The sequence below is a fragment of the Candidatus Taylorbacteria bacterium genome, assembly GCA_039934295.1.
In the GTDB taxonomy this organism is placed as follows: domain Bacteria; phylum Patescibacteriota; class Minisyncoccia; order Phycocordibacterales; family HO2-43-120; genus HO2-43-120.
On the sequence record JBDTMN010000007.1, the window covers coordinates 1 to 57,671 of the forward strand.

Genomic DNA, 57,671 nt, shown 5'->3' on the forward strand with positions numbered 1-57,671 from the left:
GATTTGAAAATCCTGCATTCTCGAGATCAACGAGTTTAGGTTTGATGTTTTCCTCAAATGAATAATTGAGGATTGTCGGAAACTTCTCAACCAACTTTACGGGATTTTCAAATCCCGCTTTCTTGAGGTTTTCAAGCTTTGCTTTGATGTTTTCTTCGAATGAAAGGTTGAGGATTTGCGGATTCTTCTCAACCAATGCTACAGGATTTTCAAATCCCGCAATCTTGAGGTTAGAGAGTTTAGCATCAATATTATGCTCAAGGTGACTTTTGTCACCCATAAAATCTGCGACAAATTCCGGAGAGAACCCGAGGTCTGTCAAATGCACGCTTCTTCTTAGCATCTCCTCCGAAGTACCGGCTTTGTTATCAGTTCGTCTTAAATCTTTAAATGATTCATCATTCATAATTGGTATGATTAGGGGCAACTCGGTTTGTTCGATGAGCATAGTATATAAAAATTGGAATCAAAGAGAAAGCAGGAGGTTATGATAGAATGATTATATGCCCATAACACTAGAGGATATTTCAAAGAATAATTTACATCATGCATATTGCATAGAAGGAGGAAAGGATGAAGTATATGCAGAACTTTTAGAATTTATAGAAAATACACTTGGAATTTCAACGAGGGGCAATCCGGATTTTTCGCACCTTGATGTGGAGACTTTGAATATCGAAGAAGGGAGAGCGCTCAAAGAGCGTCAGCAAAATAAATCTCTAGATGGAGGAAAGAAGATTTTTGTCGTTTCCGCAAACAGCATCACTCGCGAGGCGCAGAACTCGCTTTTGAAAATCTTTGAAGAGCCAACCGAGAATACCCATTTTTTTCTTATCTTACCTTCCGCAGAGATTTTGATTCCCACATTAAAATCACGTTTGCATATTGTAAAACAGACTGGCATGAAAGAGGAGTCTGTCGAGGCAAATGAAGAAGCAAAGAAATTTGTCTTATCATCTAAATCTGCACGGCTTCTCCATTTGAAGAGCATTATCGAAGAAAAGGATAAACAAAAAGCTATTTCATTTCTGAATCTACTGGAGGGGTATCTTGCGAGTGATAGGGATATGAAAAAATTGAAAAAGGAAGAAGTGTTTGTCTTAGAAGAAATTATACGAATGAAGCAATATTTAGGAGACCGAGGGGCAAGTGTGAAAATGATTTTGGAATACATAGCGCTGATCGTGTGACATGTAACATATAACATGTAGCATGTAACATGTAACATGTAGCATGTAACGTAAGAAATCAAACGACACTCTTCATTCAGGTGTTACCCTAGTCCGTCCGAACGGGTTTAGGACAAGTTACATGTTTTGTGTTACATGATTATTGCGTTATACTCTTTGCATGTATAATTTTTCCGATTTCAAAAAGAAAACTGATGGCGTGCACGACTGGCTTAAGAAGGAGTTGGGCAATATTCGCACAGGACAAGCATCTCCACAGCTTTTGGACTCAATAGAAGTTGAGTCGTATGGCTCAAAAGTGTCTTTAAACCAAATTGCTCAAGTCACCGTGGAGGATGGCAAGACACTTCGTATTTCTCCTTGGGATAGCTCGCAAATTAAGGACATTGAAAAAGCTATTTTAGTTTCAAATTTAGGGCTTTCACCGCGAGTGGACGAAACGGGACTTCGGGTCGCATTTCCTCCTCTTACCGGAGAGAGAAGGCAGGAACTTTCAAAAGTCGCGGGAGCGAAACTCGAGGAATCAAAAATTTCAGTTCGAAACGAGAGAGAGAAGGTGCTCAAAGATATCCAATCGAAGGAAAAAAAGGGCGAAATGACAGAGGACGACGTGCGCAAGTCAAAGTCAGAACTTCAAAAGCAAATTGATGAAGCGAACAAGAAATTATTGGAAATAAAAGAAAAGAAAGATAAGGAAATTTTGAATTAAATATACCAATATACCAATGAAGAAATATACGAATGCATACTAATACATTCCTCCTGCGACGAAGCAATGCCCGCCCGTACCGAAATAGTACGTTCGGGCGGGCTCCCTTTAGCGAGGAAGAATTGGAATTCCTCCTTTGGAAAGGAGGTGTCGAGTTTGCGAGACGGAGGATGTATACATTATTCGTTTTCATTAGTATATTAGGGATTTATTCGTATATTGGTATTTGAAGCTATGTCAGTAATAATATTCATAATCATCCTCGCGATTCTTGTCCTCGTCCACGAGTTCGGGCATTTTATCGTTGCTAAGAAGTCGGGGATTCGAGTGGACGAATTCGGTCTCGGTTTTCCGCCAAGAATCTGGGGCAAAAAATACGACGGGACCATTTATTCTATAAACTGGATTCCATTCGGAGGATTTGTGAAGATATTTGGAGAAAATCCCGATGACGAATCTCTAAGCGGGCCTCAAAGCTCGAGAAGTTTTGTGAACAAGAAGCGTCCGATACAAGCGTTAGTTTTAGTTGCCGGAGTCACCATGAATATTCTTTTTGCGTGGGTATTGATTTCCATCGGGTTCATGTCCGGACTTCCCACGAGTGTTGACGAGACGAACCAGTCTCAAATCAAAGATGCAAAGCTTGTGGTCACGCAAGTTTTGTCGGACAGTCCCGCGCAAAAAGTCGGGTTGAAAGCTGGAGACGAAATCGTATCGTTGCATTCTGGTGCCGACACTTTAAGTGATGGGGCAGTGGATGTCTCTCGCGTTCAGAATTTCATTTCTCTTCATGGCGGAAAATCTGTATCCCTCGAACTCCAAAGGGGAGGGAATGCAGTTGAGATTGAGGCTATTCCTACCGAGGGAATTGTTCCCGGTAAAAGCGCACTCGGATTTTCAATGGATTTTATTGGTTCGCTTCGGCTACCCATTCATGAAGCTCTTTGGGAGGGAGCGAAGCTTACTGCGAACCTGACTTACGCGATTGCAGAAAGTCTCACACTTTTTATTTACCATGCATTTACCGGAACTGCCGATTTTTCGGAAGTGACCGGCCCGGTGGGGATTGCTGGCATGGTGGGGGATGCAACGCAACTTGGCTTTATCTACCTTCTTTCATTCACTGCTTTTATATCTTTGAATCTCGCAGTTTTGAATCTACTGCCATTTCCGGCGCTCGATGGAGGAAGGCTCTTGTTTGTACTCATCGAATCCGTTATAAGGAAGCCCATTAACCATAAAGTGGCAAATGCATTGAATTCCGCGGGCTTCGCACTCCTTATTTTGCTCATGCTTGTGGTAACATATAAAGACATTATTAAGTTGATTCATTAAAATTCTGTAGTCGATAATCCATACTCTATTCAAATGCGCCAATCACAGCTATTTACAAAAACCCGCAAAGAGGCCCCGAAAGACGAGGTTTCAAAAAACGCGATTCTTTTAATCCGCGCAGGATTCATCAACAAAGAAATGGCGGGCGTGTATTCTTTCTTGCCGTTGGGTCTGCGGGTATTGAATAAAATAAACGCGATTGTGAGAGATGAGATGAACGCAATCGGAGGCGTAGAATTCTTTTTGACCTCGCTTCAAGACAAAGCAGTTTGGGAAAAATCGGGAAGGTGGGATGACAAAGTTGTGGACAATTGGTTTAAGACAAAGCTCAAAAATGGGACGGATTTGGGGTTGGCTTTCACTCATGAAGAGCCGTTGACACAACTTATGAAAGAACATATCCGTTCGTGGAGAGACCTTCCGCGATATCCGTATCAGATTCAAACAAAATTTCGCAACGAGGCGAGAGCAAAGAGCGGAATCATGAGGACTAGAGAATTTCTCATGAAAGACCTCTACTCATTTTCCGAGAATGAGAAGGAGCACGAAGTTTTCTATGGTAAAGCAAAAGATGCGTATAAGAAAATTTTTGAGAGAGCGGGTGTGGGAGAGAGTACTCATCTTACCTATGCTTCGGGCGGAACATTTTCGAAATTCTCGCATGAATTTCAGACCGTTACCCTCGCCGGTGAAGATGACATCTATGTTTGCGGGAAATGCGGTGTAGCTGTGAATGAAGAGGTTGTCGCGGACTTTAACTCAAGCTGTCCGGAGTGCAAAAACAAAGACTTAAAAAAGGAAAAGGCCGTGGAGGTGGGAAATATTTTTCCACTCGGTTACAAATACTCCGAGACTCTCGGTCTCTCATTTATTGATGCTGAGGGAGAGAAAAAATCGGTTTTCATGGGCTCATACGGCATCGGTCCCGCCCGACTCATGGGAGCGGTTGTAGAGGTTCTCTCCGACGACAAAGGTCTGGTCTGGCCTTCCGCAATTTCGCCTTTTGCTCACCATCTCATTCCCATATTCGATAAGGAAGAAAAGGCTCTAAACTATGCGGATAAATTGTATGAAAATCTACTCGACAAAGGCGTGGAAGTCTTATACGATGACAGAGACATGAGGGCGGGAGAGAAATTTGGCGACGCAGATTTAATGGGTATTGCAAGCCAAATTGTGGTGAGTGAAAAAACAATAGCCGAGGACAGCGTAGAGGTAAAAGACAGAAAAACGGGAAAGGTAGAAAAAATTAAATTAAAGGAATTTCTCTCTCAAGTTTGATAGTAAATACCCATAACTCATAATGTATAACTGAATAACTCATAACGAAATTCAGGATTGTTTTTGTAATTCAGTTAAGCAGTTATACAGTTATGAGTCATAAGTTGTCGTTTATAAATGAACAAACACAAAGAAAAAATATATCGCTGGCTGTCAAACGATATCGGAATTGATCTCGGAACCACGAGCACCTTAGTGTATGTGCGTGGACAAGGGATTATATTGAACGAACCTTCTGTCGTGGCATTGAATCAAAAAACCGGGCAGGTTGTGGCAGTCGGACTTCCCGCAAAAGCAATGTTGGGGAGAACACCTGCGCACATTCAGGCGGTGAAGCCACTTGTCGATGGTGTCATTTCGGATTTTGAAATTACCGAAGAGATGATTCTCTATCTTTTAAACAAAGCGGGAAAAAATTCCAAAAAATTTCTTGGTCCCCGCGTCGTTGTGGGAGTACCCTACGGCATCACAAACGTTGAAACGAGAGCCGTGCGTGATGCGACCAAAAACAGCGGTGCAAGAGAGGTGCATATTGTCGAGGAGCCCATGGCGGCCGCAATCGGCATCCGCCTTCCCGTGAATGAGCCGGTCGGGAACATGATTATTGACATCGGAGGGGGGACGGCGGACATCGCCGTGATTTCGCTCGGAGGCATTGTTCGTGCCAAGACTCTGAAGTCAGCGGGGGAAAAATTAAACAGCGACATCATTTCTTATATCCGTGGGGAATTCAAGATTTTAATCGGGGAAAAAACGGCTGAACTCATAAAAATTACTATCGGCTCCGTTATTCCCACCGACCATTCCCAAGAGATTTCCGTCAAGGGCAGAGATTTGGTGACAGGTCTGCCCCGTGAAGTCATTATCACGGACTCCGACGTGCGGGAGGCAATATCGCAAACTATCGAGAACATAGTGGAATCTGTGAAGGAAGTGCTGGAGACGACTCCTCCAGAGATTGTTTCCGATATTATGCAAAGAGGAATACATGTAGTGGGAGGAGGAGCTCTATTTCAGGGGTTGGGAGAACTTTTGCATGAGAGTGTTAAAATCCCTATCCATATTGCGGAGGATCCTCTTACTGCGGTTGCGCGCGGAACCGGAATAATCCTGGAGAATATGGAAATGTACGAAGATCTTCTGATTCAAAACGAAGATGAATTACCCCCTCAAAAATAAAGTCGGAAACCGAAGAAAGAAAGCGAGCCTGCTCGGAATTCCGATACTTTTCCTTATCCTCATTTTTTTATTGAGCGCGTATTTGCCTAATGGTGGGGGCACGATTCTGCTTGCAATCGGACGACCCTTCTTTGTAGCAAAAAATAGCATAGTGGAAGGCGGAGGAAATTTCCTCGAATATTTCCGATCCAAAGGAGCGCTCATCGAAGAAAATAAAAATTTAAAGGCAGAGGCCGATGATCTTGCTTACGGCTTAATACGATTGAATATACTTGAAAAAGAAAATCAGGAGCTCAAGGCGGAGTTTGGAAGAGCAAAACCAGAGAAGTCTGTTCTTGCCTACGTACTAACTTCTCCAGGCTTCTCGCCCTATGACACATTTCTTTTAGATGCGGGGTCGAAGGATGGGGTAGCTTTTGGTGACACGGTCTCGATTGCGGGCGGACTCGGGGTGGGACATATTAAAGAAGTGTTTTCTCGAACCTCGCTTGCCCTCCTGTATTCATCGCCGGGAGAAGAAGTCACTGTCCGCATTCCTCCTCAACAAATTATGGCAAAGGCCTACGGTCGAGGCGGAGGGAATTTTGAAATAAAATTACCAAAAGATATTGACGTTCAAAAGGGCGCACTTATTTCAATGCCGGGGGTCGACAACGCAATTTTGGGGGTTGTGGAGGCAATCGAAACGGATGCCACTCAATCACTCCAACTCGTTCTTGTGAGAAATTTGTTTAATATCAATCAGATTGATAAAGTCTATATCAAAAAACAAAAGCAAATTTGAGAGACGCATAATGACAGATATGATTCTCATGCTCTCGGTTTTCTTTATTCCCTGGTGGGTGGTCTTGGGGCTCGGAATCTGTTTTCTTTTTTATTTTGACTCATTTGTCGAGATTTTGATTTTAGGATTTATGATTGATTCAGTTTATAATGTGTCCTCATCACACTATCTGCATTTTCAATTTATTATTTCTCTCCTTTCAGTCGTTCTCTTTGTTTTTTCGACGCAAATAAAAAAACGACTTACGATTTATAAGAATTAAATACTAATATACCAATGAAGAAATATACGAATGAAAACCAATAATTCAAGATTTTCTAAGTTTCTTATTCGTATTCATTTGTATATTAGGAGTTATTAGTATATTGGTATGCTTATCTTTCAATGAAAAAAAAGTTTGACTCAAGCCGAAATCTCGAAATTCATCCAGATGAAATATTTCTTGATTCAAAAAATCTTCCCGATTTTGATACCGACCAATTTGAGGGAAGAATTGAGAAACCAATATCCAAGAAACCTTATATTTTTCTTTGTTTGATATTTTTATCGATCGGGCTTGCTTATATCGCAAGGATCGGTATTCTGCAAATCCGCGATGGAGAAGCCTACTCGCTTCAAAGCGAAAATAACCGCCTCCGTCACAGCCTGATTTTTGCGGAGAGGGGAGTCATTTATGACAGAAACGGCGAGTTGCTTGCTTCCAACGTGGAAGATCCTCTAGGACGGCCTTTTTCGGCGAGGAAGTATAGTTCTCTCTCCGGGCTATCGCACATTTTGGGCTATATGAAATATCCGGCGAAAGATGCGAATGGTTTTTATTACGACGAAACTTACGACGGCAAGGACGGGGTGGAGAAATTTTATAATGAATATCTTACGGGAGTAAACGGCCTTAAAATAATTGAAACGAATGCGACCGGAGGCGCGGAATCCGAAAATACTATCGAACCACCTCAATCGGGAAAGAGCCTCAACTTATCCGTCGACGCAAAATTGCAGAACGCTTTTTATGAGATTATAAAAAAGATTGTTGATGACATAGGCTTTACGGGAGGGGCCGCCGCCCTCATGGACATCAAGACTGGGGAAATTATCGCACTTACGAGTTTTCCCGAATACTCGTCTCAAATTCTCACTGACGGATCTGATTCATCCGCGATTCAAGACGTTTTAAGCGACCCTCGAAACCCTTTTCTTGATCGGATTGTCGACGGGCTGTATACGCCCGGCTCTATCGTAAAGCCATTTATCGCTCTCGGTGCATTGCAGGAAGACGTGATTAATCCGGAGACAAAAATATTGAGCACGGGATCAATTTCTCTTCCAAATATCTATGACCCCACGAAGAGCACAGTCTTTAAGGATTGGAAAGCGCACGGCTATGTCAATATGAGAGAAGCAATTTCCGTGTCCTCCGATGTCTATTTTTATGAAGTTGGCGGAGGATTTCAAAACCAGAAAGGCTTGGGCATTTCACGGATAGTAAAATACATGAAACAGTTTGGCTTCGGCGCAAAGATTCCTTCGAAATTTTTCTCCGGCTCTGAAGGTGTGGTGCCCGATCCCGCGTGGAAAAAGTTACATTTTGACGGGGAAGAATGGAGCGTGGGCGACACGTACCACACCGCAATAGGCCAGTATGGTTTTCAGATTACTCCACTTCAAGAAATGCTTGCCGTCGCGGCAATCGCCAATGACGGCGTTATGGTTTATCCCACGATTGTGAAAGGCGAGAGCGAGACTCCACCAAGGGAACTTCCCATTGCAAAACAGTATTTCACGGTTGTCCAGGAAGGAATGCGCCTTAGCGCCGTTTCCGGGACGGCGAGCGCTTTAAATATAAGCTCCGTCCAAATTGCCGCTAAAACAGGAACAGCCGAATTAGGGACTTTAAAGCACTATGTGAACTCATGGGTAACCGGCTTTTTTCCATATGAGAAGCCAAAATACGCGTTCGTAGTGATAATGGAGAAGGGTCCCACCGGCAATCCTGTAGGAGCTTCGGCGGTTGCGAGACAATTTTTTGATTGGGTAGCGGTTCATGCGCCGGAGTATTTGAGGTAGACAGTAAGTAGATTATAGAAATTAATAGAATATGGAATGAAGGGAAAAGAAAAAGGCGGAGTCTCTAAGAGAGTCCACCTTGGTTACAAATGAGCGGGGCCGTTATAAATCGAAATCGGCCTCTTCCAACGAAGTGGTAACAGGTCTGTGCTTCTTTTCCTCGTCCCGTTTTTTTGCCATAGCGATAAGCTCCGCGTAGCCCCCCGCTCGGCCAATTTTTTCAGGTTGCTCCCCGCTTTCTGTTTGCGGAGTGTCAGATGATGTTGGTTTGCGTGCCATTTTTATTCTGTTTGTTTTTTTGTGGAAATGTGTACCGAGTTCAACTGTCTATTCTATATTAGAAACGTAAATTAGTCAAGAGCATGTACAGTTAACATCCGCTTGCTATTGACATCTGGACGTATATCCATATGATTAATAATATTAATTTTTGAATGGATTGTAGGTTATAGAATTTAGATTCTCAAGGATCGGATAATTTCGATTCTCCTCTTTGTATTCCAGATTCTAGAATCCGTAATCCAAATTCCACTTATTATGTCTGATCAAAAAGAATATCTATCCAAAGCAAAATTTGAGACGCTGAACCACGAGCTTGAGCATCTAAAAAAAATTAAAAGGAAAGAAGTGGCTGAGGATTTGGAGTATGCCAAATCACTGGGCGATCTCGCCGAGAACGCGGAATACCATGAGGCAAGGGAACTTCAGGCAAGCATTGAAGACAGGATTTTAAAACTCGAAAGCATTTTGAATTCTGCGGTTATTATGACTCTCCACCACTCTGAAGCTGTGGGAGTGGGCTCCACCCTTATCGTGGAGAGAGAAGGTGAGCTCAAAAAATATAAATTTGAAATGGTCGGTTCGGAAGAGTCCGACGTTAACTCGGGGAAATTATCTATCCATTCTCCGCTCGGCTCTGCCATGATGGGAAAGAAAAAAGGTGAAAGCTTTTCTTTCCAGTCTCCGAAAGGTTCGATGAACTATAAGATACTTAGCATCGAATAATTGCTTTGTCGCAAAGCAATTATTCGATGCAATTTCTAATTCCTAATGAAAGAACGTGGACGATTTTAGACATTTTAATGACCAATGTCGTTTTGCTTGATATACTATAAAAACATTCCTTCATTAGAAATTAGAAATTAGTCATTTCTTCAATTTATGCCTTCACTCGAGGAAATACGTCAAGGGAGATTAGCCAAACAAAACCTTCTCAAAGAGAAGGGAATAAATCCGTATCCGATTTCCACATCCCGCAACCACGAGAATGCGGAGGTGATAGCGAAGTTTGATTCGCTTCTTGAAAAGGAGCTTGTTTTAGCGGGTAGAGTGATGACGCTTCGGCCACAGGGCGGACTTATTTTTTTCAACTTTTTTGACGGCACGGCAACTTTTCAGGCATTGCTAAAAAAAGATGAGTCCGATGAAGGTGCTTTTGAATTATTTGAATCCGTCGTTGACATCGGAGATTTTGTCGAACTTTCCGGATCGCTTTTCGAGACCAAGCGCAAAGAGAAAACGCTTAAAGTAAAAAGCTGGCGAATGCTTTCGAAGAGTCTTCTTCCCCTTCCGGAGAAATGGCACGGCCTCCAGGATATCGAAGAACGCTTCAGGAAAAGGTATCTTGACTTGCTTTCAAACAGTGAGGTGAGAGAGAGGTTCATCATTCGGGGCAAATTAGTGAGCGAAATTCGGGCATTTTACGATGCTTCAGGGTATCTCGAGGTGGAAACACCTGTTCTTCAGACGCTTGCCGGAGGCGCAACAGCAGAGCCCTTCGTGACCCATCACAACGCTCTCGATGTTGACTTCAACCTTACCATTGCCCAGGAGCTATATTTAAAAAAACTTCTGATCGGGGGCTTCAACAAGGTGTACGAAATCGGCAGGAAGTTTAGAAATGAGGGGATTGACTCGACGCACAATCCCGAGTTTACCATGCTCGAGTCAAACGAAGCTTATGCGGATGCAAAGAGCCAGCGAGAATTCATTGAGCTCTTATTCAAGACTGTGATTTCGAATGTTCTTGGAAAAAGCAAGGTGACTTTTGACGGGAATGAAATCGACCTCTCCAAGCCTTTTGAGGTTTTTAGTTTTTATGAACTTCTCCGAAAGTTTGCGGGTATTGCGCATCCTCAATCAATTGAGCGAAATGAGCTCAAAAAGCACGCGGAAAAAATGGGTCTCAAGATTGCTCCGAAAGACTCTCCCGAAAAAATAATGGACGCGCTCTACAAGAAAATGGTTCGGTCAAAACTTATTTCGCCGACCTTTATTGTCGACTACCCGCTCGCATTCAATCCTTTCTCAAAAAGAAAAGAAGACGACCCGTCTCTTATTGACCGCTTTCAGCTCATTATCGGAGGATTGGAAATGGTCAATGCTTTTTCCGAACTAAATAATCCGATTGACCAGAAGGAGAGATATGAGGAAGAGGACAGAAAGAAGAAGGAGGGAGAAGGGGATATTTCTCCGTCTGATTTGGACTATCTTGAAGCCATGGAATACGGCATGCCTCCGAATGGCGGAATTGGCATAGGCATTGATCGTGTGGCGATGTTCATAACTGATTGCAAAAACATTAAGGAAGTTATACTGTTTCCCACTCTACGGGCGAAAAACGATAAGTAATTTAATTCTATTAAACGCCCTCAACCTAGAGAGGTTGAGGGCGTTTTTTTGTGCGGTTTACAAATGTCAATTGTTGTTTCGCAGTGTTGAAAAGTGGATAACTATGTATGCAAGTGGGATGAAGTGTTATACAATGGTAGACAAGTGGGAAAAAGTGGTACGCGAATATGCGACCACGAATACGCACACACGAATAAAGAAAAGGAGTAGCAAGTTTTTATTTGTGGCATTAGCAAATATTTGTAGATTCGTATTATAAGACATGAAAATTCAGACGAAAAAATACAAAGTAATATCGGGAAATATTTCGTATGAGTTTGTTGCATCTTCACTCAAGGTCAAAGTGCGCGAAAAGGTATTAGTCAGAAAAAATACTGCTTCTTCAAAAAAGCTAACAGCCAATTAGTTCACGCCGATATTCGGAAATATCTGCGTCCTCAATTTTATAATCACAAATAGTAATTTGCGAATAAAATTGGGACCTAACACCTACCCCATGCTCATCGGCGAATACACACACAGTATTGATGATAAGAACCGTTTGTCCTTGCCCTCAAAATTCAGGAAGGAAATGGGCAAAAGTGTTGTGCTCACCCCGGGCCTCGACGGCTGTCTCTTCGTCTTTACGGGAAAGCAGTGGGAGAAGATTTCGGAAAAGCTGTCGCAGGGAAGTTTTTTGAAGTCGGATTCGAGGTCATTTAATCGTTTTATGTACGGGGGAGCTGTGGAGGCGGAGGTGGACGCTATCGGTCGAATTTTGGTTCCAGATTTTTTAAAGGACAGGGCGAAACTCAAGGAAAAAGTGGTCATCATTGGTGTTCAAGACCGGGTAGAAATTTGGAACGAGGATTCGTGGATGGATTACAAGAAAATGGTTGAAAAGCAGGCAGATTCTTTGGCGGAGAAGCTTGATGGAATTGGAATCCTTTAGAAACAATTGACAGTTAACAGGTAACAATTGACACAAAATCAGTTTCTTATGTCAAATGTCATTGGTCACATGTTAAATGTTCATAAATCGGTTCTTTTACAGGAGGCAATAGATGGTTTGGATTTCCACAAGGGTGATATTTTTGTTGATGCCACCATAAATGGAGGAGGACACAGTCTGGAGGTGGCAAGGAGATTTGGGAAGGAGGTGAAAATAGTGGGCATTGACCTTGACCGAAACGCTCTTGCGAATGCGGAAAAAGCACTTCAAGATTCGGGTGCCGATTATGCACTTCACGAATCGAGCTTCAAAAATATCGTGGAGGCGCTCAACAAGGAAACTATTGCCGAGGTCGGGAAGATTCTCTTCGATTTAGGGTTGAGTTCAAATCAGTTTGAGAATTCGGGTAGGGGATTTTCATTTCAAAAAGACGAACCGCTTTTGATGACATTTAAGGAGAAGCCGGACGAGCGCGACCTCACTGCTTACACCATCGTGAACGAGTGGGGAGAGCAAAGTATCGCTGACATCATTTATGGATTCGGTGAAGAGCGATATTCAAGAAGAATTGCAAAAAAAATTGTCGAGGCAAGGGCAGTCCGTCCTGTGAAGAGCACGTTCGAGCTCGTCGAGATTATCAAACAGGCGACGCCATATACGTACCACAAGGGAAAAATCCATTTCGCTACAAGAACATTTCAGGCTCTACGGATAGCGGTAAATGCCGAGACGGATGCCCTCGTTGCGGGCCTAAGCGGTGGGTTTTCGAAGCTTGGGGCAGGCGGGAGAATGGCGGTAATTTCTTTTCATAGCATCGAAGACAGGATTGTGAAGCGGTATTTTAAAGAGTTAGCGAGGGAAGGAAAAGCAATTTTAATAAATAAAAAGCCGATTGTTCCTACCCGCGAAGAAATCGCTGAAAACAGGAGAGCGCGAAGCGCGAAGTTGAGAATCATACAGAAACTGTAAAGCACGAAATCCGAAATTAAAAAGAAAATGAAAACAAAATATAAAAAATTTCAGTCTCGGCAGAACACTTTTTGGTGTTTGGTTTGCGCCGTGCTCGTCGGAGCTTTTGCTTACGGATATCTCGTGAACGATATGGTCCACAACGTGGCGAATAGGCAGAAAATGGAGAAAGAAATATCTACCATGCAGTCCAAATTGAGCGAACTCGAATTTAAATACATCGCGATGAAGAATGACATCTCTCCGGAATACGCCTACTCGCTAGGATTTAAGGACGTGAAAAAACAGGTGTTCATCACCTCAAACGGTATCTCCGCGGGGTTGTCCATGAAAACCCAGGAATAGTTTTCATATGAAGAATAACTACATATTAAAAATTCGACTGCTCGGAACAGCGATTATCCTTTTCGCTTTTGTACTCGTCGGAAGACTCTACGTGGTGCAAATTGTTCGGGGCGAAATGTACAGCGAGCGCGAGGAACACCAATATTATAAGCCGAATCAGTCGGATATTGACCGAGGTGTGATTTATTTTTCCGATAAAGATGGAAGTTCGATTTCCGCCGCTACTCAAAGAAGCGGGTTTATCGTTGCCCTCAATCCGAAAATCCTCGTCGATATGGAGGAGGCGTATAAAAAAATAAACGCCATTGTACTCCTCGACCACGACACTTTTATCGCGAAAGCCTCGAAATCAGACGACCCGTACGAAGAGATACTGAAAAGAGTGGATGAAGAAAAAGGCAGGCAGATTGATGACCTCAAGTTGAAAGGAGTTCAACTGTATCGGGAAAAATGGAGATTTTATCCCGGCGAAGAGCTCGGAGCTCATGTCCTCGGGCTTGTCGGCTATAAAGGAGACTCATTGGGCGGAAGGTACGGGCTTGAGAGCTTTTTTGAGGATACGTTGAGGAGAAACTCCGACAGTCTCTACACCAATTTCTTCACCGAGATTTTTTCAAATGTCAATCACGCGCTTTTAGGTGGGGAAGTGCCAGAAGGAGACATTGTGACCTCGATTGAGCCCAATGTTGAAATCACTCTTGAAAGGGAAATAAAAAAAATTACTGACGACTGGCATTCTGAAATGACGGGTGGTGTAATCATTGACCCCGCGACCGGGGAAATTTATGCCATGGGGGCATATCCTTCCTTTAATCCCAACTCGTTTCAAACAGAGAAGAACGCGAACGTCTTTACGAATCCGCTTGTCGAAAATGTGTATGAGATGGGTTCAATCATAAAAACGCTAACCATGTCTGCGGGGCTGGACTCCGGAGCAGTCAATGCAGACACCATGTATGATGACAAGGGTTTTGGAATTCTCAATAATAAAAAGTTTTCGAACTATGACGGCAAAGCCCGAGGCTGGGTATCCATGCAGGAAGTTTTGAACCAGTCATTGAATACTGGAGCGGCATTTGTCGCAAGCAAAATAGGCAAACAGAAATTCGCGGACTACATGTTCAATTTTGGGTTGGGTGAAAAAACCGGCATCGACTTGCCCAACGAGGCTACTGGACTGGTGTCGAATCTTAAAAGCCCTAGAGACATTGAATACGCCAATGCTTCTTTCGGGCAGGGGCTAGCGATGAGCCCGATTGCAACGGTGAGGGCGCTCTCGGTGCTCGCGAACGGGGGACTTCTCACGCGTCCTCATGTAGTAAAAGAAATCAAATACATAAGCGGTTTGACAAAAGATATTCCAACTGAAACTGGCAAGCAGGTGATAAAAAAAGAATCGGCCGAGGAGATTACCCGGATGCTCGTTGAAGTTGTGGACAAAGCGCTTCTCGGTGGTAAAGTAAAGCTCCCGAACTACAGCGTTGCGGCAAAAACAGGAACCGCCCAGATTGCGAACGGAAGCGGGTACTATGAAGACCGATATCTCCATTCGTTTTTCGGCTATTTTCCCGCTTACAAGCCGAGATTTTTGATTTTTCTCTTCACAGTCAATCCCAAAGGAGCAAAATACGCATCGGAGACACTGACCCACCCTTTTATTGACATGACGAACTTTTTAATCAATTATTATGAAATACCGCCGGATAGGTGAGTCTATAGTAGGTAGTCTTTAGTCGATAGGAAAGAAAATATGAATAAAAGTTACAAAGACTTAATTGTTTGGCAAAAATCGATGGATCTCGTAATTGTTTTATATGAGTTAGTCGGACAATTTCCTACAGAGGAGAAATACGGCTTGTCCTCACAGATGAAGCGTGCAGTTTTGTCGATTCCTTCTAATATCGCAGAAGGGTCGAGAAGAAGAACTAAAAAAGACTTCGCTCATTTTTTAAGAATTTCTTACGGCTCTGGATCTGAACTTGAGACTCAAATAGAAGCGTCTCGTCGGCTTCCTTTCGGAAAAAATCTTGATTATAGGAAAGTCGATTCATTGATGGACGAAGTGATGAGAATGTTAAACAAAATGGAAGAAAGCCAGAGGTCCGAACTACAGACTACAAACTAAAGACTACAGACTCTTCATGAAATCTATACTCAAACAAACCATCGTATACCTCCTGACCCTCGAGGCCAAGCTTGTACTCAAAAAGTACAAGCCGAAAATCGTTGGTATAACCGGAAGCGTGGGAAAAACTTCAACGAAGGACGCGATTTACTCCGTGCTCGCGACACAATTTTTTGTGCGAAAGAGCGAGAAGAGCTTCAATAGTGAAATAGGGGTGCCCCTCACTATTTTGGGTGCTCGAAACGGCTGGGGCAATCCTTTCATCTGGCTTGCCAATCTCTTAAGAGGGCTTGGGCTTATTATTTTCCCCTTTAACTATCCGGACTGGCTCGTAATCGAAATCGGAGCGGATAGGCCTCTCGACATAAAAACTCTGGCTTCGTGGGTGAAGCCTGATATCGCGGTCATTACGCGCATCGGTAACATTCCTGTCCATGTGGAATTTTTTACATCCCGCGCTCAACTAATCGAGGAGAAAAGCTATCTTGCGCGATACATGAAAGAAGGAGGAACCCTGATTGTAAACGGCGACGACGCGGACGCAGTTTCATTCATCGGACTCACGAAGAATAAATCGCTTACCGTTTCCCTCGAGGGCGAGGGCGATGTGGTCGCGTCTCATTCTCTCATTTCCTACCGCAAGCAGGAAAATGGAGAGGAAGTTCCTGTCGGTATAAACTTCAAAGCCAATTTGGCCGGGTCGAGCGTTCCCGTCAATTTGACCGGAGTCCTCGGTATCCAACACGTGTATCCTTCACTATTTGCCATTGCCATCGGGCTGTCGCAGAATCTCAATATTCTTACACTCTGCGAGGCAATTTCTGGCGAGATAAAAACTCCGGGCAGGATGAAGATTCTTCCGGGCATCAAAAACACGATTATTATCGACGACACCTACAACTCTTCTCCGGTCGCTCTCTCGGAAGCTCTGAAAACTCTGCTTGAAATTAGTGTGAAGAAAAGAAAAATTGCGATTCTCGGAGACATGATGGAACTTGGGGCGCATTCCAAGGACGAGCATCTCCACGCGGGAAAGCTCGTGGCGTCGGTCGCGCATATTTTAATCACGGTCGGGATACGTGCGCGAGATATTGCAGAGGGCGCCCAGCTAAATGGCATGAGCGAAAAAAATGTATTTCAATTTGACGACGCGAAGGATTCTTTCTCTTTTTTGGACGGCTTGCTTATCGAGGGGGACATCGTTCTCGTGAAAGGCTCCCAATCGGTTCGGATGGAAAAAATTGTAGAAGAAATCATGGAGCACCCCGAGGACAAAGAAAAACTTTTAGTGAGGCAGGATAGGGAGTGGCGGAGAAGGTAGGATACAGAGTTATAAAGTAGAAAGTAGAAAGTGATAAAATTCTCATTTTGTCATTCCCGCGCAATTTTATACTTGTTCAAGTAATACAAAACATGTAACATGTAACATGTAACATGAAGAAAAAAGGAGGGAATAATCATTCTTTTCTTACGTTACAAGTTACATGTTACACGTTACACATTTATTCTATGTCGAAGGATTACTACAAAATTTTAGAAGTTGAAAAGAGCGCGTCGAAGGACGATATAAAAAAGGCCTTCAGAAAACTCGCGCACAAATATCATCCCGACAAAACGGGAGGAAGCTCCGATAAGTTCAAAGAAGTGAACGAAGCCTATGGCGTGCTTTCTGACGATAACAAACGCGAGCAATACGACACTTACGGGAGCGCGTTTCAAGGAGCCGGGTCCCAAGGAGATCCTTTTGCGGGAGGGCAGGGGTTCGGCGGATTCGACTTTTCTGGGTTTACCAATCAGGGTCAAGGTCAGGGGCAAGGTTTTCAAGACTTCGACCTCGGAGACATATTCGGAGATTTTTTTGGCGGAGGAGGAAGGAGGGAAGAGCGGGCTCGCGGGCGAGACATCTCCATCGATTTGGAAATACCTTTTAACGAGTCCATATTTGGCACCGAACGGAACGTGCTTTTGAATAAAACGGGGGTCTGTGCGCATTGCAAAGGGCTTGGGGGAGAGCCGGGGACGACAATGGACACGTGCCCGACTTGCAATGGAAAGGGAAAAGTGAGAGAGACCAAGCGCTCGTTTTTGGGAAGTTTTACGGCGGTGCGAGTCTGCTCCGAGTGCAAGGGCGCGGGGAAAGTGCCAAAAGAAAAATGCAAAACGTGCAACGGCGCAGGAGTGATTAAAAAACAAGAGGAGATAAAAATTCAGGTTCCTCCGGGAATTGACGACGGAGAAATGATTCGCATGAGCGGACGAGGCGAGGCGATAGCGGGAGGCTTGGCGGGTGATTTGTATGTAAAAATGCACGTGAAGAGGCATCCGGTTTTCAGAAAGGATGGAGCCAATCTTGTGTCGGAAGTGCCACTCAAGCTTTCCACGGCGCTACTCGGAGGCGAATACGTGCTTGAGGCTCTTGATGGCAAAGTAACCATAAATATTCCCGCAGGCATCGCTCACGGCGAAATTCTCCGAGTTAAAGGCCGTGGCGTCCCGCAAGAAAATGGTCGCCGAGGCGATATCTTCCTGAACATTTCCATAACCTATCCCAAAAAACTCTCAAAAGACGCGCGAAAACTCATCGAGGACCTCAAGAAAGAAGGAATTTAATTCCTCATCCACTTCCCCTTTCCAAGGGGAAGTGCCGAGTTTTCGAGGCGATGGGGTTCACCTTAATCTTTCGCTGAATTTTTTTGAGCACGTACAGGATTCATGATTCATGCTTCATGATTCAAGATTTCGACCCAAGCCTCTTTCTTAAAGGTTCGACCTTGAATCGGAAAAAAGGTCGAACCTTAATCTTAAACCATGCAAACCGAAATCGAAGCAAAATTTGCCGATGTTGACCCGAATGCAATCCGCGAAAAACTAAAAAGGTTAGGCGCTCGCCAACTCTACGCGGAAAAAATGATGCGCCGAAAAACATTTGACCTTCCGGGGGGCGAGCTGTATAAGAAAAAGGCATGGGTGAGAGTGAGAGATGAAGGAGACAAGGTTACGCTAAGCTACAAACAAATGACGGGGAGAACTCTCCACGGCACAAAGGAGCTTACGGTAACTGTTTCCGATTTCGAAAAGACCTGTGACTTTCTCTTGGCTATTCATTTGAACTTAAAATCCTATCAGGAAACAAAACGAGAGGCATGGGAGTTTCGCGGTTTAGAAATAACAATCGATACTTGGCCATGGGTTCCTCCGTTTATTGAAATTGAAGCAAAGAATGAAAAGACTTTGAAAAGTGTCGTGAAAGACTTGGGCTTGGACTGGAAGAGAGCCATGCACGGCAGTGTTGAGCCAGTCTATCAAATGCATTACGATTTTACCGATGCTGAAATAAATAGCTGGAAATCAATCACCTTTACTTCTCCTCCGAAGTGGCTTCTAAAGAGAAAGAAATGACCGTTGTTAAGGATATTCGTACTTTCCTTGACATTTCTAGCCACTAGTATTACCATAGTCGGTAGTTAAATATTACAAGTTTTAACATCTGTAAGGTCCCTCCCTCCGCCTTGGCGGAGGGAGGGATTGGGCCTTATTCTTCCATATTTCATATGGAAAAGATGGTTTCTGCAAGTCTCTCAAAGATGCGTGGAAATCCGGTTTACCCCGACAGTCTTCTGTCAGGGCTTCCCCCGTAACAGGGATAATTGATGTCGTTCCTCGCGTAAGCGAGAAAGCCTGAGTCAATGAGTATGATTCTTGAATCTAGAATATAGATTCATGAGTCTATTAATTAAGGTGGTACCACGGCTCGCCCGAACCTCGCAGGTTCAGGGTAAGAATCCCGTCCTTATTATGCAACTTTGCGTTGTGTAATGAGGACGGGATTTTTTGTTTTCTCTGCCGTTTGGCGGAGCAAGAAGTCCTTTGGTCAAAAAATTGGTTCTTTGAAAAATATGAAAACATCACGTAAATTATTCGGGGCTGCTTTCGAGCAATCGAAAACCGAAGGGCGTCAACTTGTAACGCTCATTCACTCGACTAAGCTGGTTGAACCCTTAGTCGTCTATCGGAAAATCTGCGAGCAGATTAATGAGACGGTCTGTATCATGGAGAGTGCAACACACACAGGCGAAAAGGGACGTTTCTCTTATGTCTGCGTTAGAGGCAGTGAGCTCCTCAAAATTGAAAAAGAGGAGGATCTAACGGTACTGAAGAATATGCTTCAGAAGTATTCTCCGCAAGCGCACCCGACACTTCCGTTTATCGGAGGAGCCGTGGGGTACCTCGGGCATGACCTTATCACACTTGTTGAAAAAACAATTGTGCCTCACGAACACGACCCGTTTCAGCTTCCGCTCGGCGCACAGTATTTCTTCACTGACGTTATTGTTTTTGATCATACTCAGAGGGAAATGCACTACGTAGCAAACGTGAGCATATCAGACGGTAAAACCGCTGACGTGGCTTACGAAGACGGGCTCGCCCGAATATCGGAGATGGAACGTTTGGTGGCGAATGAAGTCATCATGCAAAAAACACCTCCGCATATTGGTCCTATTTCATCAAATGTAAGCCGAGCCGAGTATCATGAAATGGTACTTAAGGCGAAGGAACATATCGTGGCAGGGAATGTGATGCAGGTCGTCCTTTCACAGCGTTTCCAAGCGTCGTACGATTTAGGTCAATCGGAAGGGTGGGGATTACCAATCTATGAAAAACTTCGCGAGTTGAACCCCTCTCCGTATATGTTCCACATGCGCTTTGGGGCGCAGATGAACCATCTGACGCTTCTCGGTGCTTCACCGGAAATCATGGTGCATATTGCTCATGAACGGATGCGGATTCGGCCGATTGCCGGGACTCGCAAACGCGGCAAAAATGCCGAAGAAGATAAGCAACTTGCGGAAGAACTGCTGAATGACCCGAAAGAAATAGCAGAGCACGTAATGCTCCTTGATCTGGCAAGACATGACGTTAGCCGGTTCTGCAAGGATCATTCAGTTCAGATTACATCGCGAATGAAGGTTGAGTCGTACAGCCATGTGATGCACATCGTCTCGGAAGTTGAGGGGGTGCTTCGCGACAAGGTTCATCCGTTAGATGCTTGCATCGGGTCGTTACCCGCGGGGACGCTGTCAGGAGCTCCGAAAATACGCGCACTGCGAATTATCGTTGAATTAGAAAAATCAAGACGTGGCCCTTACGGAGGGGCGTTCGGATGGATGACGAACGTAGCAACTGATACTTGCATATTCATTCGGAGCGCGATGCTCTATAAGGGGGTGATTTACTGGCAGTCAGGTGGCGGTATTGTAAATGACTCCGAGCCGGAAAGTGAATATCAAGAAACACTGGCAAAAGCCAAACCCATGGAAACAGTACTCGGAAAACTCGGAAAACTCGGAACACATTGAACAAAATTATGAAGAAATTCATCAAACCACAGGTGGTCATCCTTGACCACGAAGATTCATTCACCTATAACCTTGTCGCGGCGCTCGGCATACTCGGTGCCTCGGTTACTGTTTTTAGGACGACCGTTGATATCGAGGAGATCAAAAAGTTATCTCCAACTCACATCGTGTTTTCACCAGGGCCAGGGCATCCAAATGAAGTCCCGCTCTTTCAAAAAGTGCTCGATGAATATAAATACACCCCAATTTTGGGTGTGTGCCTCGGACATCAAGCGATTGCAGTGCATTTTGGAGCAGAGGTTGTTTGTGCCTCGATGATTATGCACGGAAAGACATCGGAGATTGAGCATGAGGGTGGCAGTATCCTTCAGGGCTTGCCTAATCGGTTTATTGCCTGCAGGTATCATTCGCTGATTGTCCGCAGAGTGACCATAAACCCAAGACTACTGGAAGTCACCTCCGTCGCTACGAATGATGGAGCGGTCATGGGTTTACAAAGCATTGACTACCCTCATATCGTTGGCGTGCAGTTTCATCCGGAAGCATTCCTCACTGAACACGGACCAGCCTTGCTCGGTAACTTCCTGAATCTTGAAGTCAAGGGGAAATCCGAAAGTAGCACTCGGGGAAAGTCCTTGTGAACTGACTTTCCCAGATGGTTCAAATGTAAATTAGTTCTCTCTCACAGACACCTCAATTCTTCGGAATGGAGGTGTTTTTTTATTCTTGCCTCGTATCTGAAAAAAGTGCGTGGGCACTTTGAAGTCCTTGTTGCAGTTGGCTTCGGTATATCAACACCTGATCAAGTGAGAGAGCTCTCCAAGCATGCCGACATTGCTGTCGTCGGTAGCGCGATTATTCAGACCATCAACAGCTTAACCTCAAACTCGCTTCTTATCGATATTTTTCGAATTGTAGATTCGTATGCGAAAGAAACTCTAATTCACGAGAAGATCACATAATGAAAAAAGTCTAAATTCATAAAAAAAGAGCAGTTTTTGCGACTGCTCAGTAGTGGATCGAATGGAACTATCCTCATGACTGATTCTCTCGGTCCAGTTCAATAAGATGCTCAACTTTATCATCTTCAAGAGGGAAACCGAAGTACCCTCCGTGGCTAACTGGGATGTAGGTGGCCGGATTTGATCCGATGATATCGCCGACGTGGATCGCCTCTCCTCGCAGGTCTTTCATTCTGCGAAAAATATCTTCAGCAGAATGGAGACAAATGTAGCTGAAGGCATTGAGTGCGTGGTGATCGCAGGGCAAGCTTGCCCACTCCGGTTTTCCGTATGGCTTCACATACGGCATGGCGATAGATGCGCTGGCGAAATTGAGATAGACGGGCATGATGATTTTTCCAAGCTGGTATCCCACCACCCTCCCAGCATTTGGAATAAATGGAAAGAAATCATGCGACGGCATCCAATCGAGAGGATTAGCTGGTTTGAGGCAGTAATGGATCTCGCCCTGGTACACTTGTCTGATCGATTTTTCCGCCTCGGGAAACATGATTCCAAGCACGATTGCCTGCACTCGAGCCCGTTTTTCCAACAGTAACCGGAGGGAATAGAGAAGTGTACTTCCGGTGAAAGCGCCATCCTCAACCAGAATCACGTCGCGGTCAGCAATTTCAGGGTTAAGGTCTGCAATTTGCTGAGACGGAAGTTTATGGCGCGGTCTCGGTCCAATACCGATGATGTTGCCATCGATGTCAACAATCCTACTCAAATGAATTGAGCGACCATCGGCGCCGAATGAGAGCAGGGGACAGGTACTCAGGACGAGTGGTTGATGAAACTTCTTTCTAACTCGGTTCACTGTCGTGGTGATCTCGCGACTCTGCTCGCGGGCAGGAATTACGATAATCTCCACGTCATCATTCCTGCTGAAGATTTCCTTCAGCGCTGAGACGAGCCGATTCTCAATATTCTGAATGAAGTCGGGCTCGGGAATCTTAAGCCCGATATTTGCAAATGCATCAATCTGCTCTGCAAGGGTCTGCGTGACAATGTACTGTCGGGGGGCACAATGGTGCCCATCGGCCTTTTCTGGAACTTCAGTTTTTTTCATACGATTAGGTCTTCGCGGTTTTTCGGTTGTGGTCAAACATAGCTCACAGAGATATGAGCCAGTTACTAAGACTTATGCTAGGGCATGTCCGCATAATGTCAATTGACAGAACGAGGGGTATGTTTTTAAATAATTTAGAAGAAGAATGCAAAATTCTGTCTAACCCTGACTTTATAGGGTTAATGATTCGAGAGCGATTTCAAGATGTATGATATTTTTTAAGCGAAAATCGGCAGATGAAAGAATCTCTTTCTTGCTTACAAGAATTGTTTTCATGCCAGCATTCTTTGCGGGAATAATATCAGTATTTTCTTGGTCTCCGACGACTATGCATTGTTGAGGTTTTATGTTTAATGATTTTACTAGAGATTCAAACGCATTGCCGTTACCTTTGCGCGTGTTTCCTTCTCCAGAAATAATATGACCACTGAATAGGTCATCTATTTGAAGTTCTCTCAACACATTATCAATCCAGATTTTTGGCGCGTCACTCAAAATAAAGATGTCATATTTTTTGCAGATGCGAATCAGCATCGGCCTCAATTCTTTTGAATGCGAAACAAATTGGCGTGCTGGGATATTCCAAACGGTATTAAAGTAATCATAACGATTCAAACCGTATTCTTTTTCAAGAGCGATGCTGATGTCTTCTCCATACTTTTTGAAAATCCGAGACAGAATTTTTCCCGCCTCATCACCGGTGACCTGAAGCTGGGCAGAAATAAATTCCCGTGCATTTGAAAGTATTTTCGCCTGAAGTTTCGAATCTCGAAATTTGCCTCCTTTGAATGAATAGAGGGTGCCGTCCAGGTCGAAAATGATAGTATCGTCTTTTTTTTTTAATTTTCTTGTTCCCATTTGTATTTTAACTCGATTTAATCTTACAATGATTCAGCTAGATTGACAAAAGTTTAAAAAAACCGACTGCACAATTAAGCGGAGTCGGGAGAAAACGACAAATTAGAATTTTATTCTGAAGCCACTATTTGGTCAAGAATCTCCATGACCCCTTGTGTCATTGTTTTGGTAGCTATCATTGAACATTGCTTCTTAAACTCATTTGATGCATTTTTGACGGCGCAATGAGTAACGGAGGGGTCATTGAGCAAGTCTGATATGCTGTCCCCAACCATATATATTCGAGCATTCTCGCTATGTTTTCTTAGCAAGGGAAGAGCATTTCTTTTTTCGGTTTTTGGATGGTGAACAATGCAAATGCCGTAATCAGGGTTATTGTCAATTACAGCTTCTTGCCACCATTTGGGCGCTAAACGAGAACCGATTTTATGAACCGATGAAAGCACTGCGTCAAGTGCCATCTTATCCATCACCCATTTTCCACCAGTATTTGCGAAAACAAAAAATGACAGACTAGCGTTTCGTAGACCGTTAATGAGTATGGCACTTTTTGAATAGCACTCTGCTCTCTCGATGGCAAGCATGGAACGTGACAATCGATTTACATCACCAATAATAAGCAAAAGAGAACCGGTAAGAGAATCAGATGCAAGTCCTGATATCATTAGCTCTCTTATTCTCATGAACTTTTCTGTTTCATCATTGACCCGAATCTCACTATCCAATATTTTTACAAGCCCCCCTTTTTCTGCCACAATTGGACCTTGAAGACCGTACAATTTTGCGATTAGGCTCAAAGTTGCAAGACCGGAATCCGAGCTTAGGCCTATACTCAGACCTCTTTCTTGCCCGTATTGAATAGCCTTTTTGAAATCAGTCTCGGGCACAGTGAGCTGGTAGTCCCTGTCAAAGATGGTACTGTCCACATCAAGCAATACAAGCTTTTTCCTCATAAATCAACTTTCCTTTTAAGTTTTGGGGATCTATATTCAAGACAATTCTACACATTTCAATGCGGGAATCAAGCAGCAGAAAAATTGACAGTAGATAATAAGGGTGTTAAATTATAATTTGACAAGTCTTTTAAAGGATACCAAGAATGAATGTTCATGAACAAGTTGAAATTGTACTTGACGCCCGTTACGTTAACGACATGTCCCCAGGCCATATGGGTTCCCGGATTATGCGTTTTATACGTCAAAGCGATCAAGCTTCGTTGGTTGTAAAATACGCTCACCCGAAAAATAGGCTCGCTTCAAATGACCTTGCTGAAAATGTCTTTGCTTACTCCGGACTAAAGAAAATCGGTGCGTCGATCATGTTGCCGAAGGATATTCAGGTCATCTCAATCTGGGGTGAAAAAGTCCTTGTAATGAGTGATATCGGGCAGACGATGGCGCAAAGAAATGGTGGTGTTAAGGAATTCAATTTTCTCGCTAAGCATTTGCTTAACGTATTGGAGAAAACGAGATGCACAACCTCTGAAGATATTGCAGATATCGGGGAGAGAGAAACCCTTCGAAACATCAAACGATTTTTGCCAAAGGGAAGCAATATTTGTCTCAGCATTGCTCAGAGCGGCGAAAATAAGCTAAAAAAATTAGCTGTCATGGTGTTGGATTTTACTCCGGACAATGTCTCCGTGAATGAAAATGGTTTGTCATTTATTGACCCGTGGCGCCAAAGGTCATATTTGGGCAATCCAGCGATAAGTATCGGGCAGTTTGTGACACTGGCTCGTTTATACAAAATGCGAGATGCGAAGGCGGGGGGAGAAGTTCTGGAAGGAATGGCGAAGGTAAAATTGCCAAAGCTTCTCGGAACTAAATCTTCAGTAATCGAAAGAGGATTGAAACTTGGGGCAACTCTGCAATATGTTCTTTCCGCTTATGTACGGAGGAATTCTGAGCCGGAGCAATCAAGGGATTTTTTGAACAGAGCTCGAGATATGTGGATTTAGTCACGAAATAGCATTACCAATGAGCTGGAAATTCCAGCTCTTTTTTGTAATAAAAAACCGACTACATCATTTGTGACGAGCCGGTTGATATGAACTAAACTTTTGAAAGAATGACCAAATCCTAAATCGGAATGGTGGGTATGACGGGACTCGAACCCGTAACATCTGGTTCCACAGACCAGTGCTCTAGCCGGTTGAGCTACACACCCACCCAGTTACCCTACTTTTGTAGTGCAAGCGTAATCATATCACTCGCTTCCTTTTCTGTCAACAGTTCTTGTTTTTTGGCGTCAAGATCGCGAAGGGCAACCTTTCCCGACTTGATTTCATCGGGTCCGAGAATGATGACAAACCTGATTCCTTGTTTCAGGGCGTATCCCAATTGTGCCTTGATTGTTCGCTCATTTCCCAGATATATTTCTGTTGGCACCCCTCCTCTGCGAATCCTGCTAGCACAAGCAAGTGAAGCTTCGGCCAACGATTGGTCGAAGATGGTGACGAGGACTTTTGAAACGCTTGTTTCCTCTTTCACCCTACCGAGACGAGTGAGGGCGGTGAATAGGCGGTCGACCCCCACAGAAGCTCCCACGCCAGGCATGTTAATGTCGGCATCGAAGCGATTTACCAGACCATCAAACCGCCCGCCCGAGAAAATACTACCGATGTCGGGCATGTCTTCGATGACCGTCTCGAAAACAGGTCCGGAGTAGTAATCCAGTCCTCGTGCTACTGCGAGGTCTATTTTCCAAAACTCCTCTGGGATACCAATCAAAAGGAGATTCTTCGTGAGAGCCTTCAGGGCATCGATGCCTTTACTCGCGTCCTCTGATTTTGCTTCGAAGAATTTCTCGACCAGATTCAACAGTTCAGAGGAAGTTTCCGACTTTAAGGCGAGGAAACCCTTCAGAATTTGAATTTGCTCTGGGTTGAGGAGTAGTGGGTTAGTGAGCGCAGTATCAGATTCCTTCGTGAGTTCGGCGATGACCCCGTCGACTCCAAGGGAATCGATTTTGTCGATTGCTCGGTCCAGCTCTTTGCACTTGTCCGAACAGTTTAGAATTTCGGCCAAACCGTTCAAAATTCGACGGTCATTAATGCGTATCGAAAACTTTGGGAGTTCAAGATTACTCAGCGTTGCATAAATAACCTGCACGATTTCGGTGTCGGCAAGGATCGAATTAGACCCGACGATGTCGGCGTCGAACTGGAAAAACTCCCTGTAGCGGTTGTTTTGCGGCTTTTCGCCCCGCCAGACTTTGCCAATTTGATACCGCTTGAAAGGCCGAGGAATTTCCTGGTAGGATGCCACTACGCGAGCGAGGGGCACAGTAAGGTCGAATCTTAAGGCAGAGTCCTCGTCGCCGAGGTCTTTGCCCCGATCTTCTGCACCTCTCACTACCCGCGTTCGGAATATGCTTTTGTTGAAGTCTTCCGAACCGCCGGTAAGCACCTCCAGACGCTCCATTCCCGGCGTCTCCAGTGGCACGAATCCAAACGATTCAAAGATGATCTTTATTCGAGCAATGAGCTTCTGGAACGGGATCATTCTAGCCGGCAGAATGTCCTGAAAGCCAGAAAGAAGGGACGGTCGGACTGTTTTTTGTTCTGTTTTCATGTGTTTTTTTGTTCTGTTTTTCAATGAGACTGTGTTGACATTACAGTATAATGTGATTTTATGCAAGTCTAATGAATATCTCCCACTATTGGCGATTTATTACAAGACAAAAAGTACAATGTAAGCATACTAAAAAAGAAAACCAGCTCATAAATGAACTGGTTAGGTAGCGTGAGGCTTCAATGAATCTCACTCTCCGCGACTTCCAGGTAATCAACGAATCTAGTTCCATTATCGGGCCAGTTCGTCAATTTCCTGTCTATGTCGGAACAAAGAACAAGTTTGCACGTTTGCCTTTCAATTTCTTGAAAAAGATGGATTGATTGTCCTATGCAAAACCGCGAGAAGTTCGTCGCCTGTTCACGGGGTATGCTCGCCCATGAACACGGGTTACCGAAGGGTAGCAAATACGGCAGGCCCACAGCATGATCAGTGTGAAGCGTTCTTCCCGAGTAATCGATGCCAGGATAGAAGTCGCGTTCACAAACTTGGTCGACTACTTCGTCATATGCTTTGCTAGACGCCACCGTAAGTCCTCGGCGATTGATTCGGTCAATACCGCTTTGAATTCCAACTCCACACATTACCGTAGCGATTTTGAAACCAGCGGACTCGAGTTCTGCGCAAACTGACTCCAATAGGTGTCCGGTAAAGATGACATCGTCATAAACGACAATAGTATTCGCTCGTCGCAATCGTTTGCGAAGCATCTTGATTTGGGTAGCCAAGTCTGGGTGGTTTTGCCGGGGACTAAGGGGCCCGTCGGTCAAATCTGGAAGTGCTGTTCTTGTGAGTTCAATGTTGAACTTGGAATTGACGTACGTCTTATCCAACGTCACCAAAGTTGCTTTTTCGCCAGAAGCACTGATTAGTTTTGGATTTTGAAGCGCACACGATGGTATGAATTCCACATTACCAAATATTGAACGTAACTTCTCTACAAATACTGACCTTACTGTGCGGAAGAATTTTTTTGATGGGAGACGAAATCTATGATTTGTCGCCCACTGCGCAAGGAGAATATCAATGTCTCCGGAAACTACATACGGTTTGTTAGTCATAAGTTCAATCCTCTTTTTGAAATTTTCAAAGGTCGTCCTTTCTGAAGTCATTTTCGGAAAGGGTGGGAATATTAAATAACTTTAAGAGCCATACCCTTTCAAAAAACAAAACCCTCCCATAAAAGGTGAGGGTCTTGTCAAATATGTTCCGATTGCTTAAGTAAGAGAGAGCAAGATACCCACCTTTTATGGGAGGGTATGATGATGAATTGAAATTAAGAGTATTTTTGGCTCGCTTCTACACATGTACGGATATCATATCAAATCTTTTTTTTCTGTCAAACCTATGCTATCATTCGAAAAATGAAGTCAAAAAAGAGAAAATTTCAAATTGGGGTTATGGGCTCTGCAGCGGATTTGAAGTACACAAAGGAGATTGAGAAACTTGCTTTTGAAGTAGGGAAACGTATTGCCGAATCGGGTAACATCACAGTTTACGGAGCAGAGAAGGATTATGACTCACTTTCTACAGCGGCATCACGCGGGGCAAAAAGCCTTGGCGGACTAACTGTAGGTGTTACCTATGGAAAAGGAAAAGACATTTGGGACAAGGAGGGGATGACCGACGTGACTATAGTGACAGGAATGGAAAGGGGAGGCGGACGCGAGTTTGTTCTCGTAAATTCTTGCGATGTTTTAATCATTATCTCGGGTGGTTCAGGCACGCTTACCGAAACTGCGATTGCGTATCAAATGAATATTCCGGTGATTGCAATAACAGGAACGGGCGGATGGGCAGATAAACTTGCCGGACAATATATTGATGCTCGAGAAAGAATCAAAATAATTGCGGTTGAAAATCCAAAGGAAGCAGTGCGTGTTGCAATAGATGAAGTTAGGAAGATGACAAGCTAGAACGTCTCAAGCGATGCAAATCAAATCAAAACTTACGAATAGGGAGGGGAAGACGTTAGAGGTGGTGTATCGGGATGTTGAATCGATTTCTGAACTGGGGGAGAGGAAAGTTTCTAGTGTGAAAGGGTATTGTTTCTTCGGAGATAAGCTGGTAGTTGTCTACTCTGGAGCTAATAAATTTTGGACCCTGGCAGGTGGCGGTGTCGAAAAAGGGGAATCGCCGGAAGAAGGGCTTATACGGGAAGTGAAAGAGGAGACAAATATGGAAGTTCTCGCAATTAAACTTGTGGGCTTTCAGGATGTATACGAGCCGACTCGAGTTGTTACGCAGGCAAGGTATGTCTGCATCGTGAGGCCATTTGGCCCATTTACTATTGATCCAGACGGCGACGTGACGGAGATAAAGCTCATTGAGCCGAAAGACTACAAATCCTATTTTGACTGGGGAATTGTTGGCGAGCACCTTATAGAACGGGCGCTTGAAGTGAGACGGGAAATGACATGAGAAGATGAGCCGAGAATACGAAGAAAGTATTAGAGATTCAGTAATTAAAGTCGGAACTCGGTCATGAAATTGTCTTGACTAAAATCTCTTTAAATATGTCATCGCCAATTGTTCCTTCAGCCGATTTTTTTGCATCTTACTTAATTTTGGCAACAAAGATTCGGCGATTTTCTCTGTTACTATTCCTTTTATTGCCTTTGGCGCAACGAAAAAGATAATCTCTTTTGCTTTTTTGCGCGAGACTGGTATCGAGACATATGTGTAGATTTGTCTTGCTAGGGGAGTCGACAATTTCTTTGACCTCCATTGTAAGTGTTTAAGAATGACGTCTGACGTTTTGTCGTCGATAAAACCGCGGTTGCCTTGATTAGAGACTTTCCATGTGTGGCGGATGATTCCAAGTATCCCAGATTTCTCTAACACATCCGCGTCATGTACAATCCTGGCCTCGAGAGATTTTGCTTTACCTGTACCTTCATGAGAAGCGACACATTCAGCAATTTCATTTTGTTCATGCTTTGTTAAATCCAATTCCTCTAAAATTTTTAAGACAATCCTCTTATTTGAGGAATAATTATAATCATTTCCAGATGGAAGGGCAGTGTCATGTAGCCACGCTGCCGCTTCAACTATAGGAACATTTGCTCCAAGTTTTTTTGCCATAAAGACCGCAAGTTTTACGACTCGAAATAAATGTCTGTTTCCCTTAGATTTTGCGCCAAATGCTTGATTCCAATCGGTTTCTAGGCCAATATTCGTTATTTTCTTCATTGTGACTTTGTCTAACATCGAGTCAGTGTAGCATAAAAAATATTCCGCTTGTGTTAGTATCATGGAATGAAAAAAATACTTCTCGATGTGAAGCCATTTCAGGAAACACTTCACGCGGATATGTGTGGTCCAGCTACTCTTAAGATTCTGTTTAGTCACTACGGAATAAACAAAAGCGAGCAGGAGCTTGCGAAGCTGTGTGGATTGAAGCCTGGCTTGGGAATTGACGACTCGGCCATCGTTAAAGTTGCGCAATCTCTGGGGCTAAAATCAGAGATAAAAAATGAAAGCACATTTCAAGATGTAGAGGCATGGCTTAAAAAGGGTGTACCGTTGATTGTTGATTGGTTTACTAAAGGGCGGAGAGAATATCCCGACTCGCAAGTCTCTGATGGGCACTACTCTTTGCTTATCGGGCTCGATGACGAACTTGTGTACCTCCAAGACCCGGAAATCGGTGGCATACGAAAAATCGCTCGAGAAGATTTTCTAAAAGTTTGGTTCGATTTTAGAGGCAAGACTATAAAACCCGACGAGCTCATAATCAGGCAAATTATCGCGATATATAGGTAGTTCTATCCTTGTCTGACGTAGAAATTGATTATTCGTATCAACACCTCAATCGTCAAAAATCAGACCCCGGGAGATAAAATAAGTGCTTTTGTAATGCGTGGTACTTCTTTTTCAAAAAAATTCTTGACCATTTTCCAATCTGCTTTGAAATTGGTGACAGGATCTGGATCATTTTCCGCGTCCTCAAAATACACAAGGCTCTTGAGAATGTGGACGGGATTCTGCTTCACGGTATACTGATTTTGGGCAGACTCGATACTTTTCATAAGTGTCTGAATATGCGCGGAGAGCCAATATAAGTCGAAGAAGTCTCGTTTTTTTCCACGTTGGCATATTGCAATAATTTTCATCGCGGCAATATCCTCCGGTTTAACGAGAGATATGCTTCCAAGCTCTAAAAAAGGCTGGGAAAATTTTATAAAAGGATATGCAATCAAGCTCACTTTAGCCCCATTGAGCTCTCCGTATACGGTAGCGCGATCAAGGGAAGATGTTTTCCATTTCCCGACTGTGCTTAATGTCTCTTCTATTTTTTTTTCATCGAACGATTTTTCTGGAGTAAAAAAATCAAGGTCAACAGACGAACGATGTCCGACTTGAAGTGCAAGCGCCGTTCCGCCTGCCAGATACCATCCCCCGCTCGAAAAAAAAGCATTTGATATGCACAGTAAAAAAGCTTCCTTCGTAGCTTGAGGAAGGACATCAAGATGCAATGACTTCAAAACCGCCATGTCTATGTTAGGAGTAGAGACCATAAAGCTTTTGATTTACTCATAACCTGACTCCGAGGAAGATTCATGACCCGACTTATTTCGTCTTTTGAATAGGTGTCAAAAAGCCAACGAACATCATCTGGTTCTCCAAAATCCAAAATCCGCTCAATCACATATTGAGCGTTTTTTTTCGGGTCAATCTTTTCTGGGTCAACGTCCCAGAAGAGTGATTGTCTGAATTTCATTGGTACATTATAGCATATTTTGACTAGAAAATCTCTCTGAAGTTCAGTTCAATAAGGCAGGGAGTAAGGCCCGACCTTTCTTTCGATTTAAGGTCGGGCCTTGAATGGGAGTCGAGTCGGTAAACAAAACCAAAATTCTCGACTTGTGCTAAACTATAAGCCATGAATCCCGTAGTGAAAAATGACATTGAAGCGATATTTTGTTATGAACAGTCTTTGAGGAAAAATCGACGTATGTTTAATAATAACTTTAGGATGACAACAAGTTCCACAAGAGCGATGTCATTTTCTACTACAGGATGAACTGGTTTTTTATTGCCCTAGGGGCGCCGATTTTGTGGGCGCTCGTCAACCACGCGGATAAGTATCTTCTTTCCAAATATTTCAAAGGCAACAACGTCGGAGCGTTGGTTATTTTTTCCACTATCGTCGCTATTGTTATTGCGCCGATTCTCTACATCGTCAGTCCCGATGTGTTTGACGTGAGTGCAAGAGACATCTCTTTGCTCATCGTCTCCGGGGTTTTATATTCTATCGCTATTTTGTTCTATCTGTATGCCCTTGAAGACGGTGAGACATCTGTCGTAGCTCCTCTCTTTCAGCTTATTCCGGTTTTCTCTTTCTTTCTCGCCTATATTCTGCTGGGGGAGGTGATAAATGGAAGGCAGGCGCTCGGAATCATCGCGGTCATAGCGGGCTCTCTCATTATTTCTCTTGACCCTAAAAAAAAGTTTTCGGTCAAGAAGAAAATTCTTCTCTACATGATTCTCGCCTCTCTCTCCATTGCTCTTTACGAAATATTTTTTAAAATCGCGGCGCTCGACGTCGGCTTTGCAGTTTCGTCTTTCTGGCAGTACATCGGAGTGTCCCTGGTCGGAGTATTTCTTTTTCTGTTCATAAAGCCGTATCGAAATCAATTTTTGAAAATGATTAAAGCGAAACCGGTATTTATGATTATTTTTAACGGCGCGAGCGAGATGGTGACAATTGTCGGCAATCTTCTGGTCAACTTCGCGGTGCTCCTCGCTCCGGTCGTTTTGGTGCTTGCGGTCACCAATCTCCAGCCGATTTTCGTCTTTCTTATCGGCATCATCTTGAGCTTATTCTTCCCTAAAATTGGAAAAGAGGATATGAGTAGGCGAAGCATTATTCAAAAAAGCCTGAGCATAGTCATTATTATTTTCGGGTCGTATCTTATCTACTAGTGTATTCGCTTACGTTCAAAATGCTTGGTATACTATAGAGCAAAGAATATGGAGCAGGAACATTTTGGGGAACATCTCACAATAGACGGATATGGGGGGAGCAGGGAATTGCTCAACAGCAAGGACCTTGTGCTTGGGAGTCTCTCGGCAATTCCAAAACTTTTGAAAATGGAGGTATTATCCGAGCCACAAGTTTTTTTCGCTCCTGAAAACGACGTGAAAGACCCCGGAGGGTGGAGTGGGTTTGTGATTATCGCGGAAAGCCATGTGAGCATTCACACCTTCCCGAAGAGGGGATTTATAAGCGCCGACGTCTACACCTGCAAAAATGGCTTAGAGAAGAAGATTATAGAAGATTATTTCAAAAAGACTTTCGAATTAAAAGACTTAGAGACCAACTTTCTCATTCGAGGAAAAAAATATCCTCCCGAAAATATTTACTGACTTTAGCCCTGCTTCTCTTCGTCCACTTTTACGGCTCGGCGGAATTCGATACCAAAAATCTTGCCGAAATTTAAGAAATTGGACTCGGTTTTGCGGAAATTATAGCCCCATTTTTTAAGAAGCGCGTTGCTCTCGAAGATAAAGCGATTCCCGATGTCATTTCTGTAAATAACTTTTGGAATAATGATTTTCTTCGCCAAATCATAAACTTTTTTTTGCGCTTCTTCGACAGTTTTCCCCATTCCCGTGGCGTAAAGCACATATCCACGGCTATCTGAAATATAGTAGCGACCCTTCTCCGGATTTTCAAGATAATTGCTTCTTACGGACACTTCTTCAAAGTGGATGTGCTCAAATTCCTTCTCCGAAACATCATCAAAGAAAATCGTCATGCCGTAGAATAAGTTGTCCTTCATTTTTTTAGAATAGGGGAATGGTGGCACTGCCATCACGACGACAAGACCGTATCCCTGGTTCCATTTCAAATCATAGCTCTCGCCCTTGGCAATCGCAAAGAGGAACTCTCCCCAGTGCGATTCGTGAATTTCTGTTTGCAGATGAACGATCGGAGACCCCATTCGAGTAGTTGCTTCCAAGGGGTATACTCCGCTTTCATTTACGACGCAGTTAATCTCAAAATCTCCGCGATAATTGATTTCCTGAAGATACGGTTTGAATCGGGCGACAGTTTCCATGTACAGTCTATTGCTTTCATCGTCGTCATACCATGCAAGCGTCCCCATTTCACTTGTGGTGGGCCCGATATCGCCGGGGAAAAATTTCTTGTGCTCCAAATTGTACTCAATAGGGCCTACCCAATCCTTGCCGTTGAAATAACGCCCGACGCCGATTTCAACACCCACGATTTTTTCATGGAGAGTTATCCTCTCTTTGTTTACAGTTCTATTTTGGAAATAATTCTTGAGAACGCTTATTGCATCGCGACCGTCGTCAAAATGCCCGATATAATTTAAAGTTTTTGGAGCGTGCCCGTTTTGCTTTATCACCCAAGCGCGGGGGTGGTCTTTCACATACATGACTGCGTCGTCCATGTTTTCAAAATCCTTGAGTTCTACTGTCTTCATCCCGTAGTCCGCGAAAATTTTCTGCCCATATTCTCTGTCAAGCTCCAGCTTATCGCCGAGCTCCGAACCTCCGAATACGATGTAACCCTGCTTTCTTAATTTATCTTGAGTCCTGCCGAAGCCCACATCATCAAACACGATAAGACCATCTTTACCCACCCAGGATAATTCATTTTTCCATTCTCCAGTTTTTTGGACGAGGTTGTCCAAATTGCCCCGACGAGCTTTTTCTTTTATATAGAGCTTGACTTCGTGACCTTCCTTGACCAGCTCGTGAGCAACGCTTCCCGCTATAAGATCATTTGTAATAAAAAGTATTCTCATAGTATAATGAATTATACAACTATATGGATAAGAAATCAAAAAGAATTGCTTATTTTTGCTTATTGATGAAATGTCGACGAGATTCCTAAAAAAAATTGACATTGAAATGATATCGTGCTAGGTTTGCTTCAGCTCTTCGCTGTAAGCACCTTAATTGGTGTTGCATGGACTATGCTAGTCCTGCAGGAAACTCTTTGCAGATAGGGTCAATGTTCCTCAAAAAGCTAGATTACTATGGAAAATACAGAACAAAATGGCATGCCTATGGGCATGCGTAAGGCTCGTTCAATGGCAGTTGAATTTGTCACGAACGGCCATCCCGACAAGGTTTGCGACCAGATGGCGGATTCCATCCTGGATGCCGCGATCTCTCAAGATCCGCTCTCGCGAGTGGCGATGGAGGTCACTGGCGGACATGGTATAGTTTTCGTCACGGGAGAGATGACAACGAAAGCCGATTTTGACATCGGAAAAGTTGTCCGAGATGCTTACCTCAAGATTGGTCATGACCACTCCATCGGTGTGATAACGAACGTCGTGAAGCAGTCTCCTCACATATCACAAGGTGTCGACACTGGTGGTGCCGGGGATCAGGGCATCATGGTCGGTTATGCAGTTAAAGGTGAATTGGATTTCATGCCGAAACCATGGGGTCTTGCTCGCAAGCTTACCCGACGACTCCGGGAAGTTAGAGTGAAGGGAATTTTACCCTACCTTCGTCCAGACGGAAAAAGTCAGGTCACTATGACTGGTGATCGTGTCACTCATGTTACCATTGCAGCTCATCACAGCGAATCGGTATCACTCGAGCAAGTACGACACGACATTATCAGTCAAGTTGTGCAACAAATCATACCCCAGATCGACGCTGTCGTTGTGGTCGTGAATGGCACAGGAATATTTGCTCAGGGCGGGTTCGAAGCTGATGCTGGCACAACGGGCAGAAAGCTTATTGTGGACAACTACGGTCCTGTGGTCGAGATTGGTGGGGGTGCATACTCTGGGAAAGATCCTTCGAAAGTTGACAGAAGTGCCGCCTACTTCTGCAGGATGGTCGCAAAATCCATAGTGGCTGGAGGGCATGCGGATGAAGCGATTGTGAAAGTTGGCTATGCCATCGGCGTTGCTAAACCTACGTTCTTTTCGGTGGAAACATCTCTCCCTGAAAAGGAGGCTCTTGCCCTTGAGGAACGGGTTCGGTCTCAGTTTTGTTTCGAGCCAAGAGCAATCATCGATCAACTCGGCCTCCTTAAGCCGAAGGGATGGTGCTACTGTGATACTGCCGAGGCGGGTCATTATGGTGATGACCGATTTCCTTGGGAACAGGTCTCTCAAATCGTATAGGTCAGTTACTTGGCGGACTCGAGGTGTCACTGAAGTCAGGGACACCTTTTTTATATATAAGTGAGACGAATAGCTCAGTCTCAATGCCGATTGGATTCAGTTTTTTTCGACAAATCCGCGGAAAAATCTTACCCGTAACAGAGCTCCAACTCGCACAAAATCTTGCAATTCTTACTTCCAAAATTCTAACGACGTTTTAGCTGGCTATAAGCGCGAGTGTAATCGGGATTAGTACCGCAACACCCACCAATAATCGTGGCACCTAAATCGACCCAATTTGAACAGTGGTGAAGATAATTTTCTATCTGATCCGCAGTGGTAAATTTCCAACCCTCTTTATTGTCAGCTTCGCCTGCACCGTTACCATAAGCGCCAAAGGGCAGAGACGTGACTTTTTTGATTTTGTTCAGAGCTTTAGAGGCGACTCCTCCTTGCACGCAATTTACCAAAATTGCGATAGGATGAAATTTGCTCAATTGATCGATAGCTTCTTTCCAGCGGTCGCCGTTCAGAATGTCACCCGCCTCGTTGGTAGTGAAACTGACAGCAAATGATTTTCCAGTAGAATAGACTTCTTCTGCGACAATAATTGCCTCCCTAAAGCTATTGAATGTTTCCAAAAGAAAAAAATCAATTGGCGTATCGGCTAAAAGTTGTACTTGCTCTCTATGTTCAGTTTTCATTTCACGTTCTGTAGGTAATAAATCCGGCCGATAACAATCTTCCAAAGTAGTGACGCATCCAGCTATATATACCGGTCGCTTAGCCTTGGCTTCATTGCGCGCTTCCACTGCAATATTTACCGCTAGACGGTTAATCCGTTCCGTCTCTCTTGATAATCCCACTTTCGCCAAAGTCCGACGTTGCGTACGGAAAGTGTTAGTGGTAATGATATCAGCTCCCGCTTCAATATAGTCAATGTAAATCTGTTTTAATAATTCCGGATTATCGAATAAGACTTGGGCTGACCACAATGGCAGTTTCGTTGGAAATCCTCTGCGCAAAATTTCTGTACCTGTGCCACCAGCTAAGTAATATATTTTTTCTTTTTCAATTTTCATATAGTTTTGTCGTATTTAGGTCAGACTGATAAAAAATGGGTGACAGGCTTTTTAATATACCAATCACCCTGTGATAAGAAATTCATGCCAAAGTTCCCGCCATGACATAAATGTTATGATAGACCGTCGCTCGCTCAACTCGAAGCTTTTCGGCTTTACGAGCGTTAATCAACTTGCTACCTTTGCAATCAGAGAAAAACTCAAAGTCACAATGACCGTTTCCTTCAAGCGCGACAAGCGATGCTAGCGAAGTACCCGAATGTTGAGGGATTGTTTCTTTGTGCACCAATGTGGGTTTGTAACCTAAACCACTAAAGAGGGAGCGCAGAGATTTTAGCCCGGGTCGCCCGCCCAGATTTAGCACGACTTTCCCTCCCGGTGCGAGAACATCGCGTGCTTTGATCAGAAGCGTTTCCACCAGACCAAGTCCGAGAGCATTTAGATGTGCACTAGGATAGTGGGCCGGGTCATAGTAATGAGCAAGCCTGTCACCAATCGAGAGGTCAATTTCTGATGGTACTTGCGGGAGACATCCGAAAATAATGTCAACTCTCGGAGGCTTGAGACCACCTCTGGATGGGGGTGTTACCAAGTCCCACGATCCATAGAGTGGGTGTAACCCATCGCGCTTTCCGTTTGAGGACAGCAGATTTCTCATCGCAAGTGGCACAAATCGGGCGTCATAGTCCGAGAAATACCAATTCGAGCTCAATGCTTGGTTTCGAAGCACAACAAGATTGATGCCGGTGCCCACTCCAACTTCCCACACACATTTGTTTTTCCACGAATATGTGAGCTTTGAAAGTCCACGCAAGAAAGCCACACTCCAGTGGTCTGGTTTGAAAGCCCATTCTGGCACACGGATAGTGACATTCGTATCGAGGTTACCAATTGAATCATTCAGAATCTTCGAAATTAAAAAGTCTGGCATAGTTATCCGCTTCTTGTTGAGTTTTGATTGTTGAAAGAACCATTTTTTTACATTGCGTTCCTAAGCAAAAACCAACCTTTTGTGTAAAAGGTTGGTTTTTGGTCTGGATACGGTCTACTTATGCCAAAACAAAAATCAGCCTTCTACGTTGGGTTTGCATGGACATTTTCATCGAAGCTGACTTCTGGAAAATTAATAGTTTCATTTGAGACATGATAGCAAATGGTGCGGTGGACGTCAATCACATTATGTGGCGGAGTATCATTATGAAGTTTTCAGAAAATTAAAATGCCACGTCCTATTAGACATGGCATGGCTTGAATCGTTACCGTCTATTTCGTTCCATTAGTAATTGCATCAAGATCAACCTTTTGCACCAAAGGACTTGGTTCGCCAATTGTGTGACCTGCAGGAAGTGGCGAATACGACCAAACGACATCCGTGACTCCGAGGAACCGGTTCAATCGTTCTGTCGTGTTTGGAATAAAAGGCTGTGAGATCCGACGGAGTGTATCTGAAACAATGCAACATACGGCGAGGGTCTCTGCAACATGCACTCGATCGGTACCAAACTGCTCCCATGGTTTTCGATGTTCAAGATAGACATTTGCATGTCGCGCTAGATTCAGAAGTCCATTTAGTGCAAGACGTAGTTCTGCGTCTTGGATATGCTGGCCAACAGCTCTGAATATGGCTTCGCACTCTCGCATTAATTCCAGACTTTCTTGACTGACTACCTCAACATCTGGAACAGATCCAAAATAGCGATGGGTCATTGAAAATGTCCGATTCCAGAAATTGGCAAGGACACCGATCAACTCAGCGTTCACTCTTTGCTGAAAATCCTGCCATTGGAAGTTAGTGTCATTCGTCTCCGGGCCACTCGCTACGAGATAAAAGCGGATAGCATCAGGCTCGAACTTCTCCAAAACCTGTGGGAGCCAAACTCCAATTCCTTGACTTTTCGAAAACTTGACGCCTTCGAAGTTGAGGAACTCACTCGAGATAATCCGATCTGGCAGGTGAAGTCCAAGTCCCATGAGTATTGCCGGCCAAATAATCGTGTGGAACGGAATGTTGTCCTTGCCGTGCACATAATAGTGGAGAGAATCAGGATTTTCCCACCATTCACGCCACGCCTCGGGACTCCCATGAAGTGTGGCCCACTCCTTAGAACAGGAGAGATACCCACAAACCGCCTCAAACCAAACATAGATACACTTCTCCTCGAAACCGATGACAGGTACAGGGATACCCCATGAAAGATCACGAGTTACGGGCCTCTCCTTGAGACCCTGTTTGAGCCAACTTTTAGTGGTGGTTACCGCATTCTCACGCCATCCCCTTTGTGCAACCGACCATTCTTCGAGGCGGTTCTGAAACTTGGGCAAACATAAGTAAAGATGAGTGGAAGGACGCCATGAAGGTGTCGCTCCGCACGTCTTGCATCGAGGATTCTCTAGCTCCTTAGGTGTATATGGTTTACCACAAGAATCACATTGGTCTCCCCGAGCCGAAGCTGAAGCGCACCGTGGACAAGTTCCTTCGATGAATCGATCAGGGAGAAAACGTTGGCACGTGTTGCAATAGGCTTGCTCCTCCTCATGGGACACCATGTGTCCCTCGGAATGGAGGGTCGCGAATACATTTTGAGCGACTCCTTTGTGGAAATCTCCCATCGTCTTTGAATAGAGCGAGTAACTGAACTTGAGCTTCCCGACGAGCGTGTCCACAAACTCATTGTGATATCGTGTAGCAACCTCACCTGGTGAAAGTCCCTCTCGATCAGCAGTCACGAGAATTGGAGTTCCATGACAATCGCTCCCCGAAACAAACAACACGTCATCACCACGTGCACGGTGATAGCGAGCAATAACATCTGCTGGTAAGAGTGCCGCTACATGGCCAAGATGTAGTGAACCATTGACATACGGCCATGCTGCCGCAATAAGTACTTTTTTCATTTTTTTCCTTCTGCTTATGTTCAGGTTTATACGTCAGTAACCGCAGTTTCAAACTGAGTGTGCAACAAGCACCAGTGTCCCTCTTTTAAAGAACACTCACATCAAACTAACAGAAGTGACTAGTGTTGTCAAGCAACGCAGGGGTTCGCGAAATCATATTTTAAAGTCACTAATTTATAGAATATATAAGCTTACCTTTTATTTTTTTTATCTTGATTTGATCCATCACGTTTCGATGATCCCTGTTTATTTGCATAGTCATATCAGGAGGAAGTGCGTCACCCTCAATATAGAAAGCGAGGAATTTTCTTCCATACAATTCAAAATAGAAAACCGTTTCTTGCGTCACTTTTTCTTGTTCAATAGATGCAAGGGCCTCTTCGTACCTTTTTCCCATCACTTCCTTCGCCCATTTTTTTACGGGTTTCTCACTATTTATCTCCATTAGAGAAAGCTTTTTATCCATATGAAAATAATACCACATTTAGTAAAAAAGAGATGTCCGAAGAACATCTCTATGTGACTTATCTCCAATTATGCGAAGGTGAGGTGACGCATAGCGAGGAGTCGGAGATTTGGTTCGAACTGTTCCTCCCCTGGAATCGCCAGGAGGGGTGATTCAGAGTGGCTACACATGACACGATTTGTCGGCGGATCTTTCTCCCAAAATGCCTGATCCACGTGTCCATTGAAGATCACGTTCAGGATGTCGAGCGTGTAGTCATACAGCTCACAGATCGCCGCCACTTTTTGCTCTTCGTCGTGGTCAAGAGGGCGATGATGCATGAAGTAACCGATGGCCTCGCGGCAGAACTGTTCGTACCTTTCCGTGTGAAGGATGTGGGCGTGCCAGTAGGGGTCAACCATGTACCCAATTGCATGCATGTTCTGCGGGTTGATAACCGCGACGGCGTAGTACTGCTTCAAGGCATAGATTGCCCGTTCCGATTCCATCGGAGTAACTCCTTGCGAACGCAGGTCGAGTTCGGCCTTTTTCGCGATGCGCGAGTAGTCTTCGCTATCAACGCGTCGTAGAAGTCCCATTTGGCGATCAGACACCTTGATTTGGACGGTATCTGCAACGTTTTTGCACCGAGACTGCCAGTTACCAGGCAAGGGCGTAACGTTATTTACCCACGTTAGCACAGGGTTGAAACCAGTCTGTTTCATATTTTTGCTTTTCCGAAGTGATGTACACTACAGTAATCATCCAATCTCACAATGAGAGTCGGTACTGTGATAAACAGTACTATACATGTTATCTGAAATTTGTAAATGAGATGATCCGATGTTTCAGTCATTCATTGTTTGTAATAAAAAGTATTCTCATAGTATAATGAATTATACAACTATATGGATAAGAAATCAAAAACGTTAGTCGCCATTATCATTCTACTTGTCTTTTTCACCATTGGATATACATTTTATAAAACAATTATCCTTCAGGATTTCATTACTGTTGATACGTCTGATCAAGAAACTGGAGATGAGTCATTAGATAGTCAGGATATCTAAAAAATATGGAAGAAGAATTATTTAGTTCAATAGACCTTGTTAGTCAATGCCTTATTGATGAAGAAAAGACGTCGGCCTTTGACAAATCGATCAGAAGACAGATCAAATCTAATTTTGAAGTTCTTGACATTGGAACAGGGTCAGGAATTTTATCCCTTTTGGCTGCACGAGCAGGGGCAAATCACGTCACAGCACTCGAATTTGACCCATATATAGCAGAGATTGCAAAAAATAATATTAAACAGAATCACTTTGAAAATGTGGTCAAGGTGTGCGTGGGAGATGCAAGAACGTATGATTACGAAAGAAAGAGCCCATTTGATATGGTGCTTATGGAAATGTTGTCTACCGGAATGGTCGATGAGTATCAAGTTCAGGCTAGCAATAACTTGCACTCAAGAAAACTTATTTCTCCTTCCACAATTCTTCTTCCAAATAAACAGATGACCTATGTTACCTTGTCAGAATTTGATTTTACTGTAGGCGGGTTTGAGATGAAGATGGTTAGGCATCTTTGGAATCATAACGAAAACAGGAATCTTTTGGATTTAAAAAGTTTCCCGACTCTTCTTAGTAACATTGATTTTTCCGCATTAATTGAAGAAAAAGGAAAATATTCGATTGAATGCGAGGCAACCAAATCTGGGAAAATAAACAGCATTTATTTTACAAGCAAAACAATTCTCAGCGAAACAATCTCACTCGATGACACAAGCTCTCTAAATGCTCCTGTAGTCATTCCGATTCCCGAAAAAATCGTAAAGATAGGAGAAAAAATAAAATTGGAAATAAAATATAAATTTGGAGGGGGATATGAAAATTTTACTGTTGAATTCGATTGATTTATTGAATAATCGGGATATTAGCCTTTTCTTCGCCGACTCAAATGAGCAGTGTAGACACAAATGTAGATAAATGTTGGGTCATTATTTTTTAATCATAAATATATGAAAGATGTACATAATAAAAAAAACGAAAAAGACGCTGATTTTCTTTCTCAAATACCGAATTGGGAAAAAAAGTATAAGGAATCAGATGAAGCAGCCATATCGTTTAAGAAAGCAGAATGGAAAGACGCAAAAGCAGTCTTCTCTGAGCATGATCTCAAGATTTTTGGTTATGCGGTCATGGAGGATTGGGAGACACCATATATGGAAGAACTTGCAAATATTGCTTCGTCAAAAGGTGGTGTTGTTCTAGAACTAGGTTATGGAATGGGTATTTCTGCTAGGTTTATTCAAAAGAGCCCCATATTAAAACATATTATTATAGAGGCAAATAAGGAAGTTGCGGATGAAGCGAGAAAATTTGCCAAAACTGCTAAATATGAAACTCAGATTCTTGAGGGTCTTTGGGAAGAAGTAATAGATGATGTTGCTGATAACTCTCTCGATGGTATATTATTTGATACATACCCTTTGGCAGAAAAAGAGCTGTATCAAAATCATTTCACTTTTTTTCCGTTCGCCTACAAAAAGTTGAAAAATGGGGGAGTGTTTACTTACTATTCAGATGAAGTCGATAAGTTTGGGGAAGTGCATCTTGCAAAGTTACAAGAAGCAGGATTCCAACTTAAAAACATACATTCTAAAGTTACAAAAGTTACTCCACCAGCTGATTGCGAATATTGGAAAGCGGAGACAATTTTAAGCCCAATGATAATCAAGTAATTTATGGAGGATCTATATTGCTCATTAGCAGTTCCACAGTTTGCGACTTTTTTTGATTTTAGCTTTGCACCGACCTTATTATTTTACGCATATCTTCCCGTAATAGTTATTTCCCTCTTTCTCGGATTTTATATTCTTTTAAAAGATAATTATTCTCTTCAGAGTAAGCTCTTTTTCGGAATCTCGATTTCGTTCTCCTTGTGGGTGCTCAATATTATTGTTCAATGGGTGGGAGTATATGGTCAAATTGTTCATTTCTCCTGGCAAATATCAGCAATTCTTGAAATTTTCATCCCAATATTTGTAGTCTATTTTATTTATGTCTTTGTAGAAAAGAGAGATGCATCCTATTCATTAAAATATTTTTTCTCATTGGTTATAGTAGCAGTAACTTTCTTGACTCCGTATAGCTTCAATATGCAATCATTCGATCTTGCTAATTGTGAATCAAACGTAGGTCCTCTGCTTTATGGAGTGTACGGGTTTGAAATTCTTTCTATTTTTTGGATCATAATGATTGGAATTAAAGGATTAAGGGGTTCATTTGCAAAAAATGAAGACAAAGATTTCAAGGGGCAGATTTTATTTTTGATATCGGGTGCTTCGATTTTTCTCGGTCTGTTTGCCGCATCAAATATTTTTGGAGAAGTAACCCAGATTTATCAAATGAACTTGGTCGGCCCTCTCGGGATGGTTCTTTTTCTTGCCTTTCTATCTTATCTAATTGTAAAGTTTAAGACATTCCATATTAAACTTCTAGCGACGCAAGTTTTTGTATTTTCGCTCTGTGCGTTATTGTTCGCTCTTATTTTTATTAATGAGATTTCTATTAGTCACATAGTAGTTGGTGTAACACTCTTCATGGCTATCATTTTGAGCGTATTCTTAGTGCGAAGCGTCCAAAAGGAAGTAGAGCAGAGGGAAAAAATTGAAAAGTTGAATGAGCAGTTGGAAGGGCTGGTACATTTCATCAGTCATGAGATTAAGGGCTATTTGTCAAAGAGCGCCAGTGTATTTGCGGGGATTATAGATGAAGATTTTGGACCGATTTCTCCCGAGCTCAAAAATGCTTCAGACATAGCTCTCAAGGCAAATAGAGCAGGTGTGGAGACGATTATGACGATTTTGAATTCCGCGAATGTGAAGAAGGGGACAATGACGTTCACTATGGCTCCATTTGATATAAAAGCGTCTGTGCTTGCGCAAGTCGAGGAGATGAAGCCTACTGCGGAGGCAAGGGGTTTGAAATTGGATGTACATATTGAGAATGCCGATTACTTGATAACAGGGGACAAGGAGCAACTTGAAAAGCATGTCATTCGGAATCTTATAGACAACTCTGTGCGCTACACAATGAAAGGAAGCGTAACTGTGTCGCTCAAGCGCCTGAACGACAAAATTCTTTTCACCGTCAAAGACACGGGAATTGGAATAACCCTCGAAGATAAGGGCAGACTATTTACCGAAGGGGGAAGGGGAATTGAATCAGTGAAGGTGAACGTCGCCTCGACCGGCTACGGACTCTTTTTTGCAAAAGGTATCGTTGAAAAGCACGGCGGGCGCATCTGGGCCGAGTCTGAAGGTGCCGACAAAGGAGCGACATTCTTCGTCGAGTTACCAATAAAGAAAGCAATAGCTAATTCCTAATATCTAATTTTTAATAAAAGTGTTGCTTTAAAAAAGTGTTGCCTTAAAGCACAAAGGTTGAACCTTTGTGAATGATGCGGGGGGGGGGTTGAAGCCTGACAGGAAAGTTGAAACTTGAGACTGACAAGGGCGGATTTTCGGCAGCATTTATGAAAATTTTATCTCGTGTTATAATAAGGTAGTTATGAAAATCTCTCCCCTAAAACAACGTGATGAATCAGCATGTGGTCCAACAACTATTGAGATGGTTTTAAAATATTTTAATATTAAACACTCATATAAAGAAATCGCCACTGTTTCAAAATACAAAGAAGAAGAGGGTTTTTCGAATACTGATATAGTATACACCCTCAAAAAATTTGATCTCAATGTGAAAGAGAAAATAAACACGCAGTGGAGCGATCTTGCGTTTTATAATAAAAAAAATAACGTTATCATTCTTTCGTGGATGCTCGATGGATACATCGGTCATGTAAGTGTTCTGGAAAAGATTACCAAAAGTCATATCTACCTTGCAGATCCACACACAGGAACAACTAAGAAAATACAAAAAATAGTATTCATGCGTCTTTGGATGGATTACGACGGTATGTGGTATCCGGTAAAAAATACAGATATTCAGTTACGCTGGATGTGTGTTGCTTCAAAGAAAAAGACCCGAAGTAGATAAATCTACTTCGCAAGAGGTCTGTAAATGTATATCTCAATCCGTGTCAAGGTTTAACCTTGACACGGGCTTTCCTGTTTAGAAATCGGCAACCTCTGCGAGAATGACATGGTGAGCAGTTGAATACTCCTTGATTTTGTGGTAGATTTTAGTCATGAAAAAAATTAGAGCCGGAAAAAAACAGCTTCCCATTGTTATTGAAAAAGACAGTGACGGATTTTATGTTGTTGAATGTCCTGTTTTTGACGGCTGTTATAGTCAGGGCAAAACGTTGGATGAGACAATCAAGAACATTCGGGAAGTAATCGCGCTCATTCTCGAGGAGAAAAACGGACGCGAGATGTTAAGCGTATATTGAACCGAACAGAGGTTGAATCTCTGTTTAAACTTGGAGGTCTTGCCTCCAAAGTGATACGAATTAAATATATGAAGAAAAAACTAGCAATCCAGTTGTCAGTAGTTGCTTTGCTCATTTTCGGGATTTTCATACTGAAAAATGTTTCGAACGATACCTTAGGTGAGCCGACTTTAGTGGATTCATTACCCGAACCAAGTTCGGAGGTTTTGTTTGTTGGTCAGCCCATAGTTACAGGTGGCGAACTTACTATAGGGGATGTAGCAGGTACTTTCACTGGTAGCACCACCGACCAGATAACATATACGAGCAATCCGATTCCAGATAGTGCAGGACTTTTCGTACACACAATGTCAGGATCATTTGGTATTCAGTATGCAACCACTTCTTCATCTGCTAATCCGTTTTCATCATGTGAAAAAGAGTTTGAGGCGACTAGGCCCGAAGTGATAAGCATTTCAAGTCCCGACTCAAGTTGGATTGATTTTAGCGATAAAAAATATGGATACACTTTTAAAATGCCTAAGCACTGGACGGTGAGTCATATCGCGGGATATAGCCAAGAAAATACAAAGATAGATTTTAGCAATCATGCTGTAATTATTACAAAAATTGATTCTGCAGGAGATAATCTCGGTGCAGGTGGCGTATTGGTATGCAATCAATCGGATTTTTCCTCAATTAAAATTGATAGTCAGTATATTTCCAGGTCAAAGACACCAACTATATATGAGATGAGTACTGAAAAGTATTTCAATTTCTGTATTATGGGTACCGCATCGGATAATGGGTGCCGTTCTCCTATTAAACTGGGCAGTAATTTCTATCAAATTGATTATGTTCTAGAAAAAGGTGACACATTCGATTCTAAGCTACTCAAAGACATGGACACTTTGGTCAGCACACTTAAAGCAAGAGTAAATTAATAAAGTTATGAACCGCACAATGGTTCAACCTTTGTGAACTTTGTTGATGACGTGGGGCTGTAGACTTGACATGAAGGTTGAACCTTGGGTTAGTCTAAAGTGAATTTGACATTTTTCGTGGCTATGTATACTTAGGGCAAACACCCTTCATGATACGATATTTTGCCTTTCACAAAATAATTCGTAGATTGAGAAGACTCATAGAAAAAGTGATACTCTATTGTCTTGTATTGTCACTTTTGACATCTCCGACGGCGCAAGTCTTGGCTTATCAAGGCGACTTGTCCTTGCGCTCTCCAATTCAGGAAGATACGAGAGCATTTAGCGAGCTCTTAAATGAACTACAAGCAGGCGACGAGTCGTTAGCTCCCGGGGTGACGACTTCGGATGTGCCGGCAAATGTTGTCAATGAGCCTTCTCCCCTTGAACAACCGCAAGCTCACGTATCAAATGGGACTTCAACCGCGACAAACGCAGAGTCTACACCCACACCTACTCCTACTCCCACCCCTTCCTCGACTCCCACTCCCACTCCTTCTTCATCACCTACTTCGACACCAACGCCGGCACCTTCTCCTACCGCAACTCCATCGGCAGAATCTTCGGCACCCGCGACAGAAGAAGCTGTTGCAACCACAACCGAAGAAATAATTCCTCAAAATGCAAAGTTCAAAAAGAACAGCAATTTATCTATTGAAGACGAGTTAAAGGCAGTTCGAGAACATCTTGTCAGAAATATACTCCCGCAAGTCGCGCTCGACCGACTCACGGCTTTCGAAGAGCAATTGAAAAAGGGTCCGGAAGAAAAAGGCTTACTCGGCAAAGCATATGATTTTGTAATGGGTAACTCGGACGAAGAAAAGGAAAAAGCGGAAGCGGAACGGCTCATCAAACAGGAACCGTTCAAAGTCGAAACCTTCGAGGGGGAAATTAATACTGCTCCTGCGGATAGATATGAGCGAGATTTTTCCCAAGCAAAAGAGCAGGGAAATATGTTCAAGAAGATTGAGAAAATCTTCCAAAATGGAACATCTTTCAATTCGAATTTTGATAAAACAAAAAAAGAGGGAGGCGTACTGACGTGGATTTTCGGCTCGGGAGAAGCGATAGCAGACGCAAGCAATAATCCGAATGACTATCTCGCCCCGGGTGGCGAGATAACTTTTTCACAGGCGCTTCAAGACGAGGCAAACTTGCTCGGCAAAGATCCGCTCACCATGTTGAACTTTGTCCGAAACAACATTGAGTATGTGCCTTACTACGGCTCGAAGAAAGGCTCCTCTCCCACGCTCATTGAACGCGCTGGTAACGACATGGACCAATCCTCGCTTTTGATTGCAATGCTTCGATATAGTGGCATCCCAGCTCGATATCGGCAGGTGGACGCAAAGATGGACATAAGCACGGTTACAGACCTTTTGGGGGTTGATTCTGCCATATCTGCCGCGCAGATTTTGTCGCTCGAAAAAATACCTTACACACTTTACACACAAAACGGAGAGCCGTTTTTCGTCGTCGAACACACATATGTTGAAGCATATATTCCATACGGTTACAGCCGAGGCGCTGACATGAAAGACGGAGGAACGAAGCAATGGGTGGCGATGGATCCTTCTGTGAACTCATATTACTTTGAGCGATTTGCTGATGTGGTAGATATTTTGAATACAAACGGTTTCACTATTGAAAAATTCTTCGATGATTATCTCAACGGAAATTATCCGTCGATGGAGCCACTTGGAGCATTTAAGAGCGAGGTGACAAGATATTTAGCTTCCCATAGCCCTGAATATTATCCGGATCTCAACTATGATGATGCCCTTATGAGGTCTTATACGAACGTTCAAAATCTTGAATTTATTCCGGGCTCACTTCCTTATAAAATTTCTGCAGATTTGAATACATACGATTACATACCATCTGCACTCCGACATTCGATCAAGTTTACTATGCAGAACGATAGCAATAACAACGAGGTGCTTAACTACACAGCCTATGTTTCAGACTTGGCGGATAAAGAACTTCTCATTGCCTATGATGCCGCAACTCCAAATGATCAAACCATCATAGATTCTTTTGATACCATTTATGACGTGGTCCCGCTCTCTATCGTCAACGTAAAGCCGAAAATAAAAATAAACGGCAATGCTGTGGCGACAGGCGGTACACCTACCAGCATGGGGCAGAAGCAAAAGTATTCTTTGGAATTTAAAGTGCCTGTCCGGTCAATTGGCGGAGCAATAACTGAAAATATTTCTGACACAGTTGATAACAAACTTACCACGGGGAACACGGAAGCCATTGCGCTCAATACCGACCGAGTAGTCCCACGCGAAATTCGTCCGAAGGCGGATACACAATCGAGTAGCTTCATCTCCAATCAGATACTCCATGAAAGCTCGCTCAATTACTTGGATAGTTTGCAATACACCCAGCAGGAACTATCAGCCATAATGGGTGCTGACTTTACCCATATTGCCACACAGGCCGCGGTTTCAAACGGTCTCGCCATAACATACAGCAACGGACAGCCCTACTCCTTTGACTGGAAGGGTTTACGAATCGATTCCTCATCAACGGTTAGATATTTTAATAGATTTGGAGATACTATTAATGCTCACAAAAAAGAATTTATTGCACTGTTCGGTCTCCAAGCATCCCAAGACGAGTCCGACATCTTTGAAGACAATTTCAACGTTGAATCAGTGGCGACAGTCAAGGGCTTGAAGCTGGTATCAAGCGGTCGTTTCCCGGGAGTAACAATGCGCAAGATTACAAAGGCGAACGAAAGTGATATTGATTCCCTCAATATCTCCGCAAGCACAAAGTCGGCCTTTCATTCAGCGATAGGTGATGGAAGAAGCATCTACACTCCTACGGCACCCATAACGTACGGACAATGGCAAGGTCTCTTCTATATCACTATTGATTTTGCGGGCGGAGGCGGGACGTATGCTATTGGCGAAGGATTGAATGGGGGGTACACTGTGGAGGTATTTTCAAACGCCGCCCAAAATTGGCTTCGTCATCATACTGGATATGTCGACGCAATCATTATTTCTCCAAGCAATAATCAATCATTCACGAAACCGGCAGATATACAATGGGAAGTCTTCTACACAGCCCATCCTTTCGGTTTAGGGATTTATACCTGGACGGACAAAAAGACAATCAGCTCAGAGAATATTGAAAAGGGCCTTGTAGTTTTCAGTGCTGGTTATGGAGCGCCGCAGAAAGTTACAGTGAAAATAAAAGAAAAGAGGTTAGGTGATTTGTATCCTGGCTTTGATAAATTGTTCTTCAAATACGGATTGAAAAATGACATTCCTCCAGACCTCCTAAAATCAATGGCTTATCAAGAATCATGTTGTACGTACAGCGATGTGTTAAAGCAAAGTATATTTGATGCTAAGGCGTATAGATACGAAGCCCACAAAGATTATGACTGGTACTCTGGTCCAAGTGCAACAGCTGCCGCTCGCATAAAGAGCCATCCAGAGAGACATTTCGCAGTTGGGGGCACTGCAATTCATGGTTCTGTAGAACAGGGTGATCAAGTTCCTTCAAAATCGCAGTATCTTGAATGGAGTAAGCGCATGAGTGGATATCAGGACGGTTTCGATATTAGTGCAGATGAAGATGGTAATCTTACCGCTCAAGAATTGTTAGATAAAAATCCAGATAGGTTCTGGGTCCTGTATAAGGATCCAGGGGAAGATTGGAATTTTACAGCGCAACTTTTACTTGCTTCGAGCTACGGGATTTTGCAAGCAATGTACGAGACAGCGCTAACCAGATTAGTTTTAGCTGACCTTGAGAAAAGACGTCCTGCTACTGATCCAGCCGAGAAACCACAAGATGCTGTGCCAATCATAAATTTATTTGATCCTGATTTGAGTATAAAAATAGGGGCTAATTACTTGAAAATTAAATATAATATAAATGATGAAGACTGGTGGTCAGCTTTAAGAGATTACAATGGGGGTGGTAAAGGGGCAGAAAGTTATGCCGATGCTGTAATTTCAAGGTGGAATAATAAAGAAGGAATATTTAAAGAAATAATCGAATAAACAATATGTCTAAAAATACTATCAAAATTATTACATCAATAGGAATACTCGTAATTTTAGGAGCGAGCTTCTATTATTTTTCAAGTAATTCAAAAAAACAGGACCTGCAAACGACAACTTTGGCACCATCTCCGGATAGTGACTTTGATTCGAGCGACCCGTATGACAGACAAAATCGTATTAATGATGTCATCATTACAAAAGGTAAAGATTATCCGAGATTTTCCTTAACAAAAGATGGTCCTAAGAATCTCATCATTACCTATTATCTGATTAATCTAAAAAATTTACACTCGGAAGACATGAATCTCCGCAGACACTCGGAAGGAATTTTGGTTTTTGAAGAAAAAACTCCCGGAGAAATTAAACTTATTTGGGAAAGTGCGGATGAATTTACTGACCCAAGAGTAAAAGTTGGAGTATACGACCTAACGGCTGACGGAGTAAATGAACTCATTGCTCTTTTGGATAATGATCAAGGTGGAGCTATGTTGGTATATAAGTGGAATGGTGATGGCTTTGACCTGATTACCCCTTACGATGAGCACATCCGTCCAGACGGAAAAGTGTCGCCCTCCCTGGCGTTCGGTGCGGACTCCGGTATGACAAAGATCTACGACGTCGATAAAGATGGTATTCCAGAAATTGTTTTTCCATTTGATATTAGATTAAATTGGGATGAGAGTACATTGAACTTCAACTACCGAAAAGTATATCGTGCCTACAAATGGGATGGTTCAAAATATTATTTATGGAAAGAGCAGAAACAGTCCTTTACCCCGTCGACAACAGAAGATCAATATTCTGTTATAAGTATCTTAAACAGGCTTGAAAATTAGCGAACTTTGCAACAGAAAAGAAAGAGTTTCAGTACGTGAAGAAGATTATATCCCATTAAAATTGTATGGAAAATAAAAAAATTATTATAGATTTAAAAGGAATTAAAAATGAGAATGATATTCAGTATAGATTTTATAAATCTATTGATTGCTTTTATTCTTATTCGGAAAGTGAATTTATTGAAAAAGTAAAAAATGATAATTTAAATGCAAGTTGGGCAGCCTTTGAAGATAATATCTCTGGATTAGATATTAAAGAAAACGGAGAGAGAATTAAAGAATTAACTTTTATTGTTACAAATATTTTAGATTTAAAACAAAAGCTTTCTCAAGAAGCATTAATTAATCTTTTGCTTATTCTTTCTCGTTTAACTGATCCCGCGCAAAGGATAGATGGTATAAACTTCTTTTTTCAAATTCGCCTTAAGGATTATGAGCCAGAAAAAGAAGAATTGCATAGTAGACTTCACAGAGGATTACCTGGAGGTAAAGATATGAATAATTAATTAAAAAATAAATGGAAAAAATAGACAAATTTAACGAAATAATTACAAAACCGTATAAAGGTAGGATAAGTAGAATACATTTTATTATTGCTTTTTTTCTAATCTTACTTTCAATACCAGTATTTATTTTGTTGCTTTATAAACTAAACCATTTAATAAATAGTGAAATATTTAGCAACATTATAAAGTTTATTTGTTTTGCTCTTTTGGTTTTTATGATGGTGGCAATGAAAATAATCGCAACTCGTCGAGGTCAAGACTATTCAACACGCCATGCATCTTTACTTTTTCCACTGCTCCCAGTGTCACTCTTTACATTTTTTAGAGGAAGTGACAAGGGTAAAAATGAATATGGTGAAGAGCCTGTAGGAAGTTTTGTTGAGGAAGTTATACTATACAAATCAGCACCAAAAAAAATAAATCCGATAACTCATAAAATGATAACATAAAGATTTCTGACATCTTTTTACCACTTTTTTACCTAATTAATTTATGAATTACATGAAAACAAAACAAAATATCTTTTCAAAAACCATCTCTGCTTTTTTGGTTGTCGTGATGGTTTTGCCGGCGTTTGTTCCTCATGCTGTTTCGGCCGCGGTGCCGACACCGCAGGGCTCTGTGTCACTCGCTTCCCTTATTCACATTCCGGAGGTTACGATTGGAGCAGAGGTCTATGGAGATATCTCTCGTATTAACTGGGACGAGAAGGTAATAATAAATGGTGAAAGTGTTGCGCTCAACTCTGATGAAGCTCTCAACGTGCTTGACATACCTCTCGATATTAAGGAATTGGTGAAGCAGTATCGGAGCGACAAATCCTCGATTGATGGAACGTTTTTCATGTGGCCTTCGACGAAGACCGAAAAGAAAGGGCTCATGGACGATGGTCTCCAGTTTTCCATTGCGAAAAAACTTGTCGAGGAAGGTCAGCTTCCAGCGAACTATTTTGACCTTGTCGCGCAGGGCTTTGTTCAGCTTGGAAATACTGTTTTTGATGGCGCAAGCGCGAAGGTGTTGAATCCCGAGGCAATTACGCCTGTTGAGCCCGATGTCAAGATTCTTGATGTTACACCTGTTGAACCCGAGACAAAGATAAAAAAAGTTTCTTTGATTGAAAAGATTTGGAATTCAATGGGGCGCGCAGTTGATAACCTGATAGCTTTCCTTACACCGAAGAACGCCTATGCCGATGTGTCATCTGTGAGCCAACGCTCAATCGCATATCTTGTCGGCAAACAAAATACGGACGGGTCGTGGGGCACTGCCACTTCCACTAAATTTATAACGACGGTCGCGGTCCTGGACGCGCTTCAAGTGAATGGGATTACCGGAACGACGACGGACAACGGTGTTACGTGGCTCGATAGTTATATTATTGATAACAATGATTATCTCGCTCAACAATTAAAAATAATGGCTCGAGCCGGAGCTGGCACATCCACAATAGCATCGCTCGTAAACGATATTGACCAAGATACGGGCGGATTTGCCTTTGACCGAAGCTACGAAGCTGACCCCATTACCACCGCGAAAGCAATTCAGGCGCTTCATGCCTCCGATTACAAGGACGAAGGGGGTGAACCGAATGTTACTGCTTCACGCGCAATCACCTATCTCATTGGCAAACAACGATTTGATAACGGATGGAGCGTCTCCCCAAGCGGAGTAAGCTCAATACCCGCGACAAGCGAAGTAATTGAAGCTCTTCTGCTTTGGAAAAACCGCACACTTGGCGCCACAAAAGTAAATGACACGCTTGACCCGGCGGTTTCGTCTTTTGTGAGCACGCAACTATCGAACGGCACTTGGGGAAATGATGTCCTCAACACTGCGCTTGCCTACCACGCAATCAAAGCCGCCGGTCAAACCCCCACCTTTCAACTTAAGACGGTAGAGTATTTCGAACGCGAACAGAAAAGCAGCGGAAGTTTCAGCGACGATATTTATATAACGGCGAAGGTCGCGAAGGCGCTCTCGATTGCAACCAACTCGGGACAACTTCTCATTACCGATATTATCCCAACCTCAATCATAGAGACCGGCACAACGACGGTATTCAAAATTCGGATGACGAATCCCGGCAATTTAGCAGTAGATTCTGGCACGCTTCACATCATTGCGGACGATGTTCTCACTAGTTCGTTCGATTTCCCAACCAACCACATCGTTGTGAACGCGAACTCCTCCACTGACGTTACCGTCGGAATCAACAACACAAGAAACTACCTCGGCGCTGTGAAATTCAAAGTATTCGTCGAGGGAACAAGTGGCGTGATTCATCCGGGGTCGCGGTATGAGGAAACTCTTACCTATGCGGGGGCATCTGACGGCCGTCCGGCGCTCCCAATGTATTTTGTAGCGTACAAAAATGTTTCCGGAGGCAAGGCCGCGATTACCTGGAAGTGGCCGGTGAAGAGCGATCCGAAGCTCAAAAATATTGTGCTCATGTGGCGAGCGGCGGGCACATCTACATGGTCATCGCGTAACATTACTTCAACAACGACCTCGTCCGGCGCGACAGTAACACCTGATGGACTTGTAAACGACGCTCTGTACGAAGTCACGCTTGGAACATCTGATTCTGATAATGCAGGACCTCTTTTCTTTTTTAGCGGAAGTAGTATGGCGTCAATCAAGGCAAGTAGCGTCGTTCAAAACTATACTCACGGAACTGCGACGGGCAAAGTAAAGGCAATCGACGGAATTGTGCCCGAGGTTCAGATTCTCGGCGTGACAGCGTCCACGACCGCGCAGTCCGACAAAGATGGAATATTCCTCCAGAAAGATATTCCATGGGGGACAGGATATGCTCGCGTAAATGATTTTCGTTATGAAGCATACACGAGGAAGTTCGCGACGGCTGACACCAATATTTCGGACATGAATGTATACACGAACCTGAAGCCGGATACTGCAAACCCGACTGTCACCGGCGTTTTTATTGTGGGCGAATCGGACAGGGTGATGGAAAATAAAAAAACGAAACTGATTCAATACACTGTTGGCGATGACATTGGCTCACTCGGAGGCATTGTCAAGAGCGCGACATTCTACTATTACGAACCGAACGATTTAACTTGGCACCTTATTGGTACTGAACAAGGCTTACTCACCGGCACTCGCACGTACGCCTGGACTATTCCGGGCAACCTGCTTGGAACAGGATACAAGATCAAAGTGATTGTTCGAGATTTTGCCGGCAAAGATTCTGCGGAAACGGAATGGGGAGGGACCTTTGAAATTATTGCCGGCAACACTGCTCCAACATTTGTCTTTAGGGCGCCGGTCGCGGGAGTGCCACAAAATGCAGACAGAACGTATGTTATCAAATGGACTGATGATGACCCGGACGACAATGCGTCAATCACACTGTATTACGATTTGGACAATAATCCGAACAACAGCAACCAGGTCATAATCAAGAAAATATTGGAAGATGACCCAATCAATGAATATGTTTGGAACACCTCTCCAATTGCAAATGGCCCCAAGTTCTTGAGAGCCGATATTGATGACGGTCATAACGGGACAGTCAGAGTCTACTCGACTGCCTTAGTAACTATCAAGCATCAAAAACCTCCGCCCGATGTGTTGGAAAAACGTCGACCTGGCTCTGTAGTGGATTTCTAAATTTTTTAGAACTACCGGCCCATGTCAAGGTTTAACCTTGACGTGGGGTGTCCAAAGCGTCTCTTTGGACAGATGGAACACTTTGGACAGATGGAGGGATTGGAGCTAGCGAGATTTGTTGATATACTGTTCGCATGTCAAAAAAGATATTGCTTTCGGGGGTGAAGCCGACGGGGAGGCCGCATATTGGCAATTATTTCGGCGCGATGCGTCAATTTGTGACGTTCCAGGATGAATATGACTGTCATATTTTTATTCCCGACCTTCACGCGCTCACTTCAGTGCAGAATAAGGAAGAGATGAGCCAGGCGATTTTGGATGTTGCGATTGATTATCTTGCAATCGGGCTTGACCCCGAAAAGGCGCTTCTCTACAAGCAATCGGATATCCCAGCTCATGCCGAGCTCGCGTGGATTTTCAATTGCATAACCACGATGCCGTATCTTATGCGAGCCCACGCTTTCAAGGATGCCGAAACGAAGAACAAAGAAATCAATGTCGGAGTATTCGATTACCCGATGCTCATGGCGGCGGACATTTTGCTCTATGATGCCGACCTCGTGCCTGTGGGACTTGATCAGAAACAGCATATCGAGATTGCCCGCGATACGGCGGAGAAATTTAACAGGATTTTCGGCGAGACGTTCAAACTGCCCGAGGCGCACATGATGAAGGAAGTGGCAGTGGTGCCCGGGACAGATGGGCAAAAGATGAGCAAGAGCTACAAAAATACCATTCCTTTATTTGCAACGGATGACGAGCTTAGAGATTTAGTGATGGGCATTGTGACGGATTCCTCCGCAGGAATGCCAAAAAATGTTCGAGCCATTCACGAGCTTCTTCGCGACAAAAACTCTCTCGATACTCTCTACGAAGAAAAAAAGGGGAAGTACAAAGATTTGAAGGAAGCACTGCTCAAAGACTTGACCTCACTCATTGCGCCACTTCGCGAGCGACGTGAAAAAATTGCTAAAGACGAAAAGAAAGTTTTGGAACTTTTGAAAAGGGGAGGGGAGAAGGCTCGTAAAGTCGCCCAAGCCAAAATGGAAATTGTGCGAGAAAAAATTGGCGTGAGGCTCTACTAATAACATCCTTAAAAACTGGAGTTTATAAGGATGATTTAGATTGGGTCCTTTTTATTTTTTTATGTTTGAGCGAAAAAAACTCCGCGAGGGTCTCGCGGAGTGTCTATAGTCTTGCGACCTTCAAGGAGCAACGCCATGAACCGAACATCTCGGTTTTTCATCAAGCGACGGGATCGAGTAGGTCCCCAAGGAGAGACAGCGCGGTTCTTGGGCAAAATAGTTCGTCGGGGTTAGGATTTCCCCCTCCAAGACGAACGCAGGTGGAGAAATG

Annotated in this window: 58 protein-coding genes and 1 tRNA gene (1 of these 59 running past the window's edge); 41 read left to right on the plus strand and 18 right to left on the minus strand. The window is 43.3% G+C overall.

Annotated features, from left to right (window positions below; all coding sequences use genetic code 11):
• On the minus strand, positions 1–448 hold a 448-nt coding region (locus ABI430_02670), incomplete at its 3' end, for a hypothetical protein (protein MEO8637778.1).
• 55 nt (positions 449–503) lie between these two features.
• Between ABI430_02670 and ABI430_02675 the strand changes: the two genes are divergently transcribed.
• The 8 genes from ABI430_02675 to ABI430_02710 all read left to right on the plus strand — a co-directional run bounded on the left by ABI430_02675 (position 504) and on the right by ABI430_02710 (position 8,542).
• Positions 504–1,190 (plus strand): hypothetical protein, encoded by a 687-nt coding sequence (locus ABI430_02675; protein MEO8637779.1) that lies wholly within the window; start codon positions 504–506, stop codon positions 1,188–1,190.
• Between the two features lie 160 nt (positions 1,191–1,350).
• Positions 1,351–1,899 (plus strand): ribosome recycling factor, encoded by a 549-nt coding sequence (gene frr / locus ABI430_02680; protein ID MEO8637780.1) that lies wholly within the window; start codon positions 1,351–1,353, stop codon positions 1,897–1,899.
• 234 nt (positions 1,900–2,133) lie between these two features.
• On the plus strand, positions 2,134–3,234 hold the full coding sequence (rseP, locus tag ABI430_02685; protein MEO8637781.1) for an RIP metalloprotease RseP: 1,101 nt from the start codon (positions 2,134–2,136) through the stop codon (positions 3,232–3,234).
• Positions 3,235–3,267: 33 nt separating this feature from the next.
• Complete coding sequence (locus ABI430_02690; protein ID MEO8637782.1) at positions 3,268–4,515, plus strand: aminoacyl--tRNA ligase-related protein; 1,248 nt, start codon at positions 3,268–3,270, stop codon at positions 4,513–4,515.
• Positions 4,516–4,632: 117 nt separating this feature from the next.
• Positions 4,633–5,694, plus strand: a complete 1,062-nt coding sequence (locus ABI430_02695) for a rod shape-determining protein (GenBank protein MEO8637783.1) — start codon at positions 4,633–4,635, stop codon at positions 5,692–5,694.
• Positions 5,672–6,478: a rod shape-determining protein MreC gene (mreC, locus tag ABI430_02700; GenBank protein ID MEO8637784.1), complete on the plus strand. Its 807-nt coding sequence runs from the start codon at positions 5,672–5,674 to the stop codon at positions 6,476–6,478. The genes ABI430_02695 and mreC overlap by 23 nt, the downstream gene beginning before the upstream one ends.
• A 19-nt stretch (positions 6,479–6,497) precedes the next feature.
• Positions 6,498–6,740, plus strand: coding sequence for a hypothetical protein (locus ABI430_02705; protein ID MEO8637785.1), 243 nt, complete (start codon positions 6,498–6,500; stop codon positions 6,738–6,740).
• A 122-nt stretch (positions 6,741–6,862) separates the two neighbouring features.
• A complete protein-coding gene (locus ABI430_02710; GenBank protein MEO8637786.1) occupies positions 6,863–8,542 on the plus strand; it encodes a penicillin-binding transpeptidase domain-containing protein in 1,680 nt (559 codons plus the stop codon).
• Positions 8,543–8,644: 102 nt separating this feature from the next.
• On the opposite strand, the gene ABI430_02715 is transcribed toward ABI430_02710, so the two are convergent.
• Positions 8,645–8,821 carry a hypothetical protein gene (locus tag ABI430_02715; GenBank protein ID MEO8637787.1) on the minus strand — a complete coding sequence of 59 codons (177 nt, stop codon included), beginning with the start codon at positions 8,819–8,821 and terminating at the stop codon, positions 8,645–8,647.
• Between the two features lie 258 nt (positions 8,822–9,079).
• Between ABI430_02715 and greA the strand changes: the two genes are divergently transcribed.
• The 13 genes from greA (at position 9,080) to ABI430_02780 (ending at position 21,862) form a co-directional block, all read left to right on the plus strand.
• Positions 9,080–9,547, plus strand: a complete 468-nt coding sequence (gene greA, locus ABI430_02720) for a transcription elongation factor GreA (GenBank protein MEO8637788.1) — start codon at positions 9,080–9,082, stop codon at positions 9,545–9,547.
• 156 nt (positions 9,548–9,703) lie between these two features.
• Positions 9,704–11,173: a lysine--tRNA ligase gene (lysS, locus tag ABI430_02725; GenBank protein MEO8637789.1), complete on the plus strand. Its 1,470-nt coding sequence runs from the start codon at positions 9,704–9,706 to the stop codon at positions 11,171–11,173.
• 463 nt (positions 11,174–11,636) lie between these two features.
• A complete protein-coding gene (mraZ, locus tag ABI430_02730; GenBank protein ID MEO8637790.1) occupies positions 11,637–12,104 on the plus strand; it encodes a division/cell wall cluster transcriptional repressor MraZ in 468 nt (155 codons plus the stop codon).
• Between the two features lie 48 nt (positions 12,105–12,152).
• Entirely contained in the window at positions 12,153–13,073 is a 921-nt protein-coding gene (gene rsmH / locus ABI430_02735) for a 16S rRNA (cytosine(1402)-N(4))-methyltransferase RsmH (GenBank protein ID MEO8637791.1), read from the plus strand.
• Between the two features lie 27 nt (positions 13,074–13,100).
• Entirely contained in the window at positions 13,101–13,418 is a 318-nt protein-coding gene (locus ABI430_02740; protein ID MEO8637792.1) for a hypothetical protein, read from the plus strand.
• 7 nt (positions 13,419–13,425) lie between these two features.
• Positions 13,426–15,129: a penicillin-binding protein 2 gene (locus tag ABI430_02745; GenBank protein MEO8637793.1), complete on the plus strand. Its 1,704-nt coding sequence runs from the start codon at positions 13,426–13,428 to the stop codon at positions 15,127–15,129.
• Between the two features lie 39 nt (positions 15,130–15,168).
• The gene (locus ABI430_02750; GenBank protein MEO8637794.1) at positions 15,169–15,543 is read left to right on the plus strand and encodes a four helix bundle protein; all 375 of its coding nucleotides are present in this window, start codon (positions 15,169–15,171) and stop codon (positions 15,541–15,543) included.
• A gap of 16 nt (positions 15,544–15,559) precedes the next feature.
• Entirely contained in the window at positions 15,560–16,864 is a 1,305-nt protein-coding gene (locus tag ABI430_02755) for a Mur ligase family protein (GenBank protein ID MEO8637795.1), read from the plus strand.
• Between the two features lie 113 nt (positions 16,865–16,977).
• Positions 16,978–18,153 (plus strand): molecular chaperone DnaJ, encoded by a 1,176-nt coding sequence (dnaJ, locus tag ABI430_02760; GenBank protein MEO8637796.1) that lies wholly within the window; start codon positions 16,978–16,980, stop codon positions 18,151–18,153.
• 198 nt (positions 18,154–18,351) lie between these two features.
• Entirely contained in the window at positions 18,352–18,942 is a 591-nt protein-coding gene (locus tag ABI430_02765; GenBank protein MEO8637797.1) for a CYTH domain-containing protein, read from the plus strand.
• Positions 18,943–19,439: 497 nt separating this feature from the next.
• Complete coding sequence (locus ABI430_02770) at positions 19,440–20,900, plus strand: chorismate-binding protein (GenBank protein ID MEO8637798.1); 1,461 nt, start codon at positions 19,440–19,442, stop codon at positions 20,898–20,900.
• An 8-nt stretch (positions 20,901–20,908) separates the two neighbouring features.
• A complete protein-coding gene (locus tag ABI430_02775; protein MEO8637799.1) occupies positions 20,909–21,541 on the plus strand; it encodes an aminodeoxychorismate/anthranilate synthase component II in 633 nt (210 codons plus the stop codon).
• A gap of 96 nt (positions 21,542–21,637) precedes the next feature.
• Entirely contained in the window at positions 21,638–21,862 is a 225-nt protein-coding gene (locus tag ABI430_02780) for a tryptophan synthase subunit alpha (GenBank protein ID MEO8637800.1), read from the plus strand.
• Positions 21,863–21,935: 73 nt separating this feature from the next.
• Here ABI430_02780 and ABI430_02785 read toward each other — a convergent pair whose 3' ends face one another.
• From ABI430_02785 to ABI430_02795, 3 genes are all read right to left on the minus strand, one after another.
• Positions 21,936–22,973, minus strand: coding sequence for a hypothetical protein (locus ABI430_02785; protein MEO8637801.1), 1,038 nt, complete (start codon positions 22,971–22,973; stop codon positions 21,936–21,938).
• Positions 22,974–23,144: 171 nt separating this feature from the next.
• Positions 23,145–23,831: an HAD family hydrolase gene (locus ABI430_02790; GenBank protein ID MEO8637802.1), complete on the minus strand. Its 687-nt coding sequence runs from the start codon at positions 23,829–23,831 to the stop codon at positions 23,145–23,147.
• 110 nt (positions 23,832–23,941) lie between these two features.
• A complete protein-coding gene (locus ABI430_02795; GenBank protein MEO8637803.1) occupies positions 23,942–24,784 on the minus strand; it encodes a hypothetical protein in 843 nt (280 codons plus the stop codon).
• Between the two features lie 146 nt (positions 24,785–24,930).
• Between ABI430_02795 and ABI430_02800 the strand changes: the two genes are divergently transcribed.
• Positions 24,931–25,791: a hypothetical protein gene (locus tag ABI430_02800; GenBank protein MEO8637804.1), complete on the plus strand. Its 861-nt coding sequence runs from the start codon at positions 24,931–24,933 to the stop codon at positions 25,789–25,791.
• Between the two features lie 132 nt (positions 25,792–25,923).
• On the opposite strand, the gene ABI430_02805 is transcribed toward ABI430_02800, so the two are convergent.
• The 3 genes from ABI430_02805 to ABI430_02815 all read right to left on the minus strand — a co-directional run bounded on the left by ABI430_02805 (position 25,924) and on the right by ABI430_02815 (position 28,518).
• Positions 25,924–26,000 (minus strand) — tRNA-His (locus tag ABI430_02805).
• A gap of 11 nt (positions 26,001–26,011) precedes the next feature.
• Positions 26,012–27,406 (minus strand): histidine--tRNA ligase, encoded by a 1,395-nt coding sequence (gene hisS / locus ABI430_02810; protein MEO8637805.1) that lies wholly within the window; start codon positions 27,404–27,406, stop codon positions 26,012–26,014.
• A gap of 179 nt (positions 27,407–27,585) precedes the next feature.
• Positions 27,586–28,518, minus strand: a complete 933-nt coding sequence (locus ABI430_02815) for a hypothetical protein (GenBank protein MEO8637806.1) — start codon at positions 28,516–28,518, stop codon at positions 27,586–27,588.
• Between the two features lie 252 nt (positions 28,519–28,770).
• On the opposite strand from ABI430_02815, the gene ABI430_02820 reads away from it, so the two are divergent.
• Both ABI430_02820 and ABI430_02825 read left to right on the plus strand, forming a co-directional pair.
• Positions 28,771–29,322, plus strand: coding sequence for a hypothetical protein (locus ABI430_02820; GenBank protein ID MEO8637807.1), 552 nt, complete (start codon positions 28,771–28,773; stop codon positions 29,320–29,322).
• Between the two features lie 13 nt (positions 29,323–29,335).
• Positions 29,336–29,827 carry an NUDIX domain-containing protein gene (locus ABI430_02825; GenBank protein ID MEO8637808.1) on the plus strand — a complete coding sequence of 164 codons (492 nt, stop codon included), beginning with the start codon at positions 29,336–29,338 and terminating at the stop codon, positions 29,825–29,827.
• A 78-nt stretch (positions 29,828–29,905) separates the two neighbouring features.
• On the opposite strand, the gene ABI430_02830 is transcribed toward ABI430_02825, so the two are convergent.
• Positions 29,906–30,616: an HD domain-containing protein gene (locus ABI430_02830; GenBank protein ID MEO8637809.1), complete on the minus strand. Its 711-nt coding sequence runs from the start codon at positions 30,614–30,616 to the stop codon at positions 29,906–29,908.
• A 48-nt stretch (positions 30,617–30,664) separates the two neighbouring features.
• Between ABI430_02830 and ABI430_02835 the strand changes: the two genes are divergently transcribed.
• Complete coding sequence (locus ABI430_02835; protein MEO8637810.1) at positions 30,665–31,171, plus strand: C39 family peptidase; 507 nt, start codon at positions 30,665–30,667, stop codon at positions 31,169–31,171.
• Positions 31,172–31,230: 59 nt separating this feature from the next.
• On the opposite strand, the gene ABI430_02840 is transcribed toward ABI430_02835, so the two are convergent.
• Positions 31,231–31,926 (minus strand): nucleotidyl transferase AbiEii/AbiGii toxin family protein, encoded by a 696-nt coding sequence (locus ABI430_02840; GenBank protein MEO8637811.1) that lies wholly within the window; start codon positions 31,924–31,926, stop codon positions 31,231–31,233.
• Positions 31,905–32,129 carry a hypothetical protein gene (locus ABI430_02845; GenBank protein MEO8637812.1) on the minus strand — a complete coding sequence of 75 codons (225 nt, stop codon included), beginning with the start codon at positions 32,127–32,129 and terminating at the stop codon, positions 31,905–31,907. Before ABI430_02845 ends, ABI430_02840 begins: the two co-directional genes overlap by 22 nt.
• A gap of 299 nt (positions 32,130–32,428) precedes the next feature.
• Between ABI430_02845 and ABI430_02850 the strand changes: the two genes are divergently transcribed.
• Both ABI430_02850 and ABI430_02855 read left to right on the plus strand, forming a co-directional pair.
• The gene (locus ABI430_02850; protein ID MEO8637813.1) at positions 32,429–33,334 is read left to right on the plus strand and encodes an EamA family transporter; all 906 of its coding nucleotides are present in this window, start codon (positions 32,429–32,431) and stop codon (positions 33,332–33,334) included.
• A gap of 48 nt (positions 33,335–33,382) precedes the next feature.
• Positions 33,383–33,778, plus strand: coding sequence for an S-adenosylmethionine decarboxylase (locus ABI430_02855; protein ID MEO8637814.1), 396 nt, complete (start codon positions 33,383–33,385; stop codon positions 33,776–33,778).
• 2 nt (positions 33,779–33,780) lie between these two features.
• Here the strand turns inward: ABI430_02855 and ABI430_02860 are convergent, their stop codons facing one another.
• Positions 33,781–35,187, minus strand: a complete 1,407-nt coding sequence (locus tag ABI430_02860; protein ID MEO8637815.1) for a phosphoribosylglycinamide synthetase C domain-containing protein — start codon at positions 35,185–35,187, stop codon at positions 33,781–33,783.
• Positions 35,188–35,421: 234 nt separating this feature from the next.
• Here ABI430_02860 and metK point away from each other — a divergent pair, with 234 nt between their 5' ends.
• On the plus strand, positions 35,422–36,531 hold the full coding sequence (metK, locus tag ABI430_02865; protein MEO8637816.1) for a methionine adenosyltransferase: 1,110 nt from the start codon (positions 35,422–35,424) through the stop codon (positions 36,529–36,531).
• 185 nt (positions 36,532–36,716) lie between these two features.
• On the opposite strand, the gene ABI430_02870 is transcribed toward metK, so the two are convergent.
• From ABI430_02870 to ABI430_02890, 5 genes are all read right to left on the minus strand, one after another.
• Positions 36,717–37,592, minus strand: a complete 876-nt coding sequence (locus ABI430_02870) for a homocysteine S-methyltransferase family protein (protein ID MEO8637817.1) — start codon at positions 37,590–37,592, stop codon at positions 36,717–36,719.
• An 82-nt stretch (positions 37,593–37,674) separates the two neighbouring features.
• On the minus strand, positions 37,675–38,523 hold the full coding sequence (locus ABI430_02875; GenBank protein ID MEO8637818.1) for a hypothetical protein: 849 nt from the start codon (positions 38,521–38,523) through the stop codon (positions 37,675–37,677).
• A 332-nt stretch (positions 38,524–38,855) separates the two neighbouring features.
• Entirely contained in the window at positions 38,856–40,517 is a 1,662-nt protein-coding gene (gene metG, locus ABI430_02880; GenBank protein ID MEO8637819.1) for a methionine--tRNA ligase, read from the minus strand.
• 139 nt (positions 40,518–40,656) lie between these two features.
• Entirely contained in the window at positions 40,657–40,953 is a 297-nt protein-coding gene (locus ABI430_02885) for a DUF6176 family protein (protein ID MEO8637820.1), read from the minus strand.
• A 68-nt stretch (positions 40,954–41,021) separates the two neighbouring features.
• Positions 41,022–41,657, minus strand: a complete 636-nt coding sequence (locus ABI430_02890; protein ID MEO8637821.1) for a hypothetical protein — start codon at positions 41,655–41,657, stop codon at positions 41,022–41,024.
• Positions 41,658–41,840: 183 nt separating this feature from the next.
• Here ABI430_02890 and ABI430_02895 point away from each other — a divergent pair, with 183 nt between their 5' ends.
• From ABI430_02895 to trpS, 13 genes are all read left to right on the plus strand, one after another.
• Positions 41,841–42,002, plus strand: coding sequence for a hypothetical protein (locus ABI430_02895; GenBank protein ID MEO8637822.1), 162 nt, complete (start codon positions 41,841–41,843; stop codon positions 42,000–42,002).
• A gap of 5 nt (positions 42,003–42,007) precedes the next feature.
• Positions 42,008–42,844, plus strand: coding sequence for a 50S ribosomal protein L11 methyltransferase (locus ABI430_02900; GenBank protein ID MEO8637823.1), 837 nt, complete (start codon positions 42,008–42,010; stop codon positions 42,842–42,844).
• 105 nt (positions 42,845–42,949) lie between these two features.
• The gene (locus ABI430_02905; GenBank protein ID MEO8637824.1) at positions 42,950–43,672 is read left to right on the plus strand and encodes a class I SAM-dependent methyltransferase; all 723 of its coding nucleotides are present in this window, start codon (positions 42,950–42,952) and stop codon (positions 43,670–43,672) included.
• Between the two features lie 3 nt (positions 43,673–43,675).
• Positions 43,676–45,319 carry a HAMP domain-containing sensor histidine kinase gene (locus ABI430_02910; protein MEO8637825.1) on the plus strand — a complete coding sequence of 548 codons (1,644 nt, stop codon included), beginning with the start codon at positions 43,676–43,678 and terminating at the stop codon, positions 45,317–45,319.
• Between the two features lie 184 nt (positions 45,320–45,503).
• Positions 45,504–45,989 carry a cysteine peptidase family C39 domain-containing protein gene (locus tag ABI430_02915; GenBank protein MEO8637826.1) on the plus strand — a complete coding sequence of 162 codons (486 nt, stop codon included), beginning with the start codon at positions 45,504–45,506 and terminating at the stop codon, positions 45,987–45,989.
• Positions 45,990–46,140: 151 nt separating this feature from the next.
• Positions 46,141–46,344 carry a type II toxin-antitoxin system HicB family antitoxin gene (locus ABI430_02920; protein MEO8637827.1) on the plus strand — a complete coding sequence of 68 codons (204 nt, stop codon included), beginning with the start codon at positions 46,141–46,143 and terminating at the stop codon, positions 46,342–46,344.
• A 68-nt stretch (positions 46,345–46,412) separates the two neighbouring features.
• A complete protein-coding gene (locus ABI430_02925) occupies positions 46,413–47,267 on the plus strand; it encodes a hypothetical protein (protein MEO8637828.1) in 855 nt (284 codons plus the stop codon).
• A gap of 149 nt (positions 47,268–47,416) precedes the next feature.
• Positions 47,417–51,337, plus strand: coding sequence for a transglutaminase domain-containing protein (locus ABI430_02930; GenBank protein MEO8637829.1), 3,921 nt, complete (start codon positions 47,417–47,419; stop codon positions 51,335–51,337).
• A 5-nt stretch (positions 51,338–51,342) separates the two neighbouring features.
• On the plus strand, positions 51,343–52,176 hold the full coding sequence (locus tag ABI430_02935; GenBank protein ID MEO8637830.1) for a hypothetical protein: 834 nt from the start codon (positions 51,343–51,345) through the stop codon (positions 52,174–52,176).
• A 65-nt stretch (positions 52,177–52,241) separates the two neighbouring features.
• The gene (locus tag ABI430_02940) at positions 52,242–52,682 is read left to right on the plus strand and encodes a hypothetical protein (GenBank protein ID MEO8637831.1); all 441 of its coding nucleotides are present in this window, start codon (positions 52,242–52,244) and stop codon (positions 52,680–52,682) included.
• A gap of 11 nt (positions 52,683–52,693) precedes the next feature.
• Positions 52,694–53,131, plus strand: coding sequence for a DUF805 domain-containing protein (locus tag ABI430_02945; protein MEO8637832.1), 438 nt, complete (start codon positions 52,694–52,696; stop codon positions 53,129–53,131).
• Between the two features lie 52 nt (positions 53,132–53,183).
• Positions 53,184–56,315 (plus strand): prenyltransferase/squalene oxidase repeat-containing protein, encoded by a 3,132-nt coding sequence (locus ABI430_02950; GenBank protein ID MEO8637833.1) that lies wholly within the window; start codon positions 53,184–53,186, stop codon positions 56,313–56,315.
• Positions 56,316–56,449: 134 nt separating this feature from the next.
• Entirely contained in the window at positions 56,450–57,400 is a 951-nt protein-coding gene (gene trpS / locus ABI430_02955) for a tryptophan--tRNA ligase (GenBank protein ID MEO8637834.1), read from the plus strand.
• A 120-nt stretch (positions 57,401–57,520) separates the two neighbouring features.
• On the opposite strand, the gene ABI430_02960 is transcribed toward trpS, so the two are convergent.
• A protein-coding gene (locus ABI430_02960; protein MEO8637835.1) for a hypothetical protein crosses the window boundary here: on the minus strand, positions 57,521–57,671 show its 3' end. 206 nt of this gene lie beyond the right edge of the window; 151 of the gene's 357 nt are visible here — the last part of the coding sequence; its start codon lies beyond the right edge, outside the window; the stop codon is at positions 57,521–57,523.

Bases quoted from the DNA above. Each gene is read 5' to 3' on its own strand.
- ABI430_02675 (MEO8637779.1), top strand. From the start codon at position 504: ATGCCCATAACACTAGAGGATATTTCAAAGAATAATTTACATCATGCA.
- frr (MEO8637780.1), top strand. From the start codon at position 1,351: ATGTATAATTTTTCCGATTTCAAAAAGAAAACTGATGGCGTGCACGAC.
- rseP (MEO8637781.1), top strand. From the start codon at position 2,134: ATGTCAGTAATAATATTCATAATCATCCTCGCGATTCTTGTCCTCGTC.
- ABI430_02690 (MEO8637782.1), top strand. From the start codon at position 3,268: ATGCGCCAATCACAGCTATTTACAAAAACCCGCAAAGAGGCCCCGAAA.
- ABI430_02695 (MEO8637783.1), top strand. From the start codon at position 4,633: ATGAACAAACACAAAGAAAAAATATATCGCTGGCTGTCAAACGATATC.
- mreC (MEO8637784.1), top strand. From the start codon at position 5,672: ATGAATTACCCCCTCAAAAATAAAGTCGGAAACCGAAGAAAGAAAGCG.
- ABI430_02705 (MEO8637785.1), top strand. From the start codon at position 6,498: ATGATTCTCATGCTCTCGGTTTTCTTTATTCCCTGGTGGGTGGTCTTG.
- ABI430_02710 (MEO8637786.1), top strand. From the start codon at position 6,863: ATGAAAAAAAAGTTTGACTCAAGCCGAAATCTCGAAATTCATCCAGAT.
- ABI430_02715 (MEO8637787.1), bottom strand. From the start codon at position 8,821: ATGGCACGCAAACCAACATCATCTGACACTCCGCAAACAGAAAGCGGG.
- greA (MEO8637788.1), top strand. From the start codon at position 9,080: ATGTCTGATCAAAAAGAATATCTATCCAAAGCAAAATTTGAGACGCTG.
- lysS (MEO8637789.1), top strand. From the start codon at position 9,704: ATGCCTTCACTCGAGGAAATACGTCAAGGGAGATTAGCCAAACAAAAC.
- rsmH (MEO8637791.1), top strand. From the start codon at position 12,153: ATGTCAAATGTCATTGGTCACATGTTAAATGTTCATAAATCGGTTCTT.
- ABI430_02740 (MEO8637792.1), top strand. From the start codon at position 13,101: ATGAAAACAAAATATAAAAAATTTCAGTCTCGGCAGAACACTTTTTGG.
- ABI430_02745 (MEO8637793.1), top strand. From the start codon at position 13,426: ATGAAGAATAACTACATATTAAAAATTCGACTGCTCGGAACAGCGATT.
- ABI430_02750 (MEO8637794.1), top strand. From the start codon at position 15,169: ATGAATAAAAGTTACAAAGACTTAATTGTTTGGCAAAAATCGATGGAT.
- ABI430_02755 (MEO8637795.1), top strand. From the start codon at position 15,560: ATGAAATCTATACTCAAACAAACCATCGTATACCTCCTGACCCTCGAG.
- dnaJ (MEO8637796.1), top strand. From the start codon at position 16,978: ATGAAGAAAAAAGGAGGGAATAATCATTCTTTTCTTACGTTACAAGTT.
- ABI430_02765 (MEO8637797.1), top strand. From the start codon at position 18,352: ATGCAAACCGAAATCGAAGCAAAATTTGCCGATGTTGACCCGAATGCA.
- ABI430_02770 (MEO8637798.1), top strand. From the start codon at position 19,440: ATGAAAACATCACGTAAATTATTCGGGGCTGCTTTCGAGCAATCGAAA.
- ABI430_02775 (MEO8637799.1), top strand. From the start codon at position 20,909: ATGAAGAAATTCATCAAACCACAGGTGGTCATCCTTGACCACGAAGAT.
- ABI430_02785 (MEO8637801.1), bottom strand. From the start codon at position 22,973: ATGAAAAAAACTGAAGTTCCAGAAAAGGCCGATGGGCACCATTGTGCC.
- ABI430_02790 (MEO8637802.1), bottom strand. From the start codon at position 23,831: ATGGGAACAAGAAAATTAAAAAAAAAAGACGATACTATCATTTTCGAC.
- ABI430_02795 (MEO8637803.1), bottom strand. From the start codon at position 24,784: ATGAGGAAAAAGCTTGTATTGCTTGATGTGGACAGTACCATCTTTGAC.
- ABI430_02800 (MEO8637804.1), top strand. From the start codon at position 24,931: ATGAATGTTCATGAACAAGTTGAAATTGTACTTGACGCCCGTTACGTT.
- hisS (MEO8637805.1), bottom strand. From the start codon at position 27,406: ATGAAAACAGAACAAAAAACAGTCCGACCGTCCCTTCTTTCTGGCTTT.
- ABI430_02815 (MEO8637806.1), bottom strand. From the start codon at position 28,518: ATGACTTCAGAAAGGACGACCTTTGAAAATTTCAAAAAGAGGATTGAA.
- ABI430_02820 (MEO8637807.1), top strand. From the start codon at position 28,771: ATGAAGTCAAAAAAGAGAAAATTTCAAATTGGGGTTATGGGCTCTGCA.
- ABI430_02825 (MEO8637808.1), top strand. From the start codon at position 29,336: ATGCAAATCAAATCAAAACTTACGAATAGGGAGGGGAAGACGTTAGAG.
- ABI430_02830 (MEO8637809.1), bottom strand. From the start codon at position 30,616: ATGTTAGACAAAGTCACAATGAAGAAAATAACGAATATTGGCCTAGAA.
- ABI430_02835 (MEO8637810.1), top strand. From the start codon at position 30,665: ATGAAAAAAATACTTCTCGATGTGAAGCCATTTCAGGAAACACTTCAC.
- ABI430_02840 (MEO8637811.1), bottom strand. From the start codon at position 31,926: ATGGTCTCTACTCCTAACATAGACATGGCGGTTTTGAAGTCATTGCAT.
- ABI430_02845 (MEO8637812.1), bottom strand. From the start codon at position 32,129: ATGAAATTCAGACAATCACTCTTCTGGGACGTTGACCCAGAAAAGATT.
- ABI430_02850 (MEO8637813.1), top strand. From the start codon at position 32,429: ATGAACTGGTTTTTTATTGCCCTAGGGGCGCCGATTTTGTGGGCGCTC.
- ABI430_02855 (MEO8637814.1), top strand. From the start codon at position 33,383: ATGGAGCAGGAACATTTTGGGGAACATCTCACAATAGACGGATATGGG.
- ABI430_02860 (MEO8637815.1), bottom strand. From the start codon at position 35,187: ATGAGAATACTTTTTATTACAAATGATCTTATAGCGGGAAGCGTTGCT.
- metK (MEO8637816.1), top strand. From the start codon at position 35,422: ATGGAAAATACAGAACAAAATGGCATGCCTATGGGCATGCGTAAGGCT.
- ABI430_02870 (MEO8637817.1), bottom strand. From the start codon at position 37,592: ATGAAAATTGAAAAAGAAAAAATATATTACTTAGCTGGTGGCACAGGT.
- ABI430_02875 (MEO8637818.1), bottom strand. From the start codon at position 38,523: ATGCCAGACTTTTTAATTTCGAAGATTCTGAATGATTCAATTGGTAAC.
- ABI430_02885 (MEO8637820.1), bottom strand. From the start codon at position 40,953: ATGGATAAAAAGCTTTCTCTAATGGAGATAAATAGTGAGAAACCCGTA.
- ABI430_02890 (MEO8637821.1), bottom strand. From the start codon at position 41,657: ATGAAACAGACTGGTTTCAACCCTGTGCTAACGTGGGTAAATAACGTT.
- ABI430_02895 (MEO8637822.1), top strand. From the start codon at position 41,841: ATGGATAAGAAATCAAAAACGTTAGTCGCCATTATCATTCTACTTGTC.
- ABI430_02900 (MEO8637823.1), top strand. From the start codon at position 42,008: ATGGAAGAAGAATTATTTAGTTCAATAGACCTTGTTAGTCAATGCCTT.
- ABI430_02905 (MEO8637824.1), top strand. From the start codon at position 42,950: ATGAAAGATGTACATAATAAAAAAAACGAAAAAGACGCTGATTTTCTT.
- ABI430_02910 (MEO8637825.1), top strand. From the start codon at position 43,676: ATGGAGGATCTATATTGCTCATTAGCAGTTCCACAGTTTGCGACTTTT.
- ABI430_02915 (MEO8637826.1), top strand. From the start codon at position 45,504: ATGAAAATCTCTCCCCTAAAACAACGTGATGAATCAGCATGTGGTCCA.
- ABI430_02920 (MEO8637827.1), top strand. From the start codon at position 46,141: ATGAAAAAAATTAGAGCCGGAAAAAAACAGCTTCCCATTGTTATTGAA.
- ABI430_02925 (MEO8637828.1), top strand. From the start codon at position 46,413: ATGAAGAAAAAACTAGCAATCCAGTTGTCAGTAGTTGCTTTGCTCATT.
- ABI430_02930 (MEO8637829.1), top strand. From the start codon at position 47,417: ATGATACGATATTTTGCCTTTCACAAAATAATTCGTAGATTGAGAAGA.
- ABI430_02935 (MEO8637830.1), top strand. From the start codon at position 51,343: ATGTCTAAAAATACTATCAAAATTATTACATCAATAGGAATACTCGTA.
- ABI430_02940 (MEO8637831.1), top strand. From the start codon at position 52,242: ATGGAAAATAAAAAAATTATTATAGATTTAAAAGGAATTAAAAATGAG.
- ABI430_02945 (MEO8637832.1), top strand. From the start codon at position 52,694: ATGGAAAAAATAGACAAATTTAACGAAATAATTACAAAACCGTATAAA.
- ABI430_02950 (MEO8637833.1), top strand. From the start codon at position 53,184: ATGAAAACAAAACAAAATATCTTTTCAAAAACCATCTCTGCTTTTTTG.
- trpS (MEO8637834.1), top strand. From the start codon at position 56,450: ATGTCAAAAAAGATATTGCTTTCGGGGGTGAAGCCGACGGGGAGGCCG.